A 41,843-nucleotide genomic window follows, 5' to 3' on the forward strand; every position below is an offset into this window, starting at 1 on the left:
GCGAAGCCACTGCAGGACCCCCCTCGATCCAGGCCGAACACCAGGCCGGGGATTTCCGGGGTGCCGCGATGTTCATGTGACCACAGGTACAAGCCACGGTGATAACCATGCACCCGCGCGCGTTGACGCTCGACCGAATTGCACTCCGGGCGCCAGATCAAGGAACCATAAGCGAACAGCCACACCGGCCCGCCTTGATGGTGCGACATGGTCGTCTTCATGGAATTAAACAACTGTTCGTGAGTATGTTGCTGACCGAAGTCGAGTGTCGGAGGATATGAAACTTCCCAGGACATGTTTTCAAGTGCCGACATAAGCTGCCGCCATTATCCCTGTGAACTACAGATCTAGCGAAATGCGCTTGCGTTGCGGCTCTGGGCCGCTGCGCCAAGGGCGCTTGCTGTAACCATAGGCCAGAAATGGCGAAATACTCAAGACCTGGCGCCAGTGTTTCATTGGCGGTTCCGACGACTGGGAAATACTGTTTCGGGGACTGCGAAACTTATTGGCCAAGGCGGTAACAATTACCGCCTTATACCCACTTGTTCAAACTTCGGTTATTAACCGCGCGGTGCGTAGGCAAACACATCCGCACGCATGCGGTGCGCATCCATGCCGGCTTCGACCAGGGCGTCGAGGGTGGCGTAGATCATGTTGGGCGAGCCGCTGGCGTACACATGCACGGTGTTGAGGTCGGCAATATCCTCGCAGACCGCCTCGTGCAGCATGCCGCACCGGCCTTCCCAGCCGCACAGGTCGCTGACCACCTGGTGCAGGAACAGGTTGGGCAGGCGCTGCCACTCATCCCAATGCTCGATCTGGTAGAAATCCTCAGGCCGGCGCACGCCCCAGTACAGGTGTACCGGGTGCTTGAAACCCTGCGAGCGGCAATGCTCCAGCAGGCTGTGCATCTGCCCCATCCCGGTGCCTGCAGCGATCAGCACCAGCGGCCCATCCGGCAACTCGGCCAGGTGGGTGTCGCCAAACGGCATTTCGATACGCGCCAGGCCATCGCGCCTGAGCTGGTCGATCAGTTGCAGCGCACTCGCTTCACGCGCCAGCACGTGCAGCTCCAGCTCGCGCCCGGCGTGGGGCGCGGAAGCCAGCGAGAAAGCCGCGGGCTTGCCACCCTCGCGCTCGATCATCAGGTACTGCCCGGCGTGGTAGCGCAGCGGCTTGCCGGCAGGTGCGCGCAGGCGCACACGCCAGACGTCGCCGCCGACGTCGACGCACTCACTGACGGTGCACGCCAGCTTGCGCACTGGCAGCTCGCCCAGGGCGAGCACACCATCCCAGAGCAACACGCAGTCCTCCAGCGGTTCGGCAATGCAGGTAAACAACTCGCCATGGTCACGAACTACGCCGTCCTGGCGTACCCGGCCTTCGACCAACAATGCGGCGCAGACATGGCAATTGCCATTGCGGCAGCTGTTCGGGCAGTCATAGCCCAGCCGCCGCGCTCCATCCAGGATCCGTTCCCCGGGTTCGAGCGCCAGCACCGCCCCGGACGGCTGCAACGTTACCTGCATCAATCTATTCCCAACTGATCCCACAAGTCATCGATACGGCGGGTAACGGCTTCGTCCTTGACGATGACCCGCCCCCATTCGCGTGTAGTCTCGCCCGGCCACTTGTGCGTGGCGTCCAGGCCCATCTTCGACCCCAGCCCCGATACCGGCGACGCGAAGTCCAGGTAGTCGATCGGAGTGTTGTCGATCATTACCGTATCACGCTTGGGGTCCATGCGCGTGGTAATGGCCCAGATCACATCGTTCCAGTCGCGGGCGTTGATATCGTCATCGGTGACAATAACGAACTTGGTGTACATGAACTGTCGCAGGAACGACCACACACCCAGCATCACGCGCTTGGCGTGCCCTGGGTACTGCTTCTTCATGGTCACCACCGCCATGCGGTACGAGCAGCCTTCCGGCGGCAGGTAGAAGTCGGTGATTTCCGGAAACTGCTTCTGCAGGATCGGCACGAACACTTCGTTCAGCGCCACGCCGAGAATCGCCGGCTCATCCGGCGGCCGGCCGGTGTAGGTGCTGTGGTAGATCGGCTTGTGCCGATGGGTGATGCGCTCCACGGTGAACACCGGGAAGCTGTCCACTTCGTTGTAGTAGCCGGTATGGTCGCCGTACGGGCCCTCCGGGGCCATTTCACCCGGGTGGATCACGCCTTCCAGGATGATTTCCGCGGTGGCCGGTACCTGCAGGTTGCTGCCACGGCACTTGACCAGCTCGGTACGGTTGCCGCGCAGCAGGCCGGCAAAGGCATATTCGGAGAGGGTGTCCGGTACTGGCGTCACGGCACCGAGAATGGTCGCCGGGTCAGCGCCCAGGGCCACGGCGACCGGGAACGGCTGGCCGGGGTTCTTCTCGCACCACTCGCGGTAATCCAGAGCGCCGCCACGGTGGCTGAGCCAGCGCATGATGACCTTGTTGCGGCCGATGACCTGCTGGCGGTAGATGCCCAGGTTCTGCCGGTCCTTGTTCGGCCCGCGGGTAACGGTAAGGCCCCAGGTGATCAGCGGAGCTACGTCGCCCGGCCAGCAGTGCTGGATCGGCAATGCGCCGAGGTCGACGTCATCACCCTCGACCACTACCTCCTGGCACACCGCGTCCTTGACCACTTTCGGCGCCATCGACACGACCTTCTTGAAGATCGGCAGCTTCGACCAGGCATCCTTCAGGCCCTTCGGCGGCTCGGGCTCCTTGAGGAATGCCAGCAGCTTGCCGATTTCGCGCAGCTCTTCGACCGACTCCGCGCCCATGCCCATGGCCACGCGCTCCGGGGTGCCGAACAGGTTGCCCAGCACCGGGATGTCAAAGCCGGTGGGCTTTTCGAACAATAATGCCGGGCCCTTGGCACGCAGGGTGCGGTCGCAGACCTCGGTCATTTCCAGGACGGGGGAAATCGGAACCTGGATGCGCTTGAGCTCGCCGCGCTGTTCCAGGCCACGGATGAAGTCGCGCAAGTCGCGATACTGCATGCAGGAGCCTCGTGTTGGCCGTATCGGTCGGGGGTGCAGAGTGTAGCGCCGTTCGGCGCCTAATGGCCAAAAATGACTTGGGGCCGCTTCGCGCCCCATCGCCGGCAAGCCAGCTCCAACAGGTCCGGCACAAGCTTCAAGAGCTGCGCAGTACCTGCAGGAGCTGGCTTGCCGGCGATGGGCTGCGAAGCAGCCCCAATCAATCCGGACTTGAAACGCTTACTTGCGCTTCATGGACAGGAAGAACTCGTCGTTGGTCTTGGTCTGCTTGAGCTTGTCGACCAGGAACTCGATGGCGGCGATTTCGTCCATCGGGTGCAGCAGCTTGCGCAGGATCCACATGCGCTGCAGTTCGTCGTCGGCGGTCAGCAGCTCTTCGCGGCGGGTGCCCGAGCGGTTGATGTTGATGGCCGGGAACACGCGCTTCTCAGCGATGCGGCGATCCAGCGGCAGCTCCATGTTGCCGGTACCCTTGAACTCTTCGTAGATCACTTCGTCCATTTTCGAGCCGGTTTCGACCAGCGCGGTGGCGATGATGGTCAGCGAACCGCCCTCTTCGATGTTACGCGCAGCACCGAAGAAGCGCTTTGGCTTTTCCAGGGCGTGGGCGTCGACACCACCGGTCAGCACCTTGCCCGAGCTCGGGATCACGGTGTTGTAGGCACGCGCCAGACGGGTGATGGAGTCCAGCAGGATGACCACATCCTTCTTGTGCTCGACCAGGCGCTTGGCCTTCTCGATCACCATCTCGGCAACCTGCACGTGGCGGGTCGGCGGCTCGTCGAAGGTAGAGGCAACCACTTCGCCGCGCACGGTGCGCTGCATTTCGGTCACTTCTTCCGGGCGCTCGTCGATCAGCAGGACGATCAGGTGGCACTCGGGGTTGTTGCGGGTGATGTTGGCCGCGATGTTCTGCAGCATGATCGTCTTGCCCGCCTTCGGCGGAGCCACGATCAGGCCACGCTGGCCTTTGCCGATCGGGGCGCACAGGTCGATGACGCGGCCGGTCAAGTCTTCGGTGGAGCCGTTACCGGCTTCCATCTTCAGGCGCTTGTTCGGGAACAACGGCGTCAGGTTTTCGAACAGGATCTTGTTCTTCGCGTTTTCCGGGCGGTCGAAGTTGATGGTATCGACCTTCAGCAGAGCGAAGTAACGCTCCCCTTCCTTCGGTGGGCGGATCTTGCCGACGATGGTGTCGCCGGTACGCAGGTTGAAGCGACGGATCTGGCTGGGCGAGACGTAGATATCGTCCGGGCCGGCCAGGTAGGACGCATCGGCCGAACGCAGGAAACCGAAACCATCCTGGAGAATCTCCAGCACGCCGTCACCCGAGATCTCTTCGCCGCTTTTCGCGTGCTTTTTAAGCAGGGCGAAAATCACGTCCTGTTTGCGCGAACGGGCCATGTTTTCGATGCCCATCTGTTCGGCCATTTCCAAAAGATCGGTAATCGGCTTTTGCTTGAGTTCAGTCAGGTTCATAAGGGGAGTGACGTAATCATGTAAGAAGGGAGGATTAAGCTCTGGCTTAATGAGGCCGCGCCGCTAGATGGCGACAAGATCGCGTACTGATTCGAATTGGGATGCTTCGGCGACGGCATGTAGAGGGCACTGGAGAAGCAGTGCGAGGCCGAATGTAACACTTGCTTTTTTCTGCGTCTAGTGGTTTTGGCCGGGTAAATGATGCCCTGTGGAAGCGGGTTTACCCGTGAAGGCGGCGCGGGGCTCAACATCGAATTCGCAAGCAAACCCGCTGCCACAACCCCTGCAGGCAAAAAAAACCCCGCATCGGCGGGGTTTTTCACATCACAGGTGGGCGTCGAGGAACGCGGCCAGCTGCGATTTCGACAGTGCGCCAACCTTGGTCGCTTCGACGTTGCCGTTCTTGAACAGCATCAGCGTCGGGATACCACGCACGCCGTGCTTGGCGGGGGTTTCCTGGTTGTCGTCGATGTTCAGCTTGGCTACGGTCAGTTTGCCCTCGTAGGTGGAGGCGATGTCGTCCAGAACCGGCGCGATCATCTTGCATGGGCCGCACCATTCAGCCCAGTAGTCGACCAGCACCGGGCCTTGAGCCTGCAGGACTTCGGCTTCGAAGGTAGCGTCGGTGACGTGTTTGATCAAATCGCTGCTCATGGATATCTCCAGGGTCGTAAGCAAAAAAACGTGGCCCATCATAGCTGCACCCACGCCCTACAGGAAGTCGCGGACGATTGAGTGTAACTATAGTTGCGCAAGACGCCGCGAATCGAAACTGTCACACAAGTGTCATAGCATCGAATGGCACATTGCCTTGCATCAAGCCTTGGCGTGTCACGCGTTGGCGTCAGCCTGCTATCGTGGCACGATTGCCGGGTTAACGACCGAGAACAACCAGATCATGCCGCATACCATCGCGAAGAACCTGTCCCTGATCGCCGCCATCGACCTTGGCTCCAACAGTTTCCACATGGTCGTGGCCAAGGCCCACCATACCGAAATCCGCATTCTCGAGCGGCTCGGCGAGAAGGTTCAGCTGGCCGCCGGCATCGACGAAGAGCGCATGCTCAGCGAAGAAGCCATGGAACGAGGCCTGGACTGCCTCAAGCGCTTCTCCCAGCTGATCAACGGAATGCCGGCAGGCTCCGTGCGCATCGTCGGTACCAACGCCCTGCGCGAAGCGCGCAACCGCAACGAATTCATCCAGCGCGCCGAAGCCATCCTCGGCCACCCGGTGGAGGTCATCTCCGGCCGTGAAGAGGCGCGCCTGATCTACCTGGGTGTCTCGCACACCCTGGCCGACACCGCCGGCAAGCGCCTGGTGGCCGACATCGGTGGCGGCAGCACCGAGTTCATCATCGGCCAGCGCTTCGAGCCGCTGCTGCGCGAAAGCCTGCAGATGGGCTGTGTGAGTTTCACCCAGCGGTACTTCCGCGACGGCAAGATCACCCCGGCCCGCTACGCCCAGGCCTACACCGCCGCGCGCCTGGAACTGATGAGCATCGAGAACGCGCTGCACCGCCTGACCTGGGACGAGGCCATCGGCTCGTCCGGGACCATCCGCGCCATTGGTGCCGCCATCAAGGCCGGCGGGCTGGGCAATGGCGAGGTCAACGCCGAGGGCCTGGCCTGGGTCAAACGCAAGATGTTCAAGCTGGGCGAGGTCGACAAGATCGACTTCGATGGCGTCAAACCCGACCGCCGGACCATCTTCCCGGCCGGCATGGCGATTCTCGAAGCCATCTTCGATGCGCTGGAGCTACAGCGCATGGACCACTGTGACGGTGCCCTGCGCGAAGGCGTGCTGTTCGACCTGCTGGGCCGCCATCACCACGAAGATGTGCGCGAACGCACGCTCAACTCGCTGATGGAGCGCTACCACGTAGATCACGGCCAGGCCGCGCGGGTCGAGCGCAAGGCGCTGCATGCCTTCGACCAAGTGGCCGAAGCATGGGGGCTGAAAGGCGGGAACTGGCGCGATCTGCTGGGCTGGGCGGCTAAAGTGCACGAAATAGGCCTGGACATCGCCCACTACCATTACCACAAGCACGGCGCCTACCTGATCGAGCACTCGGACCTGGCGGGCTTTTCCCGCGAGGACCAACAGATGATGGCCCTGCTGGTACGCGGCCATCGGCGCAATATCCCCAAGGACAAGTTCGCCGACCTGGGCGAGGAAGGCGTCAAGCTGTTGCGCCTGTGCGTGCTGCTGCGCTTCGCCATCCTGTTCCACCACATCCGTGGTACTCAGCAAATGCCGAAGGTAGAGCTCAACGCGGCCGATAACAGCCTCGTCGTGGTGTTCCCGGCTGGCTGGCTGGAGCAGAACCAGCTGACCCAGGCCGACTTCGCCAACGAGGCGGAGTGGCTGGCCCGGGTCGGCTTCGTCCTCAGCGTACGTTGAGGACCGGGTTGCTCAGGCGCTCCAGCAGGGTCGCCTGGGCACTGCGCGGGTTCTGGTTGCCGGTCGGGGTGCTGCGCACGTAGCGCCCGTCTGGCTGCAGGGTCCAGGCATGGGTGTTGTCGGTCAGGTAGCTTTCCAGCTCCTTCTTCACCCGCAGCAACAGCTTCTTGCCTTCTACCGGGAAGCAGGTCTCGACACGTTTGTCGAGGTTGCGCTCCATCCAGTCGGCACTGGACAGGTAAATCTGCTCTTCGCCGCCATTGAGGAAGTAGAACACCCGCGTGTGCTCCAGGAAGCGACCGATGATCGAGCGCACCTGGATGTTGTGCGAAACCCCCGGAATACCTGGGCGCAGGCAGCACATGCCACGCACCACCAGGTCGATCTTCACGCCCGACTGGCTGGCCTTGTACAGCGCCTTGATGACCTTGGCATCGGTCAGCGAGTTGAACTTGGCGATGATGTGCGCCGGCTTGCCTTCGAGGGCGAACTGGGTTTCCCGCGCGATCATGTCGAGCATGCCCTTCTTCAGGGTGAACGGCGCGTGCAGCAGCTTTTTCATGCGCAGGGTCTTGCCCATGCCGATCAGCTGGCTGAACAGCTTGCCAACGTCCTCGGTCAGGGCGTCGTCAGAGGTCAGCAGGCTGTAGTCGGTGTACAGGCGGGCGTTACCGGCGTGGTAGTTGCCGGTACCCAGATGCGCATAACGCACGATCTCGCCATGCTCGCGGCGCAAAATCAGCATCATCTTGGCGTGGGTCTTGAAGCCGACCACGCCATAGATCACTACCGCACCGGCCGCTTGCAAGCGGCTGGCCATCTGCAGGTTGGACTCTTCGTCGAAGCGCGCACGCAGCTCGATCACCGCAGTGACTTCCTTGCCGTTACGGGCCGCATCCACCAGCGCGTCGACGATTTCCGAGTTGGCCCCCGAGCGGTACAGCGTCTGGCGCACAGCCAGCACGTGTGGGTCCTTGGCGGCCTGGCGCAGCAGGTCGACCACCGGGGTGAAAGACTCGAACGGGTGCATCAGCAGGATGTCCTGCTTGCTGATCACGCTGAAGATGTTGTCGGCATTCACCAGCAGTTTGGGGATTGCCGGGGTGAACGGGGTGTATTGCAGCTCCGGGTGGCTGTCCAGGCCGGTGATGCTGAACAGACGGGTCAGGTTGACCGGGCCGTTGACCTGGTACAGCTCGCTTTCGCTGAGGCTGAACTGCTTGAGCAGGTAATCTGACAGGTGTTTCGGGCAGGTGTCGGCCACTTCCAGGCGCACGGCGTCGCCATAGCGGCGCGAGAACAGCTCACCGCGCAGGGCGCGGGCCAGGTCGTCGACTTCTTCGGAGTCCAGCGCCAGGTCGGCGTTACGGGTCAGGCGGAACTGGTAGCAGCCCTTCACCTTCATGCCCTGGAACAGGTCGTCGGCGTGCGCGTGGATCATCGACGACAGGAACACGTAGTTGGCACCTGGCCCGCCGACCTCTTCCGGCACACGGATAACCCGCGGCAGCAGGCGCGGCGCCGGGATGATCGCCAGGCCCGAGTCACGGCCGAAGGCGTCCACGCCCTCGAGCTCGACGATGAAGTTGAGGCTCTTGTTCACCAGCAACGGAAACGGGTGAGTCGGGTCGAGGCCGATCGGGGTGATGATCGGCGCGATTTCGTCGCGGAAATAGCGGCGCACCCAAGTCTTGAGCTTGGGTGTCCAGTAGCGGCGGCGGATGAAGCGAATCTGGTGCTTTTCCAGCTCCGGCAGCAGCACGTCGTTGAGGATCGCGTACTGGCGGTCGACTTCGAAGTGCACCAGCTCGCTGATGCGGGCCAATGCCTGGTGCGGCTGCAGGCCGTCGGCACCGGCCTGTTCACGGGCAAAATTGATCTGCTTCTTCAGGCCGGCGACGCGGATCTCGAAGAACTCGTCGAGGTTGCTGGAGAAGATCAGCAGGAACTTGAGGCGCTCGAGCAGCGGGTAATTCTCGTCCAGTGCCTGCTCCAGCACACGGATGTTGAACTGCAACTGCGAAAGCTCGCGATGAATGTACAGGCTGCTGTCGTCCAGGCCAGGCACGGCGATTGCCGGTGCAGGGGCGGGCGTGGGGGCGGCAGGCTCGGCCACCGGCTCTGCCACTGGCTCGGGCTCGGGCGCCGGCGGCAGGTCTGGCGGGGTCTGCAGCATCTCTTCGGGGAGCTCTTGAGCATCCTTGATCGCGACAGGGGTTAGCACTTCATTATTCATCTGGCGTTCCTGAGGACGTTAATGCCCTATCATCAATTGAGCGGCAAGATAAGCGACCATTATGACGCCTGCATTACACAGCAGGGCAAGCGATGACGCGTAGCATCTGGCATTGTCCGTGTAGGAAATGTTCACGTCGAGACACATTTGGACACTTTCACGAATGCGCGCGAAGGGGTAGGCTGCGCGTTCATTTCGCCAGCACCTCAGAAAATGCTTCAACAATTCCTGCAGGATTTCGGCTACTTCGCCCTTTTTCTAGGCACCTTCTTTGAAGGCGAGACCATCCTGGTGCTTGCGGGTTTCCTTGCGTTCCGCGGTTACATGGACATCAAGCTGGTGTGCCTGGTGGCGTTTCTGGGCAGCTACGCCGGTGACCAGTTGTGGTATTTCATGGGCCGTCGCCACGGGCGGCGGATTCTGGCGCGCAAACCGCGCTGGCAGGCAATGGGTGCCCGGGCGCTGGACCATATCCGCCGCCACCCCGACATCTGGGTGCTGAGTTTCCGCTTCGTCTATGGCCTGCGCACGGTCATGCCGGTGGCCATTGGCCTGTCGGGCTATCCGCCACGCCGCTACCTGCTGCTGAACGGGATTGGCGCGGCCATCTGGGCAATCGCCCTGGGCGCGGCTGCCTACCACTTCGGCGCCATCCTCGAAGGCCTGCTGGGCAACGTGAAGCGCTACGAGCTATGGGTGCTTGGCGGCTTGTTGATGCTGGGCGTTTTGCTGTGGCTGCGCCGGCGCTTCCGCACCCTGCGCGCCGAGCGCAAGGCGGCGAGCGAAGCCCAGGCCCCAGAGGCTGAGCACGCTGTAAAGCACGAGCAGGACCCAGGCCAGCGGCGCGACCACCGCTAAGCCCAGTGCGCCGGTACGTTGCCGAACAGACCGCCTCAAAGAATGAACACCCCAGCGTAATTGCGATCCAAGTAAGCAGGATTTTGCGCAGGACTGTCCGCAGGCCCGGTTATGCCTGTGGCGCCATCTGCCAAACTAGAGGACATTTAGCGCCTCGACACTGGAGCAATGAGCATGACAAAAAAAGTAGCGGTGATTCTTTCCGGCTGTGGCGTGTATGACGGCGCCGAAATCCACGAAAGCGTGATCACCCTGCTGCGCCTCGACCAGCGCGGTGCGCAGGTGCAGTGCTTCGCGCCGGACATCGCGCAGATGCATGTCATCAACCACCTGACCGGCGAAGAGATGCCCGAGTCGCGCAATGTGCTGGTGGAATCGGCGCGGATTGCCCGCGGCGAGGTGAAGGACATTCGCGAGGCGAAGGCCGAAGACTTCGATGCGCTGATTGTACCGGGCGGTTTCGGGGCGGCGAAAAACCTCTCCAATTTTGCCGTGGAGGGCACCAACTGCAGCGTCAACCCGGACGTGCTGGCCCTGGCCGAAGCCTTCGCCGATGCCTGCAAGCCGGTTGGCCTGATCTGCATCTCGCCAGCGCTGGCGGCGAAGATCTACGGGCCGGGCGTGGTGTGCACCATCGGCAAGGATGCGGGCACTGCCGACGCGGTGGTCAAGATGGGCGGCACCCATGAAGAATGCGATGTGCATGACATTGTCGAAGACGTCCAGCGCAAGCTGGTGAGCACCCCGGCATACATGGAGGCCAAGTCGATCAGCGAGGCGGCGGGCGGGATCTACAAGCTGGTGGACCGGGTGCTGGAGCTGACCCACGAATAAGCCTGGTACGCCCGCTCTCATGGAACTGCACATAACTTACTGAGTTAGCAGGGACCCTGTGGGAGCGGGAGTGCCCGCGAACACCGGCGCAGCCGGTGCCATGCACCGCGTTGGATTCTTCGCGGGCGCGCCCGCTCCCAAAGGGTACGCGGAGCCCCCGGCATCAGTTCTCTGCGCGACAGCGCAGCCCAATGGGCTGGGTAATCTCCTACAGGGATCGCGTCACGGCTCAGATCTGGACAGGCGCGAAATGATCCGGTCCAGCGCATTGGCAAATGCCTGCTTGTCGCGCTCACCATAGGTCGCCTGCCCTCCCCCTACCTGGCCCTGCTCACGCAGGTCGGTGAACAGGTTGCGCGCCGCCAGGCGGTCGCCCATGTTGCGCTCATCGAACTCACGCCCACGCGGGTCCAGCACTGCCACGCCCTTTTTCACCAGGCGGTCAGCCAGCGGCACATCACTGCAAATCACCAGCTCGCCGGGCACGGCGTGCTCGACCAAGTAGTCGTCCGCTGCGTCCATACCGCTGGGTACAACAATCAGCCGCACAATCGCGAAGGCCGGCTTGGCCACGGCTTGGCCCGCCACCATCACCACCTCGAACTTGCGCTTGAGGGCGAACTTGACGATCAGATCCTTGGCCGCCTTGGGGCAAGCGTCGGCATCGATCCATACACGCATCGGGAACCTCTCCATCTGGGCAAGGCACCATCATGCCTCAAGCGCAGCAAAAGCTGGAGCATCGCCGCCAGGGCGTTGGGAAAATGGCGCCAATATTTCAATTGCCGCTTATCCGACCTCATCACTCAGGCTAAACTCGCCACTGCTCCACAAGCCTGCCCGAGTGCGCAATGAACCACCCTCACGAGATCCGCCCCGACCTGGACCAAGGCATCGACCGCAAGGTCCTGGCGACATTGCGCTCGCGCTTCCTGCAACTCAACCAGGGGCGGTTGCAGCGGGCAATGGAAGGCTTGTCTACCCGCCAGCAACAAGTGCTGACGCTGTTACCTCTGCTGTTTCATGTAAACCACCCGCTCTTGCCTGGCTACGTGTCCGGCAGCACCCCTGCGGGTGTATCGGGTTACCAGCCAAGCGCCGATCTGGTTGCAGAGGCCCAGCGCCTGGCGCGTTCGTTTACCTACAAGGCCCGCCATGGCAGCCCGCCATCCCCGATCCACGGGCTGTTTCTGATGGGCAGCCTGGGCTCGCTGGCCCAGGCCGAACAAAGCGACATGGACCTGTGGGTGTGCCATGCGCCCGGCATTCCAGGGCAACTGCTGGAAGAGCTGCGCCGCAAATGCCAGTTACTGGAGGCATGGGCGGCGAGCCTTGGCGCCGAGGCGCATTTCTTCCTGATCGATACGCAGGGGTTTGCCCAAGGTCAGCGTGATGGCCAGCTTGGCTCCGACGACTGCGGCACCACCCAGCACTACCTGCTGCTGGACGAGTTCTATCGCACCACCCTGTGGCTGGCCGGGCGCACACCGTTGTGGTGGCTGGTGCCGGTGTACCAGGAACACAACTATCACGCATACACCCAGACCCTGCTGTCCAAGCGCTTCATCCGCAGCCAGGACGCTCTGGACCTGGGCAACCTGGCGCACATTCCGCCCGGCGAATTCGTCGGTGCCGGGCTGTGGCAACTGTTCAAAGGGATCGACTCACCCTACAAGTCACTGCTCAAGTTGCTGCTGACCGAAGCCTACGCCAGTGAACACCCTGCGGTGCGTTGCCTGAGCCTGGACTACAAGCAGGCGGTATTTGCCAATCGGCTCGACCTCGATGAGCTGGACCCCTACGTGATGGTGTACCGACGCATCGAGCGCTACCTGCTGGCACGTGGCGAGCCCGCACGGCTGGAACTGGTGCGGCGCAGCCTGTACCTGAAGGTGAACAAGAAGCTCAGCGACCAAGGCCGCAGCAATGGTTGGCAACGCCGGCTGCTGCAGCGCCTGGCCGATGAGTGGGGCTGGGACGAGCGCCAGCTGGCCCTGCTGGACAGCCGCAGCCAATGGAAAGTGCAGCAGGTCGCCGTCGAACGCCGCGAACTGGTGGCCGAGTTGAACCACAGCTACCGCTTCCTCAGCCAGTTCGCCCGCAACCAGAACGCCAGCAGCCGCGCCGACCAGCGTGACCTCAATGTGCTGGGCCGGCGCCTGTACGCCGCGTTCGAACGCCGTGCCGGCAAGGTCGAAGTAATCAACCCCGGGATTGCCCCGGACCTCGCCGAAGGCACCCTGACCCTGGTCCAGCAGCCCAACCGCAAGGAGCCGGGCAGCCATCACTGGGAACTGTACAGCGGCAACCTGAGCACCCACGAGGTGCAACACTTCAGCCCGATAAAGCGCTGCCGCGAGCTGCTGGAGCTGCTGGCCTGGGCCCATCGCAACGGCGTGATCGACAGCAGCACGCGCCTGGCATTGCACCCCGGCGTCAGCGACCTCAGCGAGTTCGAGCTGTTCAGCCTGGTCGGCTGCCTGCAGCAGAGCATCCCCCTACCCCTGCCGACGGTGAGCGAAGTGCGCCTGCTGCAGCCCAGCGTCGCCGACGAGGTGTTGCTACTGGTCAACGTCGCCCTCGATCCGCTGCGCCACCACCGCGACCTGAACATCCTGATGACCACCGAGCGCACCGACTCGCTGAGCTACGCAGGCACGCGCGAAAACCTGGTATTGACCCTGGACCAGGTCACCCTGAACAGCTGGAACGAGGTGCTGGTGCAGCGTTATGAGGGCGCGCATGCGCTGGTACGCTGCCTGCGCGACTTCCTCAACAGCCCGATGCCGCACGGGCACCGGCCACGGGTGCGGGTCCGCTGCTTCTGCCCCAGCCGCGCCCACGCCATCGGCCAGCGCGTGGAGGAAATATTCGACACCGTGCAACTGCTGCTGGCCCAAGGCCTCGACCACCGCTACCTGCTACAGGTGGCCCAGCACACCCATGTACTGGAACTGCTGCCCGGGCATGTCAGCCTGACGACTCTGGCCGAGCATGAGGCGCTGTTGACTCACCTGGGTGAGGAGCGCAGCGCTTATAGCCCTCTGTACCTGGATGCCCACGCCCTGCAGGACAACGATTTGCGCCAGGTGCTGGAGCAAGGCCGGCCATCCTGCATACAGGTGTTCTACCGCCTGCAGGATGGCTGGGCCGACGTGTATGTGCTGGATGAACACAATGCGCTGTGGCAGCAACGCCTGCCCCTGCACGACGAAGCCCACCTGCTGCTGCCGCTGCAGCGGTTTCTGCGCTCGGTGGTCATGCGCCGCGATGCCCGGCTGCCGCTGGACAACCTGCACTCGGCCGCGCTGGATATCCACTATGCGCAACTGCTGCCCTCCGGCCCTGGCAAGGCCCGCAGCATCGAACCGCGGCCGGCACCAGTCGAAGGCAGCGACCAGCCTTACTACGAGGTCCAGGCCATCATCCAGGCCGGCGTGGCGGGCGCTGCTCATGTCACGCTGTATTGCGACCAGCAGGAGTTTTCCGGGCTGGAGCATGGCGAGCAGTTGTATGCAGTGGTGGCCCGGCAGATCATCGGGCAGCGGCGTGGCGGGGCGTTGTACCGGTGCTATATCACCGACCTGGACTTGTCCGAGTTGCTGGACGACCGGTTGGGGGCGACGCAGGTTTACCTGAGCTACAAGCGGGTGCTGGAGCAGGCGTTGAATGAGGGGTTGGAGCAGGTTTTGGCGCAGGGATCCTGAAGCGCCGGGGGGCTTTGCACCCCTTTCGCGACACAAGGCCGCTCCTACAGGGGTACGCGATCCCGTGCAGGAGCAGCCTTGTGCTGCGAATGGGCCGCAAAGCGGCCCCTCTGGCCCTTACAGGTCGAAATCGCCCGCCGCTTCCGGCTGGTATTCCACTTCCAGCAGCTTCAGCTTGAGGGTCTTGCCCCCCGGCGCCGGCCAGTCGATCTGCTCGCCCACCGAAAGCCCCAGCAAGGCGCAGCCGATCGGTGCCAGTACCGAGACATTGCCTTCCGGCCCGGCGTCCTTCGGATACACCAACGTCAGGTGGTAGTCCTTGCCGCTGGCTTCCTCACGGCAGTGCACACGAGAGTTCATGGTGACCACGCCCGCCGGTACTTCCTCGTGACCGACCACCTGTTCGGCGCGGTCCAGCTCGTCCTGCAGGGCGAGCACACCCGGGGTACTTTCGTCGAGGCTGTCGATCAGACGCTCCAGACGTTGTACGTCCAATCGGGTGAGGATTAGGGAAGGCTTGGTGCTCATGATCCAGTCAGACTCCTTTGAACAGGCAATTTTCAATGTGCAGATAAAGCAAAACCCCGCCCAAGGGCGGGGTTTGAAAAGGCTTTGGCGTCACCGACGCAGAACTCGACACTACCACAGCCGGGCAAATACTCAAGCCCTTGCGTTCAGTGTGCCTTGGCCTGGTCGCGCAGGGCCTGGGCCTCGCGACAGATCTGCCGGCGCCGCTGGTCGTCGGCCGAGCGCCATTCGCGGATATGCTCGACATGCCGGTGGCAGCCGGTGCACACCCGCTGTTCGTCCAGCCGGCAAACGCTGATGCACGGCGATGGCACGGCGGGGCTGACGTTACTGTAAAGCGGCTTGGGTGGCCGGGCCTGGGTGCTGCTCATGTCAGATCTCGTCGAAGTCCAGCTTCTCGCCGGCCCGCTCCCAGACAATACGTTCGAGCATTTCGCCCAGCAGCTCGTCGGTCTTTTCGCAGGTCCATTTCTTGCTCTCTTCGTCGTAGTCGAAATGGAACCCACCCGACTTGTCCGCCAGCCACAGCTGACGCAGCGGCTCCTGACGGCTGAAGATCAGCGTGCTGCCATTGTCGAACTTGATGGTCAGGACGCCCGCGGAGTTCTCCATGTCCAGGTCCATGCCGCTCTCGTCGAACAGGTCTTCCAGGGCCTGTTGGGTCGCGTCGACCAGGTCGTGGAAACGCGCTTCACTCAAACTCATTGCAGAAACCTCGAAATTGGCTGCGTTACAGGCAAGCCGGGCAAGATACGGGCGCTTGCCGCCGAATGCAAAGATTAGCCATTGGAGGCGGCAAGAATAGCCCGCCCGGCGGACCGGCCCTTGCATAGGCAAGCCGCCGGTCGCTCGGTATACTCGGGCGCAATACTGCATTTTTCTAAGGATTTCACCCATGAAGCGCCTGATTTCCTCCCTCGCGGCGCTGGTCGCTGTTGCCTGCCTCGTTTCCGCCTGCGGCCAGAAGGGCCCGCTGTACCTGCCTGAAGACGGCAAGGACGGCAAGGACACCCGCAAGTCGCACCAGCACCAGCCAAAAGCCAAGCCGGTCCAGACCCAGGAGCAGCAGCCAGAGCTGCAGTCCGAGCCCGAGCAGTCGCCTGCGCAGTAAGGAAACCAGATGAACGCTTTCAACTACCGCGACAGTGAGCTGTTCGCGGAGGGCGTGGCCCTGTCGGCCATCGCCGAACGCCATGGCACCCCCACCTACGTGTATTCGCGCGCCCATATCGAGGCCCAGTACCGCAGCTATACCGACGCCTTGCAAGGCGCCGAGCACCTGGTGTGCTTCGCGGTCAAGGCCAACTCCAACCTCGGTGTGCTGAACGTGCTGGCCCGCCTGGGCGCAGGCTTCGACATCGTTTCCGGCGGTGAACTGGAGCGCGTCCTGGCGGCTGGCGGCCGCGCCGACCGAGTGGTGTTCTCAGGTGTCGGCAAAACCCGTGAAGACATGCGCCGCGCCCTGGAAGTAGGCGTGCACTGCTTCAACGTCGAGTCCACCGACGAGCTGGAGCGCCTGCAAGTGGTAGCCGCCGAAATGGGCAAGGTTGCCCCGGTGTCGCTGCGGGTCAACCCGGATGTCGACGCCGGCACCCACCCGTACATCTCCACCGGCCTTAAAGAAAACAAGTTCGGCATTGCCATCGCCGACGCCGAGGCCATCTACGTGCGCGCCGCGCAGCTGCCGAACCTGGAAGTGGTCGGTGTCGACTGCCATATCGGTTCGCAGCTGACCACCGTCGAGCCGTTCCTCGATGCCCTCGACCGCCTGCTGGACCTGGTCGACCGCCTCGCCGATTGCGGCATCCACCTGCGCCACCTGGACCTGGGCGGCGGTGTGGGTGTGCGTTATCGCGACGAACAACCGCCTCTGGTGGCCGACTACATCAAGGCCATCCGCGAGCGCGTCGGCGACCGCGAGCTGGCCCTGGTGTTCGAGCCGGGCCGCTACATCGTGGCCAACGCTGGCGTGCTGATCACCCGCGTGGAGTACCTCAAGCACACCGAACACAAGGACTTCGCCATTATCGATGCGGCGATGAACGACCTGATCCGTCCGGCCCTGTACCAGGCCTGGATGGGCGTCAGTGCGGTCAAGCCACGTACCGGCGAAGGCCGTGCCTACGACCTGGTCGGCCCGATCTGCGAAACGGGCGACTTCCTGGCCAAGGACCGTGTGCTGGACCTGGCCGAAGGTGACCTGCTGGCTGTACAGTCCGCAGGCGCCTATGGTTTTGTCATGAGCTCCAACTACAACACCCGCGGCCGTTGCGCTGAAATCCTCGTCGACGGTGACCAGGCTTTCGAAGTACGCCGCCGCGAGACCATCGCCGAACTGTACGCTGGCGAAAGCCTGCTGCCGGAGTAACCCCATGCTGCTGCGTTTTACCAAGATGCATGGGTTGGGCAACGACTTCATGGTCCTCGACCTGGTCAGCCAGCACGCGCACATCCAGCCCAAGCACGCCAAGCAATGGGGTGACCGCCACACCGGTATCGGTTTCGACCAGTTGCTGATCGTCGAGGCGCCGAACAATCCCGAAGTGGACTTCCGCTACCGCATCTTCAACGCCGACGGTTCCGAGGTCGAGCAATGCGGCAACGGTGCACGCTGCTTTGCCCGCTTCGTGCTGGACAAGCGGCTGACCGCGAAAAAGCGCATCCGCGTGGAAACCAAAAGCGGCGTCATCACCCTGGACGTGCAGAACGACGGCCAGGTGAGCGTCGACATGGGCCCGCCGCGCTTCATCCCTGCCGAAATCCCCTTCGTCGCCGATGAGCAGGCGCTGAACTACCCACTGGAAGTCGACGGCCAAGTGCATTCGATCGCCGCCGTGTCCATGGGTAACCCGCACGCCGTGCTGCGTGTCGACGACGTGCATACCGCCCCCGTGCACCAGTTGGGCCCAAAGATCGAAAACCACCCACGCTTCCCGCAGCGGGTGAATGCCGGCTTCCTCCAGGTTGTCGACCGCCACCGCGCCAACCTGCGCGTCTGGGAACGCGGTGCGGGTGAAACCCAGGCCTGCGGCACCGGCGCCTGCGCTGCCGCCGTGGCGGCAATCAGCCAGGGCTGGATGGACTCCCCGGTGTCCCTCGACCTGCCCGGTGGCCGCCTGCACATCGAATGGGCCGGCCCCGGCCAGCCCGTGCTGATGACCGGCCCGGCCGTACGCGTCTACGAAGGACAGGTTCGTCTCTAAGCGAGTAACCGCCATGACCGATCAGCCACAGGTTGTACCCCAGCAGTCCGCCGAGCTCGATGCCGAAGCGGTGATCGCCTACCTGCGCGCCCACCCCACTTTCTTCGCCGAGCATGACGAGCTGCTGCTTGAACAGCGTATTCCGCACCAGCGTGGCGACAGCGTGTCGCTGGTGGAACGCCAGCTGAAGCTGCTGCGCGACCGCAACATCGAAATGCGCCATCGCCTGTCGCAACTGATGGACGTGGCGCGCGACAACGACCGGCTGTTCGACAAGACCCGCCGGTTGATTCTCGACCTGCTCGATGCCGCCAGCCTTGAAGAAGTGGTGATGGCAGTCGAAGACAGCCTGCGCCAGGAGTTCCAGGTGCCCTTCGTCAGCCTGATCCTGTTCGGCGACAACGTCGCACCGGTCGGGCGCTGGGTCAGCAACGCCGAGGCGCAGCAGGCCATCGGTGCCCTGCTGGGCGGCGGCAAGACGGTAAGCGGCAACCTGCGCGAACACGAACTGACCTTCCTGTTTGGCGAAGAACAGCGCCGTGAAGTGGGCTCCAGCGCCGTGGCGACCCTTGAGTACCAAGGGCTGCACGGGGTACTGGCGATCGGCAGCCGCGACCCGCAACACTACAAGAGCAGCGTCGGCACGCTGTTCCTCGGCTATATCGCCGAAGTGCTCGGCCGCGTTGTACCACGCGTCACCCAGACCCTGCGCTCGGTACGCTGATGGAACGCCAGCTGGAGGCTTATTGCGCACACCTGCGCAACGAGCGCCAGGTGTCGGCGCACACCTTGCTGGGCTACCGGCGCGACCTGGACAAGGTCATCGCCTACTGCAACGAACACGGTATTGCCGGCTGGCAGGCGCTGCAGATCCAGCAGCTGCGCCAGCTGATCGCGCGCCTGCACCACCACGGCCAGTCGTCGCGCAGCCTGGCGCGGCTGCTGTCGGCCGTGCGCGGGCTGTACCGTTACCTCAACCGCGAAGGCCTGTGCCAGCACGACCCGGCCAGCGGCCTGAGCGCGCCCAAGGGTGAACGGCGGCTGCCCAAGGTGCTGGACACCGACCGGGCCTTGCAACTGCTCGATGGCGGCGTCGACGACGACTTCATCGCCCGCCGTGACCAGGCCATCCTCGAACTGTTCTACTCGTCGGGGCTGCGCCTGTCCGAGCTGACCAACCTCGACCTTGAACACCTCGACCTCGCCGGCGGCCTGGTGCAGGTATTGGGCAAGGGTGGCAAGGCACGCGTACTGCCGGTTGGCCGCAAGGCCCGCGAGGCGCTGCAGGCGTGGTATCGCCTGCGCGGTATCGGCAACCCTCGTGACGGTGCGGTGTTCATCACCCGTCAGGGCAACCGGCTGGGCCCCAGGGCCATCCAGCTGAGGGTAAAGGCGGCCGGCGAGCGTGAGCTGGGCCAGCACCTGCACCCGCACATGCTTCGCCATTCCTTCGCCAGCCATGTGCTGGAATCGTCCCAGGACCTGCGTGCGGTACAGGAGATGCTCGGCCACGCCGACATCAGCACCACGCAAATCTATACCCACCTGGACTTCCAGCACCTGGCGGCGGTGTACGACAGTGCCCACCCCCGGGCTAAACGCAGCAAAGGCACAGACTCATGAGCATCAAGCTGATCACCTTCGACCTCGACGATACGCTGTGGGACACCGCGCCGGTGATTGCCAGCGCAGAAGTCGTGCTGCGCGACTGGCTGGAAGCCAACGCTCCGATCCTTGGCGGCGTACCGGTGGAGCACCTGTTTGCCATTCGCGAGCGCCTGGTGCAGGCCGAGCCCGGCCTCAAGCACCGCATCAGCGCCCTGCGCCGGCGCGTGCTGTTGCATGCCCTGGAAGAAGTCGGCTACAGCAGCAAGCAGGCGCTGGAGCTGGCCAATGAAGGCTTCGAAGTGTTCCTGCATGCCCGCCACCAGGTGGAAATTTTCCCTGAAGTGCAGCCGGTGCTGGAGATTCTGCGCCATCACTACACCCTGGGCGTGGTCACCAACGGCAATGCCGATGTGAGCCGCCTGGGGCTGGCGGACTATTTCAGCTTTGCCCTGTGTGCCGAGGACCTTGGCATCGGCAAGCCGGACCCGGCGCCGTTCCTGGAAGCCCTGCGCCGCGGGGACGCGGACGCCAGCGCCGCCGTTCACATCGGCGACCACCCCGGCGATGACATTGCCGGCGCACAGCGCGCCGGGTTGCGGGCCGTCTGGTTCAACCCTCAGGGCAAAGCCTGGACGGGTGAGCAGGCACCGGATGCGGAGATCCAGCGCCTGTCGCAGCTGCCCGACGTGCTCGCACGCTGGCGCTGACTGGGGGGACCGCTGCGCGGCCCATCGCCGGCAAGCCAGCTCCCACAGGGACTGCGCAAGGCTTAGGCCTACGGTGATCCTGTGGGAGCTGGCTTGCCGGCGATAGGGCCAGCACAGGCAGCACAAAACTGACAGGCACAAAAAAGCCCGCAGCGACGGCGGGCTTTTTTGCGAGCAGCCACTCAGATAGGGCGGCTGCCGTATTTGTTGTCCGGCTTCTTGGGCGGGTCGGCGACCACGTTGGCCTCGACTTCCTGCACCTTGCCACCGCGGGAAAGGAATTCTTCCATCGCCTTGGCCAGTGCATCACGCTCTTTCTGCTTGGCTTCCATGCTCGGCATCTCGTCTACCGAGACGGCCGCCTTGGATTTGCCCTTGGCAGCGGGTGCCGGGCTGCTGTCGTCATCGCCAGCATCTTCGGCGCCATCGTCAGCCGCCGCTTCGAGGCCTTCATCAGCCTCGTCTTCGTCGCCTACTTCGAGGTCATCATTTTCCAGATCGTCGTCGCTCATGTTCTACCTCATGACTTGCGAAAAGCAGGTTAGTTATAGACCAGTGCAGCCGTAGACCGGCAGCCACCAGTGAAAATTCAACTGGCCGTGGGTTAGGCCACTGCCCTTGGGTCGGCACCCCGGATGGGAGGCGGCACCCAGCAGGCCCTGCTCCTGGCAGGACCTGACAAATCCATTAGCCCCTGCTGGCCACTCGCTACTGGCAAGCCTAGCAAAGGCTGGCGAAGTGTGCGGACTACTCGCAAGCACCCTTCGGCGCGCATTCTAGCGCGCCCGTGGAAAAAGCAAAGCTCCATAATTGCACTGCAAGTTGTAAGTTTTTTACCTACGTCGCGAACGTGCCGAATAAACCGTTTGCCGTGCAGGAAATGCCGAAAATCTGACAAAAAAATGCCCGGCAAGCCGGGCAAGTTTTTACCGCGTCGCAGTTACAGGTTGTAGCCGCGTTCGTTGTGCTGAGCCAGGTCGAGGCCGACCGACTCTTCTTCTTCGTTGACCCGCAGGCCCATCACCACATCCAGCACCTTGAGGATCACATAGGTGACGATGGCGGTGTAGACCACGGTGAACAGCACGCCCTTGGCCTGGATCCAGACCTGCATGCCGATGTCGGTCACGGCGCCAAAGCCGCCCAGGGCCGGGGCTGCGAACACACCGGTGAGGATGGCGCCGACGATGCCGCCGATACCGTGCACGCCGAAGGCGTCCAGTGAGTCGTCATAACCCAGCTTGCGCTTGAGGCTGGTAGCGCAGAAGTAGCAGATCACGCCCGAAGACAAGCCGATCACCAGAGCGCCCATCGGGCCCACGGTGCCGGCAGCCGGGGTGATGGCGACCAGCCCGGCAACCACACCCGAGGCAATGCCCAGGGCGCTCGGCTTGCCGTGGCCGATCCATTCGGCAAACATCCAGCCCAGTGCCGCAGCGGCGGTAGCGATCTGGGTCACCAGCATGGCCATGCCGGCAGTACCGTTGGCGGCAGCAGCAGAGCCTGCGTTGAAGCCGAACCAGCCGATCCACAGCATGGCAGCGCCCATCAGGGTGTAGCCGAGGTTGTGCGGCGCCATCGGGGTGGTCGGGTAGCCTTTGCGCTTGCCCAGCACCAGGCAGCAGACCAGGCCTGCGATACCGGCATTGATGTGCACCACGGTGCCGCCAGCGAAGTCCAGCACGCCCCAGTCCCACATCAGTGCACCGTCGCCGCTCCAGACCATGTGCGCGATTGGCGCGTACACCAGGGTGAACCAGATACCCATGAACACCAGCATCGCGGAGAACTTCATGCGCTCGGCGAAGGCGCCGACGATCAGCGCCGGGGTGATGATGGCGAAGGTCATCTGGAAGGTGATGAACACCGCTTCCGGGAACAGCGCGGTGGCCGAAGTCAGGCTGTCGGGCGTGACGCCGCTGAGAAATGCCTTGGAAAAGCCGCCGACGAAGGAATTGAAATTGAGCACGCCCTTTTCCATACCGGTGGTATCGAAGGCCATGCTGTAGCCGTAGACGACCCACAGAATGCTCATCAGGCCGGTGATTGCAAAGCATTGCATCATCACCGACAGCACGTTCTTGGAACGCACCATGCCGCCGTAGAACAGGGCCAGGCCCGGGATGGTCATGAACAGCACCAGCGCCGTTGCAGTCAGCATCCAGGCGGTGTCGCCGGAGTTCAGCGCTGGGGCAGCCTCCTCTGCCAGGGCAAGCCCGGGCATTACGAGGGGCAATAGGGCTCCTAGCCCTGCGATCTTACGCAGAGTCATGTTGTTTTCTCCTGGGGCGTTGGGTTTGGTGAGGCTTTTTTGCTGCTTAGATCGCGTCGGTATCGGTTTCGCCGGTACGGATACGGATCGCCTGCTCCAGATTCACCACGAAAATCTTGCCGTCACCGATCTTGCCGGTGTTGGCTGCCTTGGTGATGGCTTCGATTACCCGATCAAGGTCCTTGTCATCGATGGCGACATCGATCTTCACCTTGGGCAGGAAATCGACCACATATTCAGCACCGCGATACAACTCGGTGTGGCCCTTCTGCCGACCGAAGCCTTTGACTTCGGTGACGGTGATGCCCTGCACGCCGATTTCCGACAGTGACTCGCGCACGTCGTCCAGCTTGAACGGCTTGATGATGGCTGTGACTAGCTTCATGAAACTCTCTCCCGATTTGGTGGACTTGCCCCAGGAAAACAAACCCGTCTCAAGTCTAAGCGCAGCGGTTGGCTTTGTAACGCGTCGTCGGCATGTGGCTCTGCGTGCGCACTGCCTGGTCACAAGGAACTGCATCAGTGCATGGCTCGCAAAGGTGTTTGCAGAAACCTTGCCAGTTCTGCCAAAGCGTCGAAAATCAGGGGGTTATGTGAATCCGGCGGACTTGGCCAGTCGCCAGCATGTAAAACATGCACGAAGTTGGTGCGCACCAGCAGCCCGCATTGCGCGAATTATGTGCAGCCGCGCCAGCCTGGGCAGCGCAATTGCCCGTGGTACACTGCCGGCCATTTCCCAGTTTCAGTGGACAGCCTCATGCTCGCGCCTAAAGCCCTTCTCGACGCCCTGAGTGACCAGGCCTCGCGCCTGTTCAGCAGCGACACCGCCCAGCCCCGTGCAGAGCTGGAAAGCCAGTTCAAGGTGCTGATGCAAGGTGCTTTCAGCAAGCTGGACCTGGTCAGCCGCGATGAATTCGACAGCCAGATGGTCGTGCTGGCCCGCACCCGTGCACGCCTGGAAGCCCTCGAGCAGCAGGTCGCCGAGCTGGAAGCGCGGATGGCGCCTGGCGGCAAGGAATAGCAATCGACAAGGAGTGCCTCAGCATGAGCTGAAGCCGGCCGGCGGTATCGAGGTGCATGCCATCGTCACCCGCGAAGCGGTACAGGGGCTGGGACCGGCGCCGAGCGTGAAAGCCACGGCGCTGATCAAGGCCTCGCACATCATCCTCGGCGCCAGGCCCTGAGATCAGGCCGAAGCTCCTAGGCGTTCCGGCGCGGATGGTGGCTGTCTTGGCGGTAACTCACTGGGATGCAGGGTGCCACGGAACAGTGCAGCACCGCACTGGGTGACCAGGGTCCTCACGCGGTTATGCGAATTGAGGACTTCGGCTTGAATATCCTCGATGGTCGAATCCCCTGGCTGCAAGGTGGCCGCACGATTGACCCATTCGATAGCGGCGAAGCGGCTTTGCTTGCGTGTACCGCGCCCCTGCATCCAGGCCAGCGCCAGTTCGGCGCTGGCACGCCCGGCGATCCATGGGTCCGGGTGCTCGACCAGGCTCGACAGGTAGGCCACCGCCTCGGCCGGCTCCTGCGCCTCGCCAAACTGGCGCAAAAGAATCCCCAGGTGCAAGCGAGCGCGGGCATTGGTCTGCGCATTGCCCAGCGCGTCGACCAGCAGGCGCCGGACTGCCAGCATGGCGCTGCGCTCGTTCAGGTCCTCATCGCCATGCATACGCAGGCAAGCCAGGTTGTACTTGGCCTGGCGGCTGCCCGCCGCGACCGCACGCTGCAGCCAGTACTCTGCCGTTTGCTCATCCAGGTAGTGCTGTGGTGTATTCCCCATGCCACCTCGGTGCAGCTCATACAGCCCCAAGGCCGCCCCTGGCAGGTTCAGTTGGGCGCAACGCTCATACAGGTAGCAGGCCACTTCATGCCGATTGGCAGCCCAGAGCAGCCGCGCCACCTCCAGCACCTCGAAGCCCGGCGCCTGGCCCGCGCACTGGCGTTTCACGGCCATCTGCAGCCATGCCCACGCCTGCTCGGCCGAGCGTGGCAACCCCCACAAGCCAAAGTGGTGGCCGGCAGCGCGTAATGCACAGGCGCCAGCATGCGAGCGACCTTCACTCAGGCGCTCGATGGCGGTGCGCAGCAGCTGTTTTTCGTCAGCCATGCCGTCGCGCAGGATCAGCTCGACCAGGCAGCGAAAGGGCGCGCCCATTGCGGGGATGGCACCATGGTCGGCATTGCTCGCAAAGCTTGCGGCGAAGTCGCGCATGGCGCCCGGGTGATCCTGCAACGCATGGCTGCGCAAGGCGCCCCGCCACGCCAGCACTACCGCACTTTCCCTGGGCCGGAGCAGGCGTTGTGACCAAGCATCCAGCACCTGTTGCCAATCGGCAACCGCCTGCAACTGATCGGTATGGGGTAGCGTCAGCCGGTCTTCGATGGGTATCCAGCGCAGCGCATTTCGCAGGCTTTCGTCCCAGGTTTCGCACAATGGCCCATTGGCCAGCAGTTCAATCGCGTCAGGGCTCGCACCCCAGCGGGGGGACAGGGAAATGGCGAGGGCCTGGATCGCTTCAAAGCATCCGGGGCGAGCGACCAGGGCATGGCGCAACCAGTAATAGCGAGGGTCCTCGTTCTCGTGATCGACCCGCCTGCCCAGACAGGTCGGCAGCGCTTTCGGTAGTTCGGCCAGCGGCAAAAGCCCATGCTTCACCAGCAACGGCGCCGCAGCCTCCTGCACTTCCACGTCCGCCTGGGCACTGGGCCGGTAGCGCGCGGGTTGGCCTTGAAACAGTTCGATCAACCACCCAGGCTCAGCAAACCGCACACTGAGATGGAGCATGCCCACAAGCGCTGCCACTGGCTGGGCTGAGCGGTCCATGGCACGCACCAAGTGTGCGGCAGCGGTTTCGCAGATTTGTTCGACGGCCAGCGCGGCTGCGGCGTTGCGCTGGCCATTGCCATGCACCTGGCGGGCGCGCTGAAGGCAGTGCCAGCCCATCACCACCTGTGGGTGGTAAGCCTTGGGGCAGGCATCCATCCAGGCCTTGAGCACCTGGCTCATGGCCTTGCCGCCCTGGCACTCGGCGTCGACCAGCATGTGCCCTTCCAGGGCACTCAGGTAGGCAGGAAACTCCCCGTTCGGGGCCTGTCGCCATTGCGCTTCGAGGCTGTCGAAGTAACGGTTGAGTTCAACAAATGCACGGGCGTCCGCCAGTTCGCGGATGACCTGGCGCGTGCGGGTGAGCGTTTGCACGGAGCAATACCTTAAGTCCATTTGGAAGAAGCTGCGGTGCCATCCCATGGCAACCGCCGTTGCCCAACAACACTAAGCCATACCTGGCGGCTGCGCAAAGTTAATTGGATCCATTTTAGTCGGCTCCAGTGAAATCACAGGGAAAAAACCTGCCCTGTAAAACCACGTCGCACACTTCCTGCGCCTGGCTCTGACGCGCTGGCTATCCTTGCCCCACCCGCAGGCAGCGGCCTTTTCAGCGACAACGGAGCGTCCATGTCCCTAGCACTCGTTCACAGCCGCGCCCAGGTGGGCGTGCAGGCACCGTCGGTAAGTGTCGAAACCCACCTGACCAACGGCCTGCCGCATCTCACCCTGGTCGGCCTGCCGGAAACCACGGTCAAGGAAAGCAAGGACCGGGTGCGCAGCGCCATCGTCAACTCCGGGCTGAACTACCCGCAGCGGCGCATTACCCAGAACCTCGCCCCCGCCGACCTGCCCAAGGATGGCGGGCGCTATGACCTGGCCATCGCCCTGGGCATTCTTGCCGCCGATGGTCAGGTGCCAATTGCCACCCTCGTCGATGTCGAATGCCTCGGTGAACTGGCGTTGTCTGGCAAGTTACGCCCGGTGCAGGGCGTGTTGCCTGCGGCTCTGGCGGCGCGCGAAGCCGGTCGGGCGCTGGTGGTGCCACGGGAAAATGCCGAGGAAGCCAGCCTGGCCAGTGGCCTGGTGGTGTATGCGGTGGGTCACCTGCTGGAGCTGGTCGCCCACCTTAACGGCCAGGTACCACTGCCACCGTACGCAGCCAATGGTTTGATCCTGCATCCACGTCCCTACCCGGACCTGAGCGAAGTGCAGGGCCAGCTGGCGGCCAAGCGGGCCTTGCTGCTGGCGGCGGCCGGGGCTCACAATTTGCTGTTCACCGGCCCTCCTGGCACCGGCAAGACCCTGCTCGCCAGCCGCCTGCCCGGGCTGCTGCCGCCACTGGACGAGCACGAGGCGCTGGAAGTGGCGGCAATCCAGTCGGTCAGTGGGCACGCTCCGCTGAACAGCTGGCCACAGCGGCCGTTTCGTCACCCGCACCACTCCGCGTCTGGCCCGGCCCTGGTGGGTGGCAGCAGCCGACCGCAACCGGGTGAGATCACCCTCGCCCACCATGGCGTGCTGTTTCTGGATGAGCTGCCTGAGTTCGAACGGCGGGTGCTGGAAGTGCTGCGCGAGCCGCTGGAGAGCGGATGGACGTATCATACACTTTTGAGCGTCAGGATTAGGACACATGGAAACCCTGAAAATCGACCGATCTAAGCCCTTGGCAATCGCCTACGTCCGTTGGTCTAGCACCGTGCAGGGTGGTGACGACAAAGACAGCTATGACCGACAGACAAGCCCGTTGGAGTTCTTCACATCGTCAACCGGTGTGCCCGTCGTTGAAACCATCATCGATCCCGGCCAGTCAGCGTTCACAGGTGAAAACTCAAAAAAAGGGAAACTCAAAGGCATTCTTGACCGCATCGAATCCGGGGAAATCAGGAAGGGTGATTTTCTGGTCGTTGAGAGCATCGACCGGATTACCCGCATGCGGGTGCTTGACGGTGTTGCACTGATCCAAGACGGAATCTTGAAAAAAGGGGTAAAGCTGTACACCACTACTGACAACAAAATTTATTCATATGAAGACCCTGATAAAGATTTTGAAAATCTTTTGATGATCAGTCTCATTGCTAAACGTGCCAACGAAGAAAGCGAAATCAAGTCAAAACGTCGGCGTTCCGCTTGGAATAAAGCCAAGACCAAGGCAACAGATGGTGTGCCTTTCAATGCTCATAATCCTCCGTATGGCTTACGGTATGACCCCGAAGAAAATTGCTTTGAAATTGTAGAAGATGAAGCCATTGAAATTAAGGAAATCTTCGAAGGTTTGAAATATGAAGGGGTGTCAAACACACTTAAAAAAGTGAATCTCACATCAAAACGTAAATGGTCACGTAAAACCGTACATTTAATGCTTACTAGCCGCTATCCCATCGGCACCCTAATGTCACAAAAAAGAGACGGGAAAAAGAAGGTGTTTGAGCGTTATATTGAAAACTATTATCCCGCAATATTAACGCACAAAGAATTTCAAGACGCTTTGCAAGCAATGAAGCAACGTGGAAAAGTTAAAGACTATGGACGGAATACAGAAGGATATTTAAACATTTTCAAGCATTGTGTGAAATGTGCCGCATGCGGTCAAAGCCTTATGTTTGAAAAATCAATAAATCAAAAAGGTATCAAATACGGTTATTTTCATTGCTACACACGAAAAGAAACATTGAGCCATTGCGACGTTCCCCGTTTTCGTTTTGACTTTGCATTTGGTGCCTTGTTGCAAATGGTGAAACAATTGACCGGCGATGAATTAGAGTTCGGCGATGTGCATTCATGGGCAAGAGAGATGCCGGAAGGTAGCAATAGTGACATGGCGAACGATGAAATAGAGATTGAAGACTTCGGAAATCAATTTCTATCACTGTTTAGCAAGTCAACTGCCACAGAAGCGATAAAGTCCGAGTTCTATCAAAAAGAAAATGAGCTTGCAAAAGCGAAATCACTTTACGAGAATCTGACAGCGTCATTTTCACAGTTCAGTGATGGCCGAATTCCATCATTCTTCATTCAACAGATGGCAGATGCAGAACTAGCATATGAGAATGCGAAGGCGGATATAGATGCGTTAAGTGCTCAGATAGACAACGCTGAAAGCAGCCTTGAAATCTATTCTTATAAAGACATTATTGAGCTTTACAATACCGACGAAGGCCGTTTGAAGCTCAATCACTTCTTTAAATCGAACGGCTTCAAATTCATTTTCAACTATGAAGCCAAAACGCGAACACTATTCATGGCTGTTCGGGATAAAGCAGACACTGAGATTTATCGGGTTGGCAAAAAATTCCCGCTTCACAATCCATTGAAAGAGTTTGGCATTGATAACTTGAATGCACATATGAACGCAGTTATATAAGTCCAACCATCAAACGTTTATATGGCTGTCCAAATTGGATGGCCTTTTTTTTGGCAGTCCTAAAAGTGGCAGTCCATATTTTTGAATAGTTGGCAGTCCACCAATTTGACAGCACATTATAATATGGTAATTGTATTAGTAAGCTTTCAAGACTTTGCAAGCAAGGCCCTTGGACTGCCACGGACTTCGTCGTGTCTGTCCACCCTTCGGGACGGGCCGCTTGGTTTTCGCACTTCGTTTGAAAACTAAAATCAAGAGCAACAGCAAAAGCAAGATCAAAAGCAGGTAGCTGCAATGTCTGCGGCCATTACAGAAAATCAAAAGCAAGACCCGAACAATTAGCTGATGCTCATTGTTCAAAAAAAAATCTTAAACATGAGGAAGATTATGACAGAGAAAAAAGACAACAACGATTTCGATAACCTAGATGATTTATTTTCTGGTGACTTTGATTTTGTTAATGACGCTGAGATATTAAGCGTAAGTGCAGAAGATACTTATATAGAAATTGACCACAACATGGGAGGTAAAACTTTAAGGCTTAGATATTATGGACAGTTTGAAGAAATAAATTGGTTTTACGTTAATGCCGATTTCCACAAAGATTACCCGCAATTAGATGAACGTGTATTAAGCTCGATTTCCGCTGTTTTTATGGATTTACGCTACTACGGGCACGATTTCTACTGCGGCGACTTTCAAGGCGTGTTGAAAGATTGGCTTGAAAAATACGTTTTCAACCCCTTTGAACTCAAAAGCGTTGAAATGGTTAAATACGTGATCGAGAAGGAAACCGCGACCCTTTTTAGAGATTTATCAAATACTAGACTACATAAATGCAGATTAGAAAGAGAGGATCACAAATTTACACCTTTGAAATGGGCGACAGCGGATGAAGTAGAAAAACTTTACCACCATTTCAAAAAGTGCGGACGCTACAATTGAACCAACGAACAACAGGCCCCGGCCTTTGTTCACCAAATTAAAACCCATCGATCAGGAGAGCCATGAGCAATGACAAAAAACCAAGAATGAGAAACAGAGATAAACGTTTTACCCTTCGCGTTTCCCAAGAAGAAAAAGACACCCTACTAGCCGCAATGGCTGCAACTGGATCAACATCAGTTGTTGATCTCGTAATGAATGCCGTCAACAACTCAAACGTAATCTTGATCAATGAGATTGAGAGCTATAACGACGTTTTTGCAAAAGCCGGTAGCTTTGGTAAAAACATAAACAAAGGCTTGAACTTTATTCAACGCAATCCTGAAAAGTTTAAAGTCTTTATTGATTATCTTGAAAAAGACAACGGTAAGAACTTTGCAGCAATGATGACATTTGCTAGCAATCTAGAAAAGGCTGTTAATGCTTTTTGTATTTATGAGGAAAACATAAAATGCTCAGCGGAACTGACATTGAAGGAGTTTGTTAAATCAAAGAAAAAGAAAGGTGCCTAAGATGATCAATAAAATGAAATTGAGAAAGGGCGGCTATTATCGCGGGGTTTCAAACTCTGCAAAATATCTTTTAAAAACAAATCCAAAAGGCGACGCAATTGATTGTTCAATTGAACGTCTTGAAGGTGAATCCGATCAGGCATACGCCAACCGTATTGAAAAGATTTTTGAAAGTGCCCGCGTTCCCAATCAACAGAACCTTTATCAATTCAATTCATTGTCATTGCACCCGAGTGAAGGCGACAAATTTACAGATGCACAAATGATAGAAATGGCGAAAGAAGTCTATTTAAGAAACGGCGTTAAAAATGGCCTGACTGAAAATCGACATACTATGTTCGTCGTTGAAAGGAACACCAAGCATCATCACGTTCACGCTATGATTCATTTAACTGACCTCGAAACGAAAAAGGTCAATAACAAAATGATTGATTACAACCCAATCATCAAAAAGCTTGAATTGAAATACGGGCTTTACAATGAACACCGTAAACCAAAAGACGAAAGCGAGTACAAAAAGACTTTCAAGAAAGAGCTTAAAACCATTCTGGATAATGCTTTGACAGCTTCCGAATTCTTGATGCTTGCCGATGCTGCAGGCTTCGACATTCACCACAGTGGAAAAGATGCGTATTCACTCACAAAAGACGATCAGACTTTCAAAGCTTCCGACCTTGCCGTGTCCTACAAGACCTTAAAAGCCGCTTTAGGCGACGATCCCGAGTTCGCCGCTACCCTTGCATTGCTTCACAAAGATAAGGCTGGGAATGATGGTTCTATGTCGATTACGGCCCCTACCGATGAAGCACCAGCAACGGCGAATTCCGTCAAAAGTAAAAAAATTCAAAAAACGCTCTATGCAAATTATCATCACGACGATGAAGGTAATTATTATTTCAACGGAAATAATAAAAAGGCTTTTGAATTCGATGCATCTTCAAATACTGTAACCCATAGGAGTGCAACCCCTTCATCTATCAAAGCAGGATTGCAGAAATTAACAGAAGATGGGAAACCATGTTCTCTTTATGTAAAAGGTGGGGAGAAATACAAACGCGAAACGTGGCTGCAATTTCATTTGATGAAGCTCGATGAAAAAGGTTACACGCTCGCAGGCTTCAAACCCTCCAAACAAGATCTAGAATTGTTAGAGCAAAAGCTGGCTGATCAAACTAAATTCTATAATCGAAAAGAAGAAAGCAACGTTAAAGCTTTGCCTACTCAATCAGCTATTGAAAAGCCGGTTGTATCACTGGATAAAAAAGAAAATGAAAAACCTGCTGAAAAAGTAGAAAAACCAACAGCAGGAGCAGCGGCTGAAGGTATTAAAGATGCCGGAACGAACGTAGCCGCCAAAGGAGCAGCAATAGCTGCGAATGTGCTTGAAGGTGCCGTTGAAAAAATGGCTGATATGACACAAAGTTTTTCAGCCGGAACAATGGAAGAAAAATTGTCGGAAATGCGTGCTCTTGATGCGGGAATCCAAAGCCAAAAAAATGAAGCGGAAGATGTACATTATCAAAACGAAAGAAGAAGACGAAACCAGTTAAGACCGGATTAAAAAAACGCCTCAATGGCGTTCTTTTTATTTCTTGTCTGTTTGGTATCGTGACCAAATTTTATCAGCTTGTGCGTTCACGTCAGTCGTTACAGAGCTTATAAACATATCTACTGTCGTGCTGCTATATCTTTCAATTCCAATTGAATAATTTTCAATATTCAATCTTGCAACTGAGTTGCCAAAATTTATCAACGACGATTTATCTGTAAATTTCCCAATAGACATAACCATTAAAACGCATTTGTCAGCCGGTAACGGCGAAATGTATTTAACTGTTACGCCTAGATTTTGTGATGCTGCGATACTGATAACATTTTGCTTCGCAGAAGCACAAACGCTTTCTCTGGTAGGTTCTTCTGGTTTTGCTTCTGGTTCTTCGGGTTTAGGCTCTGGCTCTGGCGTTAATGGTGGAGTAGAACCCCCACCGACTCCACCAACGAAGGCGATTGAACTAGTTGGCAACGACCCACCTAGATTTTGCTCCATCGGGATTTTTATGACATAAGCCGCTTGAATGGAAATTGAAGAAAATAATGCGATGGTTAAAAGTGAAAGCTTGATCATTGTGATACCTCGTTATTGTTGTTTGTTTGTTCTTTCTCCTTTTTTGCCATGCTATTCATTTTGAATAAACAAAAAACAGCGAAAACTTGAATCCCGACTAGAAACACTAGGTCGTGATCTGGTATGGCTTCGGGCATTGAAGACAAAACCGAAAGTAAAAAGGCACTTGACGCAATAACTGCGAAGTGAGAATAAAAAAGAATTTTTGAATTTTTCATATTGGAAATGACGTTATTAATATTATTATATATAATAATATTAAAAAATCAAATACGATAAAAAAGCCCGGTTTTGGCCTTGTTATTTTTGTTTTTCTTGCTCAATCCATTTATCTACATTTTCCTTGTGTTTAAGTTCGATAGGTTTCAATTTGTTTAAATATTCAAGCTCAACGCTATGCGTCCACGCAGGGGTATAAACTACATCTTTATACTGTTCGTATAACCTCCACTTTTCTTTCTCATATCTGCATGTTTCTTCTTGATAACTCATCATTCTCGCCATTCCTGACAGTGCTGAAAGATTTTCGCAAGCATGACTTTGATCATCAAATCTAGTGACGATGAAACTACATTTTTCACTAGTGTCTTGACTGACTGAAATTTGAGTATTTGCATCTTCACCAAGGAAGCCAGCGGCTTGCTCATAAACGTCTTGCACACACGTCCTGTATTGCGTGCCGGGGACGTAAACAGATTTAGGCAAAGCATCTGCCCTAGCTTGTGCTTCACGGTGTTCTTGAACCCATTGGCGGTATTCCTCGGCTTCAAGTGCTTCATTATGAATTACCCATTCTTCATGGGTTTTGTAATTCGCTTGGTTATAAGCCTTGATTTGTTCCATTGTGCAGCCATTCGCACAAGGATTTTCAAAAGCAAAAGCATTAACTGAGTATAAAAGCGTTAAAAGCAACATCGTTTTTTTCATAATTCCCCCCATGTTTTTAAAAGTTGATTCCTATTTTTTCAAGTGTCTCAATAGCCATCATTGCCGTGTGCGGAATATCCACAATCAATGCAGATGCAAACATTGTAATAATGGGTTTCCCATAGCCATTTTCTTTTGATGATCCGTTTGCTACTTGTGCAATCCCATACGTCCCAACGGCGAAATAAATCAACCCAATAACTTGAAAAATACCAATTATAATTTGAAAATTTTGCAAGAATTGTTCGGCAGTTCCACCGCTCGAAAGCTTCTCAATTCGGCTTTTCAACTCACCCGTAAGACCTGATACTTCTGTATTCATGCAGGCGTCATTTATCGCCCCGTCAGATACGACGAAACAGAAATCACCAGCCTTGAAATATGTATTACCGAAAACGCCGATTGCGAGCGTAATGTTCATAAGAACAGAACCGACAATTATGTAAACGAGCGGCACACTTTTACCGACCTTTTTACCTTCCTCGGTAATCAAAGTGAGCTTGTATGCACCCGAGATAAAAACGATGAATCCGATCAAAAAAATGACAAGCTTGATCAGTCCAATATTTCCAGAAATCAGTTCAACGCGGGCGGCGGTTGCATCATCAGCGAATGCGATGATTGGAAGGAAAAGCAGCGTTAAAAAAGTGATTACATTTCTTACATTCATCTTGCTCCTGATCGATGTTAAACCGCACTGCTTGGCGGTTTAAGGTTGCTTTTTTTTGATGATAAGCTTTTCAATACTTTTTCCTTGAATTCTATGATCTTATCCAACGTCGGAATACAATCTATTTCGCTGAGTATTTCACCAGTAACAATATTGTATTCGAGATCGTTCGTGTTCATTTTGTGTTCTATGAGTTCACTGCTTTCCACTGCTGTAACAGCCAAAAGCAAAATTTGACGCAACATTGCTTCATCACCGCCCTTGCTGATAGCAGTGCTTAATTTCATCGCTACGAGCATTTTAACGCGGTCGTTAGGGATTGTTGGCAATATGCTTTCAATGCGTTTGATCAAGCCTGCAGCGGCAATGCTGACGTGCTTCAAGTCGATTTCTTTGATTTCTTGTTCTTCCATTATTTCACCTCATTGTTTATGTTGTTTTGGCGTTCAATTTCTTCTTTGAATGCGTCATCTAGATCATCATTAAAAGCGTCTAAATTCAGTTTTTTAACAGCTTTCTTTTCAGCATTCGTTACTTTCATTCTTTCAGCAATTACTTTCTTTTCTTTAAAATCCTTATAGAGCGAATTATAACTGTAATCGACTAAAAATCTCGTCGTTGCTCGATTAGCTTTTTCTTCTATAAATCCTTCGATCAATCCCATTTCTTGAAGTGCTGCGTTTGCTTTTCTTATCTTCATTGCGAACGTTTTAGAAGGCATTTTGTCGCTGATGCGGAAACGTTCTTTTAACATTTCAATACTGAAATAGTTTGTTTTGTTGCGTCTGTTACAGACGTACAACACATAAAGAATTCTCTGGTACTCATTAGTCAATAGGCTCAACATTTTTGTGTCGATCTCGTATAACTCTTTAAGGCTTCCAAAAAAATCAATAAAACGTTTCGACACTTCGATCTTTCCGCCTTTTTTAGTCATCTCGCCTGTGATGAAATTTAGAAAAACAGTCTTTGTTCCATCTTCTGTTTCTTCTTCATATTCAATGTTAATTTTGTTGAGCTTTCTGATTGACTGCTTGAAAATAGAAAAATACATTGACCTATGTGATGTTTTAACATCAAAGTCATTCATTATTTCATCAAGGGTAAACTCGAATTCGTTGCTCTTGCTGCTATATACTTTTCGTAAAATAAAAAGGAATACTTCAAAGTCATTAAATATCGTCAACGATGTTGAAGCAATATGTATGTTTCTGGCGTTGTGGTTTTTGGCTATTTCAAAGCCTTTTGGCTCTTTATGAGCGTTTATTGTGTTGAACAATGGAAGAGCGAGAAAAATACGAGGAACTGATACATAACCTTTCAGTTTGAACACTTCTTTTTCTTTGCCGTTTTCCTTTAAAATGTATTTCATGGTTATTTTTTACCCTTGTTATACTTATAATTAACCACAAAAAAAACTAATTACAAGATTTTAACAGTAAAAAAATAACAAATGCTGTTAACCGTACTATCATGCTTTGATATTAACCATGTTTTAAAAGAAAATCGGTACAAAAAAATAAAGAGCGTTAACCGAAAGGGGGTTAATAAATAAGGAGCGTTAACCGAGATTTTCAAGATTTCCTTGTTCTTGCGGGCTTATTTGATTGTTTCGAGAAAAGAAAAGATATTTACTTCGTAAATCTATATATAAGATGTAGGCGAAAGTCAAAAGCCATTCTGGTGGATCAAAAATCTTAAACCTTTAACTGCTTTATCCTTGGCGGTTTATTTTGACAAGAATAAAATTTGAAATTACAATCTTTTTTTCATGGAATGGATAAACGACCTTGATACTTGAAAATATAGTTGTAAACAAAGAAATCATTCTAGAAACGCTACATACCCAATGGTCGAGGGATCCAAGGGACGGTAAAGCACTGGATTGCCTTCATTTCGATGAATATTGTGTTGAAAGGTTGGAAGTCAAGAACGGAATAAATTTCAACCTATTCAGCGTTGAAGCTGGGTTGAAAGCGGCTTTAAAGCATTATGTGCCTTATGTCGTCCTGTATAAGCTCGGACATAACCCGTCTGAGGTTGAAGATCAAGAGAAACTTGAAGACGTTAAACGTTCAATAGCTAAAAACGTCGATGATAATTGGTCCGAGTATCACGCACGGATTAAAAAGGATTACAGCCGCTTCGTTGAATTTCTGTCGTCTGATGCAAAATTTTATTCATAAGGATTTTTCAAATGTCAAAATTGCTTGATCTACTGGCACAGCAAAAGCAGCTTGAAGAGCAGATCAAAAGCCTTCAATCGAATGAACAAGAAGCAAAAGTAATGAAATTTGTCGAAGAGCTTGAAGCCCTTCGCAATAAATACGGCTATACGGTGCCCGATTTTGTCGGCGTGGTGCATTCCCTTCACGGCGACCATAAACCCGCCAAAACACCTAAAAGCGTGAGCGTGAAGACCACAAAGGCAAAAGCTCAGAAGTATAAAGTTATGATCGATGGCGTAGAAACGACCTTGCAAAGCAAGAAGGCCGGGGCTGTTGGTAAAACGATTGAAGCCCTAGGCTTCACGACATATGCCGATTATCTGGCCGACCTGATTAAGAAAAACGAGGTTGCGGATTTCGACGCTTTGATCAAGAAGCTCAACGGCGTACCCGTCGCTGGTTAGTGTTTACTGTAAGAAAATTAAGCCCCTTCACCGGGGCTTTTTTTATGCTTGTGATTTCTTGACGGTTTATTCCGTAAAAATATTTTTATGAAAATAACGCCAAAATTATTTTAAGAAATTCCCGATATTTTCTGAATTTACCATTTTTACGACAGTCGATTTATGGCTTAAATAAGCCATGAACTTCGTGTCAATAGCAGATTCAAAATATATTTAACGTTGAACCTTAATTAAAAATAGGGTTTGACAATAACCATTTAACCATCAAAAAGTTTGGCGGTTTAATTTGACAAGGCTCTTTTATATGATTTAATAAAAGTAAGAAATCAAAAAAGGAGATTTATGCTGAATACAATTATCACTAAACCAAAAAAATTCGACGTTAGACAATTAGCATATGATGCGTTTGTCTCTTCTAAGACAAGCGGCAAAGACACTACTTACACAAATAGAAGATCTGGCAAATATTTCATTGTTAGCAATGTTACTACAAGCATCAATGTCGCCAACCATGTATTCAAAGATTATTTCAAATCCGATGAATACACAGAAGCAAGATCTAAAAAAATACACATTATTGATCTTGATGGATATGATTACGATTCTGCAGCGATAAAGCTTTGCGTTGCGAAAACATACAAATCAGTTTCTTCGCTTTCTCAAATAAAAAAATATACAGATTATCTCGCCTCTGATGTTGAGAAGAAAGCGACCAATAAAGTTGATTTTGACCCGGCTGTATGGGAAGTTTTTATAGACAAGCCTGAAACTGATTTTTTCAAATTTCAAGAAGTCAGAAAAGAATACGTTGTAAGAATATCACTTGTTAAAAATGGGCGAGTTTTCAAAAAAATAAAATGCAATATTGGTTACTTCACTTTGATCGCTGGTAGTAAGCCTTACGATTATCAAGAAGTAGAAAGTGAAGAAAAGAAAGCAACAAGGCAATCACTTTTTCACCCATGCTTTGAGTTCGGCGGCGTTGAGTTTATGGCCGTATTTAATGAAAAAATACCGCATTATAAAGTTTTGGTTGATATGCTCAAATATTAAAGCTAGTCAAAAACAAAAGGCCCAATAAAGGGCTTTTTTCGTTTCTTGTGTCAATTTTCCGTTTTATCCATATCGGACACACCTTAACGCCTTGGCGGTTTATTTCGCCTTTGAACTTTCTTTTTTTTAGGAAGCGAAGCGACCACCAGAATAGCGGGCCACTGCCCGCCATATCCGTAATCAAAGCCGCTTTGTTTACTTGTAAGGCACGTCCCGCTGCAATCGGATGGATACACCATCGTCTGGTTTGCTGCTCTCGTGGTACTGAACGGATAACGCAAGATACATCAATGCGTTTCTGGATAACTTAATAAGCTCCAAAATCTGCTGTTCTATATGATCAACAGAAACAGCTAAATGGAACGACTTTAATCGAAGTTTTTCTTCAATATTTTCGTTTAGCGTGTGGAACTCACTAGACAACTCATCTAAGTTTTCTCGTGCTTTTATTGCTTCATCCAATGTGTTTTTAGGGTCATGGTGCTTTTGAGAAAGCTCGTAACCAAACCCGTCCACTATTTTCAAAGATTTATGTTCAACTGCATTGCGTATTTGGTTAATTTGGTTCGCGGCGGGGAATGTTGTTTCGGAGAGATACAGTACTTCGTCTGTATTTGGCTTTTTATGTTTTTTAGGCGGATGCCTTACGTCGTTTATGTCTTTGCTTAAAAAATACAAAGCCGACAAGAAGGGGTTTTTTACCTGCTCTAACCAAGCTAATGGTTTTTTTCCTGATACAAAAATCCGCTTGATATTTACGTCATGCTCTTCCAGCTCATCAGAGCTAACTTGGTAAAATTTGTACGTAAAAAACGCTATTTTATCTAATAGCGAATATAGGCACCTTAGTGCTGTCTTGTAGTTATTGGTTTTAATGCTATTGATAGAGTAATCTAGGCTGTCAACCTGTTTGTACGTAGAGTTATAGAAATGCTCAGTTTCTTCGGGCATTTGTAATGCTGAATAGAAAACATGTCTCGCATAACAATAGGTATCTTTTAGCTCATCAAAATGGGCATGATATGCTAATTCTTCGCTTAACAATAATAAAGGGTTTAAGTTACCTGAAAACGATGGAAGCCCCAAGCAGTCTTCATAGGCGTATTCTCTGGTGATCACAATGTTAGTCAGGTTAAGAAAAAGCTTATTCTGTCCGACCCAATCCAAATATCTTTTATGTTTCCGGTTTTTGAAATTCTCTTTGTAAGTGTCGGAATGGTCATTTTTTATGTACTCGGGATAGGCGTCTTCAAAATACTCAATGAAAGATGCTTGTCGTTTTTTTAAGCTTTCAAATTGCTCGACATCACCTTCTATAGTGACACTATCCGGCAGTAACGAATTTTTTGTTAGCTTGTATATCTCTTTTGAAAAAAAGAATTTGGAATTTTCATCATAAACGTGTTTTCGAAATTCTATTAGGCATCGAGCTTTCGTAACAAGGCCGAATGCGTTTTTCACAGCAATAGCTCTGTCGTAGAACTCGGTAGCCTCAATATGCCTGTGCTGTTCGGTCAAATAATTAGCGAGATTAATGTTAATCCGGGAATACAGCTCTGAAAAACTCAAAATCTGTTCTTTATCCCCATTTTTTACTGTGTGATATTCATCTTTTTCGTTTTTCAGCTCATTCAATGCTTTTCTTAAAAAATAAACTGCATTGCTAATGCTGGGCGAATACCAGTCCTTTTGAACCGTCGCGGAATAGACAGACGAATAACCGGTCCCTATAACGTAATAGAGCTGTGCCGTTAAAAACGACGTTTCACATTTTTTTTGATGTTGGCGTTGGCAGAATTTTTCAAGATCAGGATGATTGCCATCAATGTACTCATCCATTTTCTTGCTAATGCTTTCGAGATTTTTATAGCTAACGAATTGCCCATCCATTTTTCGTTCATCCCCATCGTTCTGTTCCTTATGTCCAGATTAGCATCGATGGTTCAACGAACGTCTTCCGAGCGGACGCACACACCGCGTATTCCGGCGATTTCTCGCACTGGTACAAGTCCCAGCACTCCAAACCACCTCGATCAAAAAAACATGCCGTTTGCCGGGCGTATAGCAACGGAAAACCCGCTTTTACAAGTGTTAGAAAAGACTACCCCTTTGAGTCGGGCGAGATCGTGATTGCCCGGGCGCGTGACAAGGTGCGTTTTCCGGCACGCTTTCAGCTGGTAGCGGCAATGAACCCGTGCCCTTGCGGGTACCTGGGCGACCCGACTGGCCGCTGTCGTTGCAGCACCGAACAGATCGCGCGGTATCGCAACAAGTTGTCCGGGCCGTTACTGGACCGCATTGACCTGCACCTGACCGTGGCCCGCGAGAGCACCACGCTGAACCACCAGCCTTGTGGTGAAACCAGTGCCGATGTTGCCGCCAGGGTTGCTGAAGCGCGGGAGGTGCAGCAACGGCGGCAAGGCTGCGCGAATGCGTTCCTGAACCTGGAGGGGTTGCGCCGCCATTGTGGCCTGGCAGCGGCGGACCAGCTCTGGCTGGAAGGTGCCTGCGAGCGGTTGACCTTGTCGTTGCGGGCAGCGCACCGGTTGTTGAAGGTGGCGCGCACGCTGGCGGACCTGGAAGGCTGCGAAGCGATTGCCCGGGGGCATCTGGCCGAGGCTTTGCAGTATCGGCCGGGGAGCAGTTAGGTGGCGGGGATGCGCTGTAGCCCATCGCCGACAAGCTAGCCATAGGGAATCGCGTGAGGGCTGACAGGTGCTTGCCGCAAGATATGCAGCGCCAAGCACCTGTCAGCCCTGCCGCGCCCCCCTCTTACCCCAAAGATACCCCGAAACCGAATACCCCCCAGGCCCGGTCACCGCCAACCCGCCATAAAGCGCCACCAGCAACCAGGCAAACTGCCCCTGCTCCAGCGTCCAGTCCGGGTGCACCACCACCAGCGCCACCAGCAAAACCGCCAGCACCGGCAGGCAAGCCAGGCGGGCAGCGACCCCCAACAGCAGCAGCAACGGGCATACCACCTCGGCGAATACTGCCACCCCCAACGTCAGCGAAGGCCCTAGCCCAAAGGGATCTTCGATGCGCTGCAACTCATCGCTCCAGTGCAGCAACTTGGGCAAGCCATGAATTGAAAGCAGCAGCACAGCAGCCATCACCCGCATGAACAGCAGGCCGGTGGCGGTCAGGGTCGGAGATTGAGGGTCGAGGAAAAACTTCAGGCGTGGCATGGCAATGGTCTCGCTGATCGATCAACACGTGAGCATTGCCTGATTGGCAGCCTATTGATTGCGCAGGTGTGCTGAGCTGGATGCCAGCGCCTCTTCAACCACCATCAGCAACACTTCCTCGGGAAAAGGCTTGCCCAGGCAGGCCAAGGCGCCAAGGCTCATGGCTGCGCGTACTGCGCCTTCCTCCCAATGCGCTGACATGCAGATCACCGGTAAACGCCATTGCAGCCGAATCAGCTCATGCTGCACTTGCTGACCACTCATCCCCGGCATCCGCAAATCAAGCAGCACACAGCCCGCCTGTGGCGCCAGCTCCGAGGCCAGAAACACCTCTCCTGCGGCAAATGGCAAGGTTTCGAACCCGGCCGAGCGCAGCAGGTTGGCCAGGCTTTTGCGCACCGAAGCATCGTCGTCAACGATGCACACCCATCTGTTCATGCGCCGCCCAGGCCTTCAGGCCGTGCTCCGATCACCTGGTGCATGGCCACCAGCTCAACCAGCGAGCGGGACTGCATCTTGTTCATGATGTTCTTCTTGTGCACCTTGGTCGTCACCTCGCTGGTGCCAATCTGCTTGGCGATCTGCTTGTGTGACAGGCCATCGACCACCAGTGAGAAAACCTGGCGCTCGCGCTGAGTCAGGCGCTGGTACTTGTCCTCGACCTGTCGCGCGTGGCGCCATTTGCGTCCATCGACCACAGCCCGTGCGCGCACCGCCTGCAGCAGTGCCAGCAACTGGTCCTCGTCGAAAGGCTTGGTCAGGAACTCCA

General features: G+C 55.8%; 42 protein-coding genes and 2 pseudogenes. 21 read left to right on the plus strand and 23 right to left on the minus strand.

The genetic code is table 11. From position 1 onward, the window contains the following. The 5 genes from HP546_RS02345 to trxA form a co-directional block, all read right to left on the minus strand. Nucleotides 1-314, minus strand: a 314-nt coding sequence (locus HP546_RS02345; RefSeq protein WP_172219262.1) for a gamma-glutamylcyclotransferase, incomplete at its 3' end; no start/stop codon positions are given. 246 nt (nt 315-560) lie between these two features. Continuing rightward, on the minus strand, nt 561-1,529 hold the full coding sequence (locus HP546_RS02350) for a CDP-6-deoxy-delta-3,4-glucoseen reductase (protein ID WP_172219264.1): 969 nt from the start codon (nt 1,527-1,529) through the stop codon (nt 561-563). Beyond that, nucleotides 1,529-2,995 (minus strand): 4-hydroxy-3-polyprenylbenzoate decarboxylase, encoded by a 1,467-nt coding sequence (gene ubiD / locus HP546_RS02355; RefSeq protein ID WP_172219266.1) that lies wholly within the window; start codon nt 2,993-2,995, stop codon nt 1,529-1,531. The genes HP546_RS02350 and ubiD overlap by 1 nt, the downstream gene beginning before the upstream one ends. A gap of 219 nt (nt 2,996-3,214) precedes the next feature. Beyond that, entirely contained in the window at nt 3,215-4,474 is a 1,260-nt protein-coding gene (gene rho, locus HP546_RS02360; protein WP_003253661.1) for a transcription termination factor Rho, read from the minus strand. A 324-nt stretch (nt 4,475-4,798) separates the two neighbouring features. After that, a complete protein-coding gene (trxA, locus tag HP546_RS02365; RefSeq protein ID WP_009684153.1) occupies nt 4,799-5,128 on the minus strand; it encodes a thioredoxin TrxA in 330 nt (109 codons plus the stop codon). A 244-nt stretch (nt 5,129-5,372) separates the two neighbouring features. On the opposite strand from trxA, the gene ppx reads away from it, so the two are divergent. Continuing rightward, nucleotides 5,373-6,875 carry an exopolyphosphatase gene (gene ppx, locus HP546_RS02370; RefSeq protein WP_172219268.1) on the plus strand — a complete coding sequence of 501 codons (1,503 nt, stop codon included), beginning with the start codon at nt 5,373-5,375 and terminating at the stop codon, nt 6,873-6,875. Here the strand turns inward: ppx and ppk1 are convergent. Then, nucleotides 6,862-9,111, minus strand: a complete 2,250-nt coding sequence (gene ppk1, locus HP546_RS02375; protein ID WP_172219270.1) for a polyphosphate kinase 1 — start codon at nt 9,109-9,111, stop codon at nt 6,862-6,864. The genes ppx and ppk1 overlap by 14 nt on opposite strands. Nucleotides 9,112-9,324: 213 nt before the next feature. Here ppk1 and HP546_RS02380 point away from each other — a divergent pair, with 213 nt between their 5' ends. Then, nucleotides 9,325-9,969: a DedA family protein gene (locus tag HP546_RS02380; RefSeq protein ID WP_172219272.1), complete on the plus strand. Its 645-nt coding sequence runs from the start codon at nt 9,325-9,327 to the stop codon at nt 9,967-9,969. A gap of 174 nt (nt 9,970-10,143) precedes the next feature. After that, on the plus strand, nt 10,144-10,803 hold the full coding sequence (gene elbB / locus HP546_RS02385) for an isoprenoid biosynthesis glyoxalase ElbB (protein WP_172219274.1): 660 nt from the start codon (nt 10,144-10,146) through the stop codon (nt 10,801-10,803). 222 nt (nt 10,804-11,025) lie between these two features. Here elbB and HP546_RS02390 read toward each other — a convergent pair whose 3' ends face one another. Beyond that, the gene (locus HP546_RS02390) at nt 11,026-11,484 is read right to left on the minus strand and encodes a YaiI/YqxD family protein (protein ID WP_172219276.1); all 459 of its coding nucleotides are present in this window, start codon (nt 11,482-11,484) and stop codon (nt 11,026-11,028) included. A 170-nt stretch (nt 11,485-11,654) separates the two neighbouring features. Between HP546_RS02390 and HP546_RS02395 the strand changes: the two genes are divergently transcribed. After that, complete coding sequence (locus tag HP546_RS02395; RefSeq protein WP_172219278.1) at nt 11,655-14,510, plus strand: class I adenylate cyclase; 2,856 nt, start codon at nt 11,655-11,657, stop codon at nt 14,508-14,510. A 117-nt stretch (nt 14,511-14,627) separates the two neighbouring features. Here HP546_RS02395 and rnk read toward each other — a convergent pair whose 3' ends face one another. The 3 genes from rnk to cyaY all read right to left on the minus strand — a co-directional run bounded on the left by rnk (nt 14,628) and on the right by cyaY (nt 15,743). Beyond that, entirely contained in the window at nt 14,628-15,038 is a 411-nt protein-coding gene (rnk, locus tag HP546_RS02400) for a nucleoside diphosphate kinase regulator (protein WP_114171205.1), read from the minus strand. A 146-nt stretch (nt 15,039-15,184) separates the two neighbouring features. Beyond that, nucleotides 15,185-15,409, minus strand: coding sequence for a DUF1289 domain-containing protein (locus tag HP546_RS02405; RefSeq protein WP_085615904.1), 225 nt, complete (start codon nt 15,407-15,409; stop codon nt 15,185-15,187). A 1-nt stretch (nt 15,410) separates the two neighbouring features. After that, entirely contained in the window at nt 15,411-15,743 is a 333-nt protein-coding gene (gene cyaY, locus HP546_RS02410; protein ID WP_172219280.1) for an iron donor protein CyaY, read from the minus strand. A gap of 190 nt (nt 15,744-15,933) precedes the next feature. On the opposite strand from cyaY, the gene HP546_RS02415 reads away from it, so the two are divergent. Genes HP546_RS02415 through HP546_RS02440 form a run of 6 tightly spaced genes read left to right on the plus strand, consistent with a single transcriptional unit; the run spans nt 15,934 to nt 20,556 of the window. Then, nucleotides 15,934-16,149, plus strand: a complete 216-nt coding sequence (locus tag HP546_RS02415; RefSeq protein ID WP_172219282.1) for a lipoprotein — start codon at nt 15,934-15,936, stop codon at nt 16,147-16,149. Nucleotides 16,150-16,158: 9 nt separating this feature from the next. Beyond that, the gene (lysA, locus tag HP546_RS02420; RefSeq protein ID WP_172219284.1) at nt 16,159-17,406 is read left to right on the plus strand and encodes a diaminopimelate decarboxylase; all 1,248 of its coding nucleotides are present in this window, start codon (nt 16,159-16,161) and stop codon (nt 17,404-17,406) included. A gap of 4 nt (nt 17,407-17,410) precedes the next feature. Continuing rightward, complete coding sequence (dapF, locus tag HP546_RS02425) at nt 17,411-18,241, plus strand: diaminopimelate epimerase (protein WP_172219286.1); 831 nt, start codon at nt 17,411-17,413, stop codon at nt 18,239-18,241. Nucleotides 18,242-18,254: 13 nt separating this feature from the next. Beyond that, nucleotides 18,255-18,965: a DUF484 family protein gene (locus HP546_RS02430; RefSeq protein WP_172219288.1), complete on the plus strand. Its 711-nt coding sequence runs from the start codon at nt 18,255-18,257 to the stop codon at nt 18,963-18,965. After that, complete coding sequence (gene xerC, locus HP546_RS02435) at nt 18,965-19,864, plus strand: tyrosine recombinase XerC (RefSeq protein ID WP_172219290.1); 900 nt, start codon at nt 18,965-18,967, stop codon at nt 19,862-19,864. The genes HP546_RS02430 and xerC overlap by 1 nt, the downstream gene beginning before the upstream one ends. Beyond that, entirely contained in the window at nt 19,861-20,556 is a 696-nt protein-coding gene (locus HP546_RS02440; RefSeq protein ID WP_172219291.1) for an HAD family hydrolase, read from the plus strand. The genes xerC and HP546_RS02440 overlap by 4 nt, the downstream gene beginning before the upstream one ends. A gap of 182 nt (nt 20,557-20,738) precedes the next feature. Here HP546_RS02440 and sutA read toward each other — a convergent pair whose 3' ends face one another. From sutA to glnK, 3 genes are all read right to left on the minus strand, one after another. Further along, the gene (gene sutA, locus HP546_RS02445; protein WP_011536349.1) at nt 20,739-21,068 is read right to left on the minus strand and encodes a transcriptional regulator SutA; all 330 of its coding nucleotides are present in this window, start codon (nt 21,066-21,068) and stop codon (nt 20,739-20,741) included. A 428-nt stretch (nt 21,069-21,496) separates the two neighbouring features. Further along, nucleotides 21,497-22,828 carry an ammonium transporter gene (locus HP546_RS02450; RefSeq protein WP_172219292.1) on the minus strand — a complete coding sequence of 444 codons (1,332 nt, stop codon included), beginning with the start codon at nt 22,826-22,828 and terminating at the stop codon, nt 21,497-21,499. Nucleotides 22,829-22,874: 46 nt separating this feature from the next. Continuing rightward, a complete protein-coding gene (gene glnK, locus HP546_RS02455; protein WP_002555808.1) occupies nt 22,875-23,213 on the minus strand; it encodes a P-II family nitrogen regulator in 339 nt (112 codons plus the stop codon). Nucleotides 23,214-23,585: 372 nt separating this feature from the next. Here glnK and HP546_RS02460 point away from each other — a divergent pair, with 372 nt between their 5' ends. Together HP546_RS02460 and HP546_RS02465 are read left to right on the plus strand one after the other, a co-directional pair. Beyond that, nucleotides 23,586-23,849: an accessory factor UbiK family protein gene (locus tag HP546_RS02460; RefSeq protein ID WP_172219293.1), complete on the plus strand. Its 264-nt coding sequence runs from the start codon at nt 23,586-23,588 to the stop codon at nt 23,847-23,849. 13 nt (nt 23,850-23,862) lie between these two features. Next, complete coding sequence (locus HP546_RS02465) at nt 23,863-24,012, plus strand: hypothetical protein (RefSeq protein ID WP_372242405.1); 150 nt, start codon at nt 23,863-23,865, stop codon at nt 24,010-24,012. Nucleotides 24,013-24,014: 2 nt separating this feature from the next. Here the strand turns inward: HP546_RS02465 and HP546_RS02470 are convergent, their stop codons facing one another. After that, complete coding sequence (locus tag HP546_RS02470) at nt 24,015-26,033, minus strand: DUF4034 domain-containing protein (RefSeq protein WP_172219294.1); 2,019 nt, start codon at nt 26,031-26,033, stop codon at nt 24,015-24,017. Between the two features lie 255 nt (nt 26,034-26,288). Here HP546_RS02470 and HP546_RS02475 point away from each other — a divergent pair. The 5 genes and pseudogenes from HP546_RS02475 to HP546_RS02495 all read left to right on the plus strand — a co-directional run. Then, a pseudogene (locus tag HP546_RS02475) lies at nt 26,289-27,251 on the plus strand (YifB family Mg chelatase-like AAA ATPase); the annotation flags it as partial. Nucleotides 27,252-27,291: 40 nt separating this feature from the next. Beyond that, nucleotides 27,292-29,022, plus strand: coding sequence for a recombinase family protein (locus tag HP546_RS02480; protein ID WP_172219295.1), 1,731 nt, complete (start codon nt 27,292-27,294; stop codon nt 29,020-29,022). 387 nt (nt 29,023-29,409) lie between these two features. Next, nucleotides 29,410-29,967, plus strand: a complete 558-nt coding sequence (locus HP546_RS02485; protein ID WP_172219296.1) for a hypothetical protein — start codon at nt 29,410-29,412, stop codon at nt 29,965-29,967. Between the two features lie 62 nt (nt 29,968-30,029). Further along, nucleotides 30,030-30,479: a hypothetical protein gene (locus HP546_RS02490; RefSeq protein WP_172219297.1), complete on the plus strand. Its 450-nt coding sequence runs from the start codon at nt 30,030-30,032 to the stop codon at nt 30,477-30,479. A gap of 1 nt (nt 30,480) precedes the next feature. Then, the gene (locus HP546_RS02495) at nt 30,481-32,040 is read left to right on the plus strand and encodes a relaxase/mobilization nuclease domain-containing protein (protein WP_256678415.1); all 1,560 of its coding nucleotides are present in this window, start codon (nt 30,481-30,483) and stop codon (nt 32,038-32,040) included. 24 nt (nt 32,041-32,064) lie between these two features. Here the strand turns inward: HP546_RS02495 and HP546_RS02500 are convergent, their stop codons facing one another. From HP546_RS02500 to HP546_RS02520, 5 genes are all read right to left on the minus strand, one after another. After that, nucleotides 32,065-32,604 (minus strand): hypothetical protein, encoded by a 540-nt coding sequence (locus tag HP546_RS02500; protein ID WP_172219298.1) that lies wholly within the window; start codon nt 32,602-32,604, stop codon nt 32,065-32,067. Between the two features lie 300 nt (nt 32,605-32,904). After that, nucleotides 32,905-33,531, minus strand: a complete 627-nt coding sequence (locus HP546_RS02505) for a hypothetical protein (protein WP_172219299.1) — start codon at nt 33,529-33,531, stop codon at nt 32,905-32,907. A gap of 16 nt (nt 33,532-33,547) precedes the next feature. Continuing rightward, nucleotides 33,548-34,201, minus strand: coding sequence for a hypothetical protein (locus tag HP546_RS02510; protein ID WP_172219301.1), 654 nt, complete (start codon nt 34,199-34,201; stop codon nt 33,548-33,550). Between the two features lie 17 nt (nt 34,202-34,218). Then, a complete protein-coding gene (locus HP546_RS02515; RefSeq protein WP_172219303.1) occupies nt 34,219-34,614 on the minus strand; it encodes a hypothetical protein in 396 nt (131 codons plus the stop codon). Then, nucleotides 34,614-35,573, minus strand: coding sequence for a RepB family plasmid replication initiator protein (locus HP546_RS02520; protein WP_172219305.1), 960 nt, complete (start codon nt 35,571-35,573; stop codon nt 34,614-34,616). Before HP546_RS02520 ends, HP546_RS02515 begins: the two co-directional genes overlap by 1 nt. 418 nt (nt 35,574-35,991) lie before the next feature. Here HP546_RS02520 and HP546_RS02525 point away from each other — a divergent pair, with 418 nt between their 5' ends. From HP546_RS02525 to HP546_RS02535, 3 genes are all read left to right on the plus strand, one after another. Further along, nucleotides 35,992-36,387 carry a hypothetical protein gene (locus HP546_RS02525; protein ID WP_172219307.1) on the plus strand — a complete coding sequence of 132 codons (396 nt, stop codon included), beginning with the start codon at nt 35,992-35,994 and terminating at the stop codon, nt 36,385-36,387. Nucleotides 36,388-36,398: 11 nt separating this feature from the next. Then, nucleotides 36,399-36,833 carry a hypothetical protein gene (locus tag HP546_RS02530; RefSeq protein WP_172219309.1) on the plus strand — a complete coding sequence of 145 codons (435 nt, stop codon included), beginning with the start codon at nt 36,399-36,401 and terminating at the stop codon, nt 36,831-36,833. A 342-nt stretch (nt 36,834-37,175) separates the two neighbouring features. Then, nucleotides 37,176-37,886 carry a hypothetical protein gene (locus tag HP546_RS02535; protein WP_172219311.1) on the plus strand — a complete coding sequence of 237 codons (711 nt, stop codon included), beginning with the start codon at nt 37,176-37,178 and terminating at the stop codon, nt 37,884-37,886. Nucleotides 37,887-38,081: 195 nt separating this feature from the next. On the opposite strand, the gene HP546_RS02540 is transcribed toward HP546_RS02535, so the two are convergent. Beyond that, nucleotides 38,082-39,776, minus strand: a complete 1,695-nt coding sequence (locus HP546_RS02540; protein WP_172219313.1) for an LA2681 family HEPN domain-containing protein — start codon at nt 39,774-39,776, stop codon at nt 38,082-38,084. A 215-nt stretch (nt 39,777-39,991) separates the two neighbouring features. Between HP546_RS02540 and HP546_RS02545 the strand changes: the two are divergent. Further along, nucleotides 39,992-40,534: pseudogene (locus HP546_RS02545) on the plus strand (ATP-binding protein); the annotation flags it as partial. 102 nt (nt 40,535-40,636) lie between these two features. Here the strand turns inward: HP546_RS02545 and HP546_RS02550 are convergent. The 3 genes from HP546_RS02550 to HP546_RS02560 form a co-directional block, all read right to left on the minus strand. Further along, complete coding sequence (locus HP546_RS02550; RefSeq protein ID WP_172219315.1) at nt 40,637-41,074, minus strand: DoxX family protein; 438 nt, start codon at nt 41,072-41,074, stop codon at nt 40,637-40,639. 51 nt (nt 41,075-41,125) lie between these two features. Next, nucleotides 41,126-41,512: a response regulator transcription factor gene (locus HP546_RS02555; RefSeq protein WP_172219317.1), complete on the minus strand. Its 387-nt coding sequence runs from the start codon at nt 41,510-41,512 to the stop codon at nt 41,126-41,128. Further along, nucleotides 41,509-41,843, minus strand: a 335-nt coding sequence (locus HP546_RS02560) for a response regulator transcription factor (protein WP_218584425.1), incomplete at its 5' end; no start/stop codon positions are given. The genes HP546_RS02560 and HP546_RS02555, both read right to left, overlap by 4 nt.

Origin of the sequence: Pseudomonas sp. CM25 (assembly GCF_013179705.1) — a bacterium.
GTDB lineage: Bacteria > Pseudomonadota > Gammaproteobacteria > Pseudomonadales > Pseudomonadaceae > Aquipseudomonas.

What these genes read in the sequence shown, in the direction of transcription:
- HP546_RS02350 (WP_172219264.1), bottom strand. Translation starts at nt 1,529, where the DNA reads ATGCAGGTAACGTTGCAGCCGTCCGGGGCGGTGCTGGCGCTCGAACCC.
- ubiD (WP_172219266.1), bottom strand. Translation starts at nt 2,995, where the DNA reads ATGCAGTATCGCGACTTGCGCGACTTCATCCGTGGCCTGGAACAGCGC.
- rho (WP_003253661.1), bottom strand. Translation starts at nt 4,474, where the DNA reads ATGAACCTGACTGAACTCAAGCAAAAGCCGATTACCGATCTTTTGGAA.
- trxA (WP_009684153.1), bottom strand. Translation starts at nt 5,128, where the DNA reads ATGAGCAGCGATTTGATCAAACACGTCACCGACGCTACCTTCGAAGCC.
- ppx (WP_172219268.1), top strand. Translation starts at nt 5,373, where the DNA reads ATGCCGCATACCATCGCGAAGAACCTGTCCCTGATCGCCGCCATCGAC.
- ppk1 (WP_172219270.1), bottom strand. Translation starts at nt 9,111, where the DNA reads ATGAATAATGAAGTGCTAACCCCTGTCGCGATCAAGGATGCTCAAGAG.
- HP546_RS02380 (WP_172219272.1), top strand. Translation starts at nt 9,325, where the DNA reads ATGCTTCAACAATTCCTGCAGGATTTCGGCTACTTCGCCCTTTTTCTA.
- elbB (WP_172219274.1), top strand. Translation starts at nt 10,144, where the DNA reads ATGACAAAAAAAGTAGCGGTGATTCTTTCCGGCTGTGGCGTGTATGAC.
- HP546_RS02390 (WP_172219276.1), bottom strand. Translation starts at nt 11,484, where the DNA reads ATGCGTGTATGGATCGATGCCGACGCTTGCCCCAAGGCGGCCAAGGAT.
- HP546_RS02395 (WP_172219278.1), top strand. Translation starts at nt 11,655, where the DNA reads ATGAACCACCCTCACGAGATCCGCCCCGACCTGGACCAAGGCATCGAC.
- rnk (WP_114171205.1), bottom strand. Translation starts at nt 15,038, where the DNA reads ATGAGCACCAAGCCTTCCCTAATCCTCACCCGATTGGACGTACAACGT.
- HP546_RS02405 (WP_085615904.1), bottom strand. Translation starts at nt 15,409, where the DNA reads ATGAGCAGCACCCAGGCCCGGCCACCCAAGCCGCTTTACAGTAACGTC.
- cyaY (WP_172219280.1), bottom strand. Translation starts at nt 15,743, where the DNA reads ATGAGTTTGAGTGAAGCGCGTTTCCACGACCTGGTCGACGCGACCCAA.
- HP546_RS02415 (WP_172219282.1), top strand. Translation starts at nt 15,934, where the DNA reads ATGAAGCGCCTGATTTCCTCCCTCGCGGCGCTGGTCGCTGTTGCCTGC.
- lysA (WP_172219284.1), top strand. Translation starts at nt 16,159, where the DNA reads ATGAACGCTTTCAACTACCGCGACAGTGAGCTGTTCGCGGAGGGCGTG.
- dapF (WP_172219286.1), top strand. Translation starts at nt 17,411, where the DNA reads ATGCTGCTGCGTTTTACCAAGATGCATGGGTTGGGCAACGACTTCATG.
- HP546_RS02430 (WP_172219288.1), top strand. Translation starts at nt 18,255, where the DNA reads ATGACCGATCAGCCACAGGTTGTACCCCAGCAGTCCGCCGAGCTCGAT.
- xerC (WP_172219290.1), top strand. Translation starts at nt 18,965, where the DNA reads ATGGAACGCCAGCTGGAGGCTTATTGCGCACACCTGCGCAACGAGCGC.
- HP546_RS02440 (WP_172219291.1), top strand. Translation starts at nt 19,861, where the DNA reads ATGAGCATCAAGCTGATCACCTTCGACCTCGACGATACGCTGTGGGAC.
- sutA (WP_011536349.1), bottom strand. Translation starts at nt 21,068, where the DNA reads ATGAGCGACGACGATCTGGAAAATGATGACCTCGAAGTAGGCGACGAA.
- HP546_RS02450 (WP_172219292.1), bottom strand. Translation starts at nt 22,828, where the DNA reads ATGACTCTGCGTAAGATCGCAGGGCTAGGAGCCCTATTGCCCCTCGTA.
- glnK (WP_002555808.1), bottom strand. Translation starts at nt 23,213, where the DNA reads ATGAAGCTAGTCACAGCCATCATCAAGCCGTTCAAGCTGGACGACGTG.
- HP546_RS02460 (WP_172219293.1), top strand. Translation starts at nt 23,586, where the DNA reads ATGCTCGCGCCTAAAGCCCTTCTCGACGCCCTGAGTGACCAGGCCTCG.
- HP546_RS02480 (WP_172219295.1), top strand. Translation starts at nt 27,292, where the DNA reads ATGGAAACCCTGAAAATCGACCGATCTAAGCCCTTGGCAATCGCCTAC.
- HP546_RS02485 (WP_172219296.1), top strand. Translation starts at nt 29,410, where the DNA reads ATGACAGAGAAAAAAGACAACAACGATTTCGATAACCTAGATGATTTA.
- HP546_RS02490 (WP_172219297.1), top strand. Translation starts at nt 30,030, where the DNA reads ATGAGCAATGACAAAAAACCAAGAATGAGAAACAGAGATAAACGTTTT.
- HP546_RS02495 (WP_256678415.1), top strand. Translation starts at nt 30,481, where the DNA reads ATGATCAATAAAATGAAATTGAGAAAGGGCGGCTATTATCGCGGGGTT.
- HP546_RS02500 (WP_172219298.1), bottom strand. Translation starts at nt 32,604, where the DNA reads ATGATCAAGCTTTCACTTTTAACCATCGCATTATTTTCTTCAATTTCC.
- HP546_RS02505 (WP_172219299.1), bottom strand. Translation starts at nt 33,531, where the DNA reads ATGAAAAAAACGATGTTGCTTTTAACGCTTTTATACTCAGTTAATGCT.
- HP546_RS02510 (WP_172219301.1), bottom strand. Translation starts at nt 34,201, where the DNA reads ATGAATGTAAGAAATGTAATCACTTTTTTAACGCTGCTTTTCCTTCCA.
- HP546_RS02515 (WP_172219303.1), bottom strand. Translation starts at nt 34,614, where the DNA reads ATGGAAGAACAAGAAATCAAAGAAATCGACTTGAAGCACGTCAGCATT.
- HP546_RS02520 (WP_172219305.1), bottom strand. Translation starts at nt 35,573, where the DNA reads ATGAAATACATTTTAAAGGAAAACGGCAAAGAAAAAGAAGTGTTCAAA.
- HP546_RS02530 (WP_172219309.1), top strand. Translation starts at nt 36,399, where the DNA reads ATGTCAAAATTGCTTGATCTACTGGCACAGCAAAAGCAGCTTGAAGAG.
- HP546_RS02535 (WP_172219311.1), top strand. Translation starts at nt 37,176, where the DNA reads ATGCTGAATACAATTATCACTAAACCAAAAAAATTCGACGTTAGACAA.
- HP546_RS02540 (WP_172219313.1), bottom strand. Translation starts at nt 39,776, where the DNA reads ATGGATGGGCAATTCGTTAGCTATAAAAATCTCGAAAGCATTAGCAAG.
- HP546_RS02550 (WP_172219315.1), bottom strand. Translation starts at nt 41,074, where the DNA reads ATGCCACGCCTGAAGTTTTTCCTCGACCCTCAATCTCCGACCCTGACC.
- HP546_RS02555 (WP_172219317.1), bottom strand. Translation starts at nt 41,512, where the DNA reads ATGAACAGATGGGTGTGCATCGTTGACGACGATGCTTCGGTGCGCAAA.